Below are 51986 nucleotides of genomic sequence, written 5' to 3'. Positions count from 1 at the left end.
CGGGGTGCTTTTCACCTTTCCCTCACGGTACTGGTTCACTATCGGTCACTAGGGAGTATTTAGCCTTGCGGGATGGTCCCCGCGGATTCCGACGGAATTTCTCGTGTTCCGCCGTACTCAGGATCCTCCTAGGTGTTGTTAGCATTTCGTCTACGGGGCTTTCACCCTCTTTAGCGGAATTTTCCAAATCCTTCAACTATACTAACAGACTACCATATCGGAGTCCTACAACCCCAACAAGCAAGCTTGTTGGTTTGGGCTCTTCCCGTTTCGCTCGCCGCTACTCAGGGAATCGAATTTTCTTTCTCTTCCTGCAGGTACTAAGATGTTTCAGTTCTCTGCGTCTACCTCTAATCAGCTATGTATTCACTGAAAAGTAATATCCTATAAAAGATATTGGGTTCCCCCATTCGGAAATCTCTGGATCATAGCTTACTTACAGCTCCCCAAAGCATATCGGTGTTAGTCCCGTCCTTCATCGGCTCCTAGTGCCAAGGCATCCACCGTGCGCCCTTATTCACTTAACCTTATCAACCTTACGGTTGGGTCTTGATCACTTCTTCTAGCGATAGAAGGTTAATCAATAAATAAGCAATTGAACTTATTAAAAAACTCATTCAACGCGGTGTTCTCGGTTTGTTTTGATTCTTTTTACTTCAATATCCAGTTTTCAATGAACGAATGTTTTGAGAGTAGACCTCTCAAAACTGAACAAAGTAAAGACGAAATGTGTATTTCCGTAATATTCCTTAGAAAGGAGGTGATCCAGCCGCACCTTCCGATACGGCTACCTTGTTACGACTTCACCCCAATCATCTATCCCACCTTAGGCGGCTGGCTCCAAAAAGGTTACCTCACCGACTTCGGGTGTTACAAACTCTCGTGGTGTGACGGGCGGTGTGTACAAGGCCCGGGAACGTATTCACCGCGGCGTGCTGATCCGCGATTACTAGCGATTCCGGCTTCATGCAGGCGAGTTGCAGCCTGCAATCCGAACTGAGAGAAGCTTTAAGAGATTTGCATGACCTCGCGGTCTAGCGACTCGTTGTACTTCCCATTGTAGCACGTGTGTAGCCCAGGTCATAAGGGGCATGATGATTTGACGTCATCCCCACCTTCCTCCGGTTTGTCACCGGCAGTCTCGCTAGAGTGCCCAACTAAATGATGGCAACTAACAATAAGGGTTGCGCTCGTTGCGGGACTTAACCCAACATCTCACGACACGAGCTGACGACAACCATGCACCACCTGTCACTTTGTCCCCGAAGGGAAAGCTCTATCTCTAGAGTGGTCAAAGGATGTCAAGACCTGGTAAGGTTCTTCGCGTTGCTTCGAATTAAACCACATGCTCCACCGCTTGTGCGGGCCCCCGTCAATTCCTTTGAGTTTCAACCTTGCGGTCGTACTCCCCAGGCGGAGTGCTTAATGCGTTTGCTGCAGCACTGAAGGGCGGAAACCCTCCAACACTTAGCACTCATCGTTTACGGCGTGGACTACCAGGGTATCTAATCCTGTTTGCTCCCCACGCTTTCGAGCCTCAGCGTCAGTTACAGACCAGAGAGCCGCCTTCGCCACTGGTGTTCCTCCATATATCTACGCATTTCACCGCTACACATGGAATTCCACTCTCCTCTTCTGCACTCAAGTCTCCCAGTTTCCAATGACCCTCCCCGGTTGAGCCGGGGGCTTTCACATCAGACTTAAGAAACCGCCTGCGCTCGCTTTACGCCCAATAAATCCGGACAACGCTTGCCACCTACGTATTACCGCGGCTGCTGGCACGTAGTTAGCCGTGGCTTTCTGGTTAGATACCGTCAGGGGACGTTCAGTTACTAACGTCCTTGTTCTTCTCTAACAACAGAGTTTTACGATCCGAAAACCTTCTTCACTCACGCGGCGTTGCTCGGTCAGACTTTCGTCCATTGCCGAAGATTCCCTACTGCTGCCTCCCGTAGGAGTCTGGGCCGTGTCTCAGTCCCAGTGTGGCCGATCACCCTCTCAGGTCGGCTATGCATCGTGGCCTTGGTGAGCCGTTACCTCACCAACTAGCTAATGCACCGCGGGTCCATCCATCAGCGACACCCGAAAGCGCCTTTCACTCTTATGCCATGCGGCATAAACTGTTATGCGGTATTAGCACCTGTTTCCAAGTGTTATCCCCCTCTGATGGGTAGGTTACCCACGTGTTACTCACCCGTCCGCCACTCCTCTTTCCAATTGAGTGCAAGCACTCGGGAGGAAAGAAGCGTTCGACTTGCATGTATTAGGCACGCCGCCAGCGTTCGTCCTGAGCCAGGATCAAACTCTCATAATAAAAGTTAGAACAATCTTACGATTGTTAAGCTCAATTTGTTTGCTAGCATATTGCTTGCTTGTTAAAAATGTTTGTTGTCTTGAATTGAATCAAGACGCCCTACACATTTGGTTCGTCTATTCTTTGTTCAGTTTTCAAAGGTCTACGTTACCTCGCAGCAACTTTTATATCATAACAAACTTTCGTTTGAATGTCAAGAACTTTTTTAAAAAAGTTTTTTTAAGTTGTTTTGCTCGGTTGTTGTTGTCTGTTGTGACAACTTCTATATCTTATCATCTCGCTTGTTATTTGTCAACAACTTTTTTGTTGTTTTTTCAAACTTTTTTCGAGAGATTTGAAATCAAGAATTGTTATTTAATTATTGATTTCTGAATCGCTCAGCTGTGTGACTCGCCTTGCGACATGTAATAATATACCAAGATTTCAAGCATTGGTCAATCATTATTTTCACTTTTTTTAAACTTTTTTTCAATACCGATTATTCTTTCTTATCCGATTAGATAAAGTTCGTTTTTTTATCAGATTACCCATTCTTTTTATTACCCATCTTCGATTTTTTTAGAAAAAAAGAATTGGTTTCAATTGTTTTTCTATTCTTTTTTTATTTAATTTTTTGCGAATACAAAAAAAAGATGCCCTTAAGGCATCTTTTTTTATCTCATTGTTGGGAATAGCAAGACATCACGAATTGATTGTGCATCAGTTAATAACATAACTAGTCGATCAATCCCAATACCTAATCCTCCGGTTGGTGGTAAGCCATATTCTAAGGCTTCGATGAAATCTTCATCTACTCCGTGTGCTTCATCATTTCCTTGTTCCCGTTCTTTTTCTTGTTCTTCAAAACGTTCACGTTGGTCAATTGGATCATTTAATTCTGTAAATGCATTAGCAAACTCTTTTCCGATAATAAACAGTTCAAAGCGGTCAGTGAAACGACCATCTTCTGGATTTTTCTTCGCTAATGGTGAAACAGCTACTGGGTGACCATAAATAAATGTTGGTTGTTGCAACGTATCTTCTACAAATGTTTCGAAAAATTCATTAATGATATGACCGACTGTCATGGCATCTGTAATTTCAACATTATGTTCTTTAGCCAACGCACGGGCTTCTTCTATCGTCATCTCTTGCCAAAAATCTACGCCCGTTTGTTCTTTGACCGCATCTACCATGTGTAGACGTTTGAAAGGACTTCCTAAGTCAACCGCTTGACCATCGTACGTGATATCAGTAGTTCCTAAGACTTTTTCCGCAGCATTACGAATAATTCCCTCTGTTAAATCCATCACATCTTGATAATCAGTATAAGCGGTATAAGCTTCTAGCATTGTAAATTCTGGGTTATGAGTGGTATCGATTCCTTCATTACGGAAGACACGACCAATTTCATATACTTTTTCCATGCCACCGACAATTAAACGTTTTAAATGTAACTCTAGGGCAATGCGTAAGTATAAGTCCATATCTAATGCATTATGGTGTGTGATAAATGGACGAGCAGCAGCTCCTCCTGCTTCGTTATGCAAGACAGGCGTTTCTACTTCGACATAGCCATTGCCATCTAGATAACGACGGATTTCGCTAATAATTTGACTGCGTTTCATGAAACGATCAAAGCTTTCTTTGTTACTGATTAAATCCAAATAGCGTTGACGATAACGTTGTTCCACATTCGTTAATCCATGGTATTTATCTGGCAATGGACGCAAAGCTTTAGTTAATAACGTAATTGTTTGAGCTTTAACAGTAACTTCCCCCGTATTGGTTTTCATTATTTGACCTGTCACACCAAAGAAGTCGCCTAAGTCAGCATGTTTAAATAGTTCATAGGCTTCGTCTCCAACTTGGTCCTTCCGAACATAAATTTGAATTTGGCCTTCACGGTCTTGCAAATGGGCGAAACCAGCTTTTCCTTTACCACGTTTTGTCATCATACGTCCAGCAACGCTGACTTCTGTATTCATTTCACTAAGTTCTTCTTTTGTATGATTATCATATTGTTCATGAAGTTCTGCTGAATTATGAGTGCGATCGAAACGTTTACCGAAAGGATCAATCCCTTCTTCACGTAAAGCTTCCATTTTTTCGCGGCGCACGAGCATTTGATCATTTAAATCCTCTAAATGCGCTTGTTGTTCTTCTGCCACTGTTGTTCCTCCATTCTTGATTTTAACCTATCCTAATAATGCCACAGTAATTCGAAAAAAAGCAAGCCGAATTTTACTTTCGGCTTGAATTTTTTATTCTTCTATAGTAGTTACAGCAACTTTGGAAATCTTCTCTACAAAGGCATCAAGTAAATCGACAACTGCTTGTTGTGTTTCAACTTGGTTAATCGCAACTTTCACTTTGGCTGCTCGCGAAATTCCTTTTAGATAGTAAGAAGCATGTTGGCGAAACTCACGGACCGCAATTTTTTCACCTTTTAAATCCACTAATCGTTGTAAATGAACTTTTGCAATGTTAATTTTTTCAGCTGGTGAAGGCTCAGGCATCAATTCGCCCGTTTCCAAGTATTCTTTCGTCCGTTGAATCATCCAAGGATTGCCCAAAGCAGCTCGACCAATCATCACACCATCCGCTCCAACATATTCTAACATGCGTTTAGCATCTTCAGGCGTTTTGACATCTCCATTTCCCATAAAAGGAATGGTTAAATGCTTTTTCACTTCCTTTAAAACGTCCCAGTTGGCTGTCCCTTCGTACATTTGGACACGTGTCCGACCATGCATAGCAATTGCCGAAGCGCCTGCTTGTTCGGCAGCCAAAGCGTTGTCTACAGCATATAGATGATCTTCATCCCAGCCTGTTCGCATTTTTACAGTGACAGGCAAAGAAACTGCCGAAGAGACTGCGTGAACCATCTCATGCACTTTATTCGGATCCAGCAACCATTTCGCACCAGCTTCAGCTTTAATTATTTTATTGACAGGGCAACCCATGTTAATATCAATAATCGCCGCTTGCGTATTTTCTTCCACAAACTTAGCAGCTTCCACTAATGTTTCTTTATCTCCACCAAAAATTTGTACACTTAAAGGATATTCTCGCTCATCAATATATAGCATTTCTAAGGTTTTTTTGTTTCTTAATTTAATTCCTTTGTCACTAATCATTTCACAAACGACTAATCCTGCGCCAAATTCTTTTACAGTCACACGAAAAGCGGCGTTACTAATACCCGCCATCGGAGCTACGACAACACGGTTGGGGATTTCAACGTCTCCAATTTTCCACATAGTCTTTCCTCCTACTTTTGTTTCGTATTGCGAATCGCTTCATCGCGAAGTTCAATTAATTCTTCTTCACTATAGTGATATTTATTGTTACAGAATTGACAAACTGCTTCTGCTCCATGATCTTCATCGATCATCGCATTTAATTCATCGATCCCAACAGCAATCAAAGCGGTCGCAAATTTTTCTTTGGAACAGTCACATTTAAATTGTACAGGCATTTTTTCTAAAATTTCTACTTCGTCTTCTCCCAACAAGCGATACAAGACTTGTTCAGGTGTTTCTCCATTTTCTAGTAATTGTGAAATTGGTGGCACTTCCGCTAGACGCTGTTCAATAAAATCAATGGTACTTTCATCGGCACCTGGCATTACTTGAATCATAAAACCACCGGCTGCTTTCACAGATTCATCCGTGTCCACCAATACACCTAAACCGATAGCTGAAGGAACTTGTTCAGAGACCGCCATAAAATATGTAAAGTCTTCACCGATTTCACCAGAAACAATAGGTGTTTGTCCAGAAAAGGTTTCTTTTAATCCTAAATCTTTAATGACTGTGAAAATCCCTTCGTTACCGACAGCGCCACGTACATCAATTTTACCTGTTGCATTCAACTTTAAGCTGACATGTGGATTTTTAATGTAGCCTTTTGTTTCTCCACGGCCATTACTATCGACAATAATAGCGCCAGCTGGGCCATTTCCTTGTACTTTTACAGTTAATTTATCGTCACCTTTTAAAGTCGCTCCTAGTAAAAGGGCTCCAATCAATGTGCGCCCTAACGCTGCGGTAGAAGAACTCCATGTATCATGTCTTCTTTGCGCTTCGCTAACAGTTTCAGTGGCACTGATGGCATATGCTCGAATTGAACCTTTATAACAAAGGGCTTTTACCAAATAATCTTCCATTCTTTTTCCTCTTCTCTTGGTGCTTTTTTGTCCATTAGTCAGATAATACTAGGAATCAGGTGTTTTTTCAACCAAATAATCTTCCTTCTATAGAATATCTTAATATTATAGAAGGTGCAGTATTCGTCAACTCGACAAATACTGCACCTTCTACTAATTGGTTATTTATAACGATCTTCGTAGTTATTGCGATCATATTCAGAATTGGAATCTGAATCTTTTTTCTCTTCAGATTGGACTTCTTTTTCTGTTTGTTCGCTTTCTACTTTGACTTCTTCTGCTTCATCATGTAATTCTTTTTTCGCTTCTTCAAAGTCTTGCTTTTCTTCAACTTGTTTTTGCGCTTCTTTTTCTTCTAAAGCACGTTTTGCTTCTTCGAATGTTTGCGCTTCTTTTTCACTAGGATAGTCGCTGTCAGTACCTTCAGGCATTTTACCTGTTTCAAATAATGATTTGATTGCTTTTGCATCTAATGTTTCATATTCTAATAGTTTTTCAGCGATTAGTTTATGTTGTTCACGGTGCGCTTCGATAATTTCATGCGCTTTCGTATGAGCATCCATTAAGATACGACGAACTTCCTGATCGATTTCAAACGCCACTTGTTCTGAGTAAGCTTTTGTTTGACCATAATCACGACCGACAAAGACTTGATGGTTTCCTTCATATTGAACAGGTCCTAATTTGTCGCTCATTCCATATTCAGTTACCATGCTACGGGCAATCCCTGTTGCTTGTTCAAAGTCATTTGAAGCCCCTGTTGATTGAACGCCAAAGATAATTTCTTCTGCTGTACGTCCACCAAGTAAGCCAACGATTTGTTCAAACATATCTTCTTTAGTCATTAAGAATTGATCTTCTTTTGGTAAAGCAATCATATAACCGCCTGCGCGACCACGAGGGATAATTGTTACTTTATGGACAACACGGGCACGGCTTAAGACTAAACCAACGATTGTGTGTCCCGCTTCATGGTAAGCCACCATTTCGCGTTCTTTTTTATTAATCACGCGATCTTTTTTAGCTGGACCAGCAATTACGCGGTCTTCGGCTTCATCCACATCAGAAGCATCAATTTTTTTCTTGTTACGACGAGCGGCAACTAAGGCTGCTTCGTTTAAGACATTTTCTAAATCAGCACCAGCAAAACCTGGTGTTTGTTGTGCAACAACTTTCAAATCAACGTCATCAGCTAACGGTTTGTTTTTCGCATGAACACGTAAAATCGCTTCACGACCTTTGACATCTGGACGTCCTACCAAGATTTGGCGGTCAAAACGACCTGGACGTAACAACGCTGGGTCTAACACGTCTGAACGGTTCGTTGCAGCAATTACGATAACTCCTTCATTGCCATCAAAACCATCCATCTCAACTAATAATTGGTTAAGGGTTTGTTCACGTTCGTCGTGTCCGCCACCCATACCAGCACCACGTTGACGACCAACTGCATCGATTTCATCGATAAAGATAATCGCAGGTGCGTTTTTCTTCGCTGTTTCAAATAAATCCCGGACACGGCTAGCACCGACCCCGACAAACATTTCAACGAAATCTGAACCTGAGATTGAGTAAAATGGCACACCTGCTTCACCTGCTACAGCTTTAGCAAGTAACGTTTTACCAGTCCCTGGAGGTCCCTCTAATAGTACGCCCGCAGGAATCCGTGCGCCTAATTCAGCGAAACGACGTGGATCTTTTAAGAATTCCACTACTTCAACTAATTCTTGTTTTTCTTCTTCCGCACCAGCTACATCTGAGAAGCGGACACGGTTAGCTTTTTTATCGGCTTCTTTGGCTTTTGATTTACCGAAGTTCATCACACGGCCACCGCCGCCACCGCCACCGCCTTGTTGGCTCATCATCATGTAGAAGAAGAAGAAAATAATCACTAATGGTAAGAAACTAAACAACAATGACAACCAAGCGCCACTTGTTGATTGTTCTTTGACAACTAGCTTCACCTTGTTATTTTGTGCCGCATCTTGAATGCCAGCTAAGGTTGTATCACTAGGTAAAACGGTTGTTGTGAAGCCTTTTGACGACGCTTGCGTTGAGCCCCACAATGACAGACCACCTGTGTCTTTCACTTCTTGTTTTTCTTTATACTGACCTTCAATCCGGTAAACCCCATTGGTTGGTTGAATGGTCATGTCTTTGACTTTTCCGTCTTCCAATTGTTGTTGGAAGGTTGAGTAATCGATGTCTGGCGATTGTTGGTTGTTATTTCCAAAAATGAAATAGACAACCATGACCATGGCAAGTACTACTAAGACGTAGTATAAACCATTTTTCATGCCATTATTCTTTTTGTTCATGCCTGTCCTCCTTATGCTCATCATTACAATTCATGTTATTCTTTTATCAATCCTGACCTTTACATTGTAACACAATTAATTCCTTGATAGATATTAATTTGATTCGTAAACTTCAGGTTTTAAAACGCCAATATAAGGCAAGTTGCGGTACGTTTCTGCATAGTCTAATCCGTAACCGACCACAAACTCATTGGGCACATCAAACCCTACGTAGTCAGCTTTAATGTCTACCACACGGCCTTCTGGTTTATCTAATAAGGTAACAATTTTCACAGATGCAGCTTTACGGTATCTAAACAAATCTACTAAATACGCTAATGTACGACCACTATCGATGATATCTTCTACGATTAAAATATGTCTACCTTCGACATTTGTGTCCAAGTCTTTGACAATTTTTACTTCGCCTGAAGAAACTGTCGCGTTGCCGTAGCTAGATACATCCATAAAGTCCAATTCTAAATAAGTATTGATTTCACGAGTCAAATCAGCCATAAATGGTACTGCACCTTTTAAAATACCGACCACTAAAGGATTTTTCCCTTGATATTCTTCTGTCAGTTGCTTGCCAAGCTCTGCAGACTTCGCAAGAATTTCTTCTTTGGAGATTAGGACTTTCTCAATATCTTTTTCTATCATAGTGCGCTCCTTTCAGCATTACTCCTTTGTCTTAAAAAGGAGTCTGTAGTGTATTTTATCAGTTTCTAAAGGAATACTCAAATAGGAATTTGCAAATTTTGGTACCCAAATGATTTCCTCTTGCTCATCCGTAATGACCCAAGCACTCTCTCTCGCTTCATTTGGCACTTTTTGATCAATAAAAACTCTGCTTAATTTTTTCGTAAACCCTGGTTTTAATGTAATCCGATCACCACTTTGGCGATGACGAACGGTCAAAGGTGTGGCTGTGGTCAACGGGATTGCCAACAACTGGCCCGCCCATTGATTAATCTCTTCAGGAAGAGGAAACGGTTTGTCTGTCGCAATTAATCCTAGCCACTCGGTTTCCGATAAATAAATCCCCGCACCAGGTACTAATAAATGTGTAACTTCTTCTCGCTGTGCAGCCTGTTTTTGTTCTAAGCATAGCCAATCATAACTTTTAGCTAGTTGCCATTGCTGTTCTAACATAACCGAGCCTTGCGGTTGCCGTTCATCATTCAAAACTTTTAAAATTTGTGTCATCTGGCGTTGGTTTAACGAAACCCCTAATGGCACTAATGTTTTTTGGAAAAACGCGGTTAAAAAGAAGTGCTGGTACGCAAGCGTTTCTTTTAATAATCTCTTCAAAGGAATGCGCCATCCTTGTTTGGTCGGTTCTACGGCTTCAGATAATTGAGGCTCAATTTGTTCTTGAATAAATTCTTGGGCAAAACGTTGTTCATTACTAAAAGAAGCAATCTGATCTAAGAATTGCGGATTTTCCTGCTTTAATAGCGGCAAAACCTGATTACGGAGCCGATTTCTCAAATATTCATTGGTTTGGTTCGTTTCGTCCTCAAAATAAACGAATGCTTGGCGCTGTGCAAATTGATACAATTCTTCTTTTGGATAAATGAGTAACGGACGAATCAATTCCCCTGTCGCAAAAGGACGTCTCTCTTTAATGCCCGCGGAATGGGAAAAATTAGTTCCTCGAATCAGTTTCATTAAAATCGTTTCCGCTTGATCGTCTAGATGATGTGCCGTCATTAAGACCGCCGCACCTTCAATTTCCATGACTTCTTTAAAAAATTCATAACGAAATGTGCGCGCTTTTGCTTCTAAATTCCGTTGCTTTTCAGGGTCTTCCCAACGTGTTTCATAATACGTTAGCTCTCGCTGCTGACAATAGGTAGCGAGATATTGCGCTTCCTGTGCCGACGCTTCTCGCAATTGATGATTGACGTGTGCAACAACCAATTGTAATTGTTCTTTTTCTGCCACCTGTTCCATTAACGTCAAAAGGGCCATGGAGTCTACACCACCAGAAACGGCGACCACGATTGTTTGATGCGGTTGCCAAAATCCTTGTTCTTTTCCTCGTTTATAAAACTGCCAAAACATTGTTCGCCCTTCTTTCTTCCTTAGAATAAAAGAGGAACCGAGAAATAACCCATTCGTTATCCCCAGTCCCCCTATTTGTTTGTGCTTAGCCGCGACGTCCGCCACGTCCGCCACGTTTGCCTTCAGTATTACGTTTTAATGAAGATAAACGATCATCACTATCTTTCAAGAAAGAGCTCATCAATGAGTCAAAATCTTGTTTATTGTTATTGTTATTTGCTTGTGGTTTATTGAAAGGCTTTTTGCCCCCTGCGCGTGGATTACGGTCACGATTCTCATAATTGTTTTCACGACGTTGAAATTCACGTTTTGGTTGTTGCCCTTCTGCTGGCTCTTGTGCTTTACGGATCGATAAGCCAATTTTGCCGTCGTCACCAACTGAGGTTACTTTCACTGTTACTTCGTCACCTACTGTTAATACATCATGAATATCTTTAACGAATCCATTAGACACTTCACTGATGTGTACTAACCCAGTTTTTCCTTCTCCTAAATCAATAAATGCACCAAAGTTAGTAATCCCTGACACTTTTCCTGGCAATTTAGCTCCTACTTCGATTGACATAAAAAAATTGTTCCTCCTATTTTTTCCCTAATTATAATTGCAGTTTATTCAGCTGAAGACTTAGTTGTTTCAGTTGAAGACTGTGATTGACTATTTTTTTCTGAACTGCTCTTGCTTTCTTCCGCTCCAGAAGTCTGTGTTTTTTTCATTTGTTCTGGTGTGGGATAAATCTGTTCGCCTTCTTTTGAGAGAAGGAAACGGCTACGTGCTAATTTTGCCACATAATCATCATCTTTTAACAAAGCAACGTCTTTTTTTAGATCCTTGACCTTCTTATCAACTGCTACGGATTCAGCAATTGCATCTGCTCGTTCTTGTTTGAAAGCACCTAAGCGATGATAATCTTTCATCAATTGGATGCCAGAAAAGGCAAAAATAATGAAGGCCACGAGAAAAATCGCTGCCAAGCGTCTGCGTCTAAAAATCAATTGTTTCTGTTGTTTTTGGAATTCGACATACTGTTCTTTCGTGTAGTCATTTTCCAATGCCGCAACTTTCTTCGAGTTTTTTTCATTCTTTCCCATCGTCTCGCTCCACTCGCTTTGGATTGTCCGTTTTATTATACCAACATCTAAGAACCTTGTCTAATGTTAATTTCAGAGAAGTTAAAGAAAATCAAGCTTTTTTCTAAAATATTCTTTGCTTTTGAAATAACAGCGGTTGATTTATTAATTTTTTTCAAAAGCGGCGCGTCTGTTTCATTAAAACGCTGAAAGGATGAAGCGCTTGGAATATTCATCTTTTCAATGAACTTGCCAAGCGCTCCATCCTCACCTGTTTATTCTTCAGAGACACGTGTTTCTGATTTTATTTCATACATTTTTGTGGCATCTTCTTTTTTCGTAGAGTCATTTAGTTGCAGGACTTCTACTTCTAAAATTCTGTTCCCAAATTGAATTTTGACAAGGTCACCAATCTTCACAGTACTAGAAGATTTGGCTAAGACTCCGTTGATTTGAATCCGACCTTTATCAGCGACTTCTTTGGCAACTGTTCTTCTTTTAATAATGCGAGAAACTTTTAAAAATTTATCTAACCGCATCACATTCACCTCTTTTATTTTTTTTGTCTCATCCGTAAAATTTTTGCGCCATACGGTAAACTTAACCATTCACGTATCGTAAATAATTCTACCTTAATGATGGTGCTAATAAAAACTGTACCACCCACTGCAACACCTAAAACTGTAACGAAAAACGCTTGACTTCGGTGATGCACACCTTGGAACAAGATGGAGATAATTCCTTGATAGACCAGTAATGACAGCATCATGATTGCTAAACTAAGCAACAGTTTTTTCAAAAAGTTTCGTTCTCGAACAAAACAATTAATCGCTGCATCCGATTGTCGGACTAAAACGAATAACGTCGCTAGTAACCCAAGAATAGTAGACCAACTAGCACCTAATGTTCCCCAACGAATGGTGAAAAAGCCCGTTGTCAGTAATTTCACTAATAAGCCCACACCAGCTGCCACTAAAGGACCTTTAAAACGATTGCGACTTTGTTCAATACTTTGGTAGGCCTGAATAATGGCCATAAAAGCGATGGATAAAACATACACCCCTAAAACATCGTTGCCTTTATAATCTTTAAAAAGCGTAAAGTTCATGTACGGCAATAACATCATCAGACCAATCGAAGCCGCCGATGCCAAGGTTGTGGTAAGACGCAAAAAGATTTTTGCAACTTGTAAAAATTGTTGACGGTCTTTTTTCATAAAATATTTTGTCAAACCTGGTAAAAAGGTCGAGCTTAAAGCTAAAGCAATTACCAATCCTAATTGAACTAGTGGTTGTCCTCTATCATAGACCCCTTTGTCAACTTTCGCAGCTAAATCAGAGAGCCCGAAAAGCATGAGGGCATTTTTTACTTTAAAGGAATCAATTAATTGAAATAGAATCAGAAAAGCACTATATAAAGAGACCAAACCACCCTCAATCATTAAACGTTTAAATAGTCCTGTGGTTTGAGGCATAATCTTCCATTGATGCAAGTATTCCGTACTTCCACTAAGAATTTTTCGATTGTAGTACCATAAGACAAGTACCGCTAAGACACCGCCAGCCAACGCACCACTCATGGCCACCGTCCCCGTTTGGTAAATGGAGCCACCAAAGTAATGATAGGACAACGCAGCTACTAGAATAACCCCGACACGCACAAACTGTTCCATCACCTGTGAAATACCACTAGGCACCATCAACAAATGACCTTGAAAATTCCCACGATAGAAAGAAAGAATTGGAACGAGTAAAAAGGTAAAGGAAACAACTTCCATTAATGGTTGGAGTGCAGCATCCCCCATACTAATAGCAATTTCTTGACTACCAAAGAAAAAGAAGGCCCAACAAGCAATCGCTAACCATAACACATAGGGATATAGTTGGCGCAACACTTGTTTTTGACTCCGAATATCTGGTTGTTCAGCAACAATTTTGGAAATAAATTGCGGTAAGCCTGACAATGCTAATGTCATCGCAATCCCATAGATTGGATAAACTTGCTGATACACGTAAAATCCTTCATCCCCTACAAAGTTCTGAAAAGGAACGCGATAAAACGCACTCAACACTTTTGCAATGAAGGAAGCAATGGTTAACACAACGGCACCTTGCATCATTCGTTGCATTTCTTTTTGTGCCATCTTCTAGGCCTCCTTTTAAAGGGAATCCGTTTCTTGCGAATGTTTGTATTTTTCTTGTCGCAATGCGGTTGTAAAAGTAGCAATTTCTTGAATCCAAACAGCTTCTTTACAATCTTTCGGCAACTTCAAGGAAATAGTCATTTGTTCTTTCTCAACTGCTAGATCCGCTTTTAAGCTGGTTGCCGATAACGCTTCAAACAACTGCTCCACAGAGTATGTTTTTGTGCCAATTTTACTTAACACAAACTTGACTTTTTGGTCGCGTTTACGAATACTTTCTAACAAGGCACGGTCGCCATCCATTTTGATACGGCCAGTGGTTAATAAATGCGCCACTTCGTCAGGATACTCTCCAAAGCGGTCTAACAAGTCCGCTTCTAATTCTTCGTACATATCCATATTTTCTAATTGACGAATCCGTTTATAAATTTCAATTTTTTGTCGTTCGTCTGTAATATACGTTCCTGGAATATAAGCATCAATGCCCAAATCAATCTCAACAGACGTTTTTTGGTCTTGGATATTTTTTCCTTGTTTACGAGCAACTGCCTCAGATAACATCTGTGAGTACATATCAAACCCAACCGAATCAATGAAGCCATGTTGTTGGGCACCAAGAAGGTTTCCGGCCCCTCGAATGGAAAGGTCACGCATCGCAATTTTGAACCCAGAACCTAATTCCGTAAAGTCTTTAATTGCTTCTAAACGTTTCTCACTAACTTCGTTTAGGATTTTTTGCTGTTCGTACATAAAATAAGCATAGGCCACTCGATTGCTACGCCCCACACGACCACGTAATTGATACAACGTAGATAAGCCCATGTAGTCCGCATTTTCTACAAACAAGGTATTAGCATTAGGAATATCTACTCCTGTTTCAATAATCGTTGTAGTGACTAATATATCATATTGTCCTTCAATAAAATCAAACAAAGTATTCTCCAGTTGTACTTCTGTCATTTGACCATGTGCATACGCAATTCGTGCATCTGGAACTAGTGCTTGTAACTCTTCAACTTTTCGTTCAATCGTATCTACTCGATTGTATAAATAAAAGACTTGGCCATCTCGGGCCATTTCTCGCTCAATCGCTTCCCGAATCGCCCCAGGATTATTTTCCATGACATACGTTTGGATCGGATAACGATTCTCTGGTGGGGTTTCGATGACGGATAAATCACGGACACCTAACATTGACATATGAAGGGTCCTTGGGATTGGCGTTGCTGTTAACGTCAAGACATCCACTTGTGAACGCAATTGTTTTAGTCGTTCTTTATGTTTCACTCCAAACCGTTGTTCCTCATCAATAATCAACAAGCCTAAATCACTAAAATTAATATCTTGCGACAATAAACGATGGGTACCAATCACAATATCTACTTGGCCATGTTTAATTTTTTCAATTGTTTCATTTTGCTGTTTTTTCGTGCGGAAACGACTTAATAAACCAATTTCTACAGGAAAGCCCTCAAACCGCTCTTGAATCGTTTCGTAATGTTGTTGCGCTAAAATAGTTGTTGGCACTAAAAAGGCGACCTGTTTATTGTTGCTAACAGCTTTGAAAGCCGCTCGTAAAGCCACTTCTGTTTTACCAAACCCTACATCGCCAACTAACAAACGATCCATTGGTCGAGATTTTTCCATGTCGTGTTTAATTTCGGCAGCACTACGTAATTGATCATCTGTTTCAGAATACGGAAAAGCCTCTTCAAATTCTTTTTGATACGCATCATCTGGCGGAAAAGCATAACCTTTTTCCGATTCTCTTGTCGCATAAAGTAAGATTAAATCATCCGCGATATCTTCAATTTTCGAAGCAACTTTTCGTTTAGTTTTCGTCCATTCACTGCCGCCTAGCTTGTTAATTTTCGGCGTTTTAGACTCGGAAGCAACGAACTTTTGAATCAAGTTCAATTGTGTTACTGGAATAAATAACTTGTCATCATTTTGGTACAAGATAGTCATGTAATCTTGATGGACCCCATCAACTTCTAAGGTTTCCATACCAATATATTTACCAATCCCGTGATTCGCATGAACGACATAATCGCCCGTTTTTAAGTCGCTATAACTTTTCAAACGTTCCGCATTAGAGATTGTTTGACGACGTGCCCGTTTTTTGGTCGTTGTATGAAAAATTTCTTTTTCCGTAATCGCCACGAGCTTGTTTTTAGGTAATTCAAACCCTGTTTGTAATGCCCCTTGAACAATTTGGACATGTCCATCTAACAGCTGATCCCAATTGCTTACTACGCTAGGTATGTCAAAGTCCTGGAATAGCTCTTCGACTTTTTGAATCCGTTCTTTCGTAGGAACAAAAACAACAACCGTTTGGTTTTGCTTTTGCCAACGGTCCACTTCCGCTTTTAGCAACGGCATTTGACCGAAGAATTGTTGCATTGAACGATATTGGAAATTATGGACTTCTTGGAAACGAAGATTCCCCATTCCTTTTTGAAAAAGTGAAAAGAAGGTCGTATTTCGTGCAGTTTTTCGCAATTGATCATGAAAGTCTACGCCAAAAGTTTGTTCAGAAAACACGCGCATTTCTTCAATTTTCAGGGTTTGCCATTCCGCTTCCTCTCTAGCGATTTCTCGCTCCGTTTCCATCATACGAGAATAATCATCCACAAAAAGCAAACTATTTTCTGGTAAATAATCTAACAGAGTAGTTTTTTGTTGGTACAGAAAATCTGTATAATAGTGAGCATTTTCTGTAGGAATCCCTTGTTCCCAAGAAGACAGCAACTGACCAAAATATTCTTCTAAAAAATCGGTCTCCGTTTGATCTTTAGCTGTCGCTAAACGTTTTTCTAGAGCATCTTGTAACCTCGTCATGCCATGATTCATATCTGCCTTTGAGAATACTAAATCAGTCATTGGTGAAATCGTTACTTCTTCAAGATTTTCTAATGAGCGTTGAGTATCCGCTTCAAAATAACGGATTGAGTCAATTTCAACATCAAACAGTTCCACCCGAACAGGGTATTCGGCATTTAGCGGATAGACATCAACAATGCTTCCGCGAATACTAAATTCGCCAGGCTTTCCGACCATCGATTGGCGTTCATAGCCCATTAACACTAAGCGTTGCGCGAGGATTTCAGGTTCTACTTCTGTCCCGATTTCCCAATGAAGTTGCGCATTTTGCCACGTTTCTTTCGTTGGCAAATATTTTCGTAGTCCAGCTACTGGTACGACCACGATTCCTGCATTCGCTGTCATCAGGAAATTTAACGCACTCACTCGATCTGCGCGCGCTTCTGGTGAAGAAAAGGCCATTTCGGCGGATAACACTTCATCTACTGGAAATAGATGAACTTGTTCTGAAGGTAAAATATTTAAAAAATCATCTACTAATTGATTGGCATAGTATAGGTTTGGGACCGCAATAACAATTTTTTGATGCGTCTTTTGTAAAGCGCCTGCCATCAGTAATGTTTTAGCAGAGCCTGATAACCCAGTAATTAGTTGGCGCGTTCCTGTTGTCATTAGTTGACTGCGCCATGATTTAGCAATTTCTGTTTGGCTAATTCGTTCGATAATATTCAAACAAGGGCCCTCCTTTCTGCTATTTTCCATTAAATTGATTCATTGTTTCAACAAACGTATGTCCTTCGCATGCATATAAAGCGGCATCGGCTGCTTTTTTTACAGCAAGTAACATCTCTTCGTGTGTTTCTTTGGGAAAAGTACTTAGTACATGGTGGATAACTGTATCATTTTTTGAGGGCCGACCAATGCCAATTTTAATTCTAGGAAAGACATTAGTTCCTAAATGGGCAATCAGACTTTTTATCCCATTGTGGCCGCCAGCACTACCTTTTTGCCGTAAACGAATTTTACCGACCTCTAAGTCTAAGTCATCATAAATAACAATCAAGTCTTCCTCATCTACCCCAAAGTAGGTCAACAGCGGCCCAACAGAGCGACCTGATTCATTCATAAATGTTAATGGTTTCACTAACAATACTTTCTCAGTCCCTATAAAAAACTCTGCAATATCTGCTTCAAAATTACTATTATTAAACGAAACATTTTGCCGATACGCAATTTCATCTAGCGTAATAAAGCCAATGTTGTGTTTTGTTTCTTTGTATTTACTACCGGGATTTCCCAGTCCTACGATTACTTTCATCTTTCATTCTCCTTGGATTATAAGCTTGCCAACACAAAATGGCTGGGAAGCGTATGCGCTACCCAGTTTTATTCATTATACCATAGAAATAAAAAAACTCGCAGTCTTTGAAGATTAAGAAAGATGTAAAAAAATTTTTTAGAAATTTAAATATGCGCAAGATAGTGAAATTACGCACATGTAAGAGCTACCATTTTGAAACAGGTCTGAAAACTGTATCATTTTTACAATCAAAGTTCGTGACATTTTTTACAAACCATGTTACTATCACTTTAGCAACAGGAAATAAAAACTCGTTGCTCACGAAAAAGAATGTAGAGGAAGGAATGGTACACATGACTGCAGCCGCAGGGAATAAAGATCACCAAAAAGTAATTTTAGTCGGGGACGGTGCCGTAGGTTCTAGCTATGCCTTTGCTTTAGTAACTCAGAATATTGCTCAAGAAGTTGGGATTATTGATATTAATGTACCAAAAACTGAAGGAGACGCGTTGGACTTATCTCACGCATTAGCATTTACTTCTCCTAAAAAAATCTATGCTGCTACTTATGACGATTGCCATGATGCAGACTTAGTTGTCTTAACAGCTGGTGCGCCTCAAAAACCAGGCGAAACTCGTTTAGACTTAGTTCATAAAAACTTGAAAATTAATAAAGAAATCGTTACAACAATTGTTGATTCTGGTTTCAACGGTATCTTCTTAGTTGCCGCAAACCCAGTCGACATTTTGACTTATTCAACTTGGAAATTCTCTGGCTTCCCGAAAGAACGAGTAATCGGTTCAGGAACTTCACTAGATTCTGCTCGTTTCCGTCAAGCAATTGCCGAATTAGTTGATGTTGATGCACGAAATGTCCATGCCTACATCTTAGGGGAACACGGAGATACAGAATTCCCAGTTTGGTCACATGCGAATGTCGCTGGCTTACAAATTTACGAATGGGTGAAAAATAATCCTGACGTCGATGAAGAAGCAATGGTTAATTTATTCTTCAACGTACGCGACGCTGCTTACACAATCATCGAGAAAAAAGGAGCTACTTTCTATGGAATCGCGGTTGCACTAGCGCGTATCACTAAAGCTATCCTAAACGATGAAAACTCTGTGTTACCATTATCTGTTTATTTAGAAGGTGAATATGGTCAAAACGATATTTATATCGGTGCACCAGCGATCATCAACCGCCAAGGAGTTAAACAAGTCATTGAAATTCCATTAACAGATGCTGAACAAGAAAAAATGGAAGCTTCTGCTTCTGCATTAAAAGAAGTTATTGAAACAGCTTTTGCTAAATTTGAAGCAGAAGAAGCAAAGTAACTCCTTCTATAATAGTCGAAAATTAAAAACAACCAAGAGTGAACACTATTGTTACTCCGCTTTAAAGCCTGGTACAAAAATCCAAAGTGATTTTTGCACCAGGCTTTACTTTTAATCTGTTTTACTTTACTCATCACTCAACTTTTAAAAAAAATTATTGTTTTGTTTAGCTCGAAAAATAACAATAACCAAAAATAAGTTTGTTATCTAAAATTCACTACACTACTTAATACAGTCCATCTGCTTCTTCTTTTGTCACAATGTAAATATTTTTCATTTGCGTATAAGCATCTAGCATTGATTTATGCGTTTCTCGACCAATTCCTGATTTTTTATAACCGCCAAATGGCGCGCCCGCAGGCAATTGATTGTATGTGTTGACCCACATCCGACCTGTCCGTACACCACGAGCAACCCGTAATGCCACATTGATATCTTGAGAAAAGACCGCACCACCTAGACCATATTCAGAATCATTAGCTAAACGAATGACTTCTTCTTCCGTTTCAAATTTAATCACTGTTGCAACAGGACCAAAGATTTCTTCTTGGGCCACACACATTGTATTCGTACCATTCGCTAATAACGTAGGTGCTAAAAACGCCCCCTTGTCTAGCCCATTTTCTGTTAAACGTTGCCCACCAGTAATCAGTGTAGCTCCTTCCTTCACACCAATTTCGACATATTTTAAAATTTCTTCCAATTGATGCTCATTGATCTGAGCGCCCATTTCAACATCTTTTTCCCACGGGAAACCAACGTTCACTTGTTCAAACTTTTCCTTTAAAGCTTCTACAAATTGATCATAAATACCTGACTGAACGAACACACGAGACCCAGCACAACAAACTTGCCCTTGATTGAATAAAATCCCTAACTGCACGCCTTCTAATGCACGTTCCCAATTGGCATCTTCAAAAATAATGTTGGCTGATTTTCCGCCAAGTTCTAAAGTGGCTGGAATTAGGCGGTCGGCCGCCGCTTTAGCGACAGTGTACCCCACCTCTGTTGAGCCTGTAAAAGCTAGCTTATCAAACCCTGGATGTGCCAACATATAATTTCCTGAATCAGAACCACGACCGGTGATTAAATTCACTACTCCTTTCGGCAAGACTTGATCAAAAATTTTAAACAATTCCAACAGACTTAATGATGTGCTCGAGGACGGATGAATCACAACCGTGTTACCTGCTGCCAACGCTGGTGCTAATTTCCAAGCACCCATTAATAAGGGGAAATTCCACGGAATAATTTGACCCACAACACCGATGGGTTCTTTCACAACAATGGATAACGTATCCTTATCAAATTCTTTGACAGATCCTTCTTCTCCACGAATCACACTAGCAAAATACCGAAAATGGTCTGCACTGGCAGGGACATCAATCGATTGCGTTTCCCGAAGCGGTTTTCCATTATCTAAAGTCTCCACCATAGCCAAATGTTCTTGATTTTCTTCAATCAAATCAGCAATTTTCAATAAAAGATTGCTTCTTGTTACAACGTCAACATCTTTCCATGTCTGAAACGCTTCTTGAGCTGCTTCTACAGCTCGATCCACATCTGCATTTGTGGCATCTACAAATTCTGCTAATTTTTCACCATTACTAGGATTGTAACTAGCAATCATTTTGTTACCACTACCTGTTGTCCACTCTCCATTAATATACAATTGATAGCTACTGGCAACTACTTGATTTATTTCTTTTTTACTCATTTACCCACCTCTTTTTTTATTTTTGTATCCGCTTACAATTATAAGACATCTTCCACCTAAAAGTAAATAATTCTACCTAAAAAAAATATAGCTATCAGCGACTGTTGCTAACTCATCCCGACCTCAAGCCTCCTGGCAATAACTGAATGTATTAAACTTTATTGGAGAGAACTTTTGCCACAAAAAAAGCTAGCACTGAAGAATTAAAATTGCTTCTTCAGTGCTAGCTTTGATTTTTCCAACTCATCCGTTCTTATTGACAAAGAGCTGATTTTTTTATTTATCTTTTGGAACGATATAGTTCATTAAATGTGTTTCATCAGCTGAGATTGTACGTGTCGAAACAACGTTTAATCCCTTCACGTTCATTTCAGAAATTAAGATGCTACCATCTTTAAAGACTTTTTCCACAAATGCGACATGACCATAAGTATTGTCTGCGCCTAAAACGCCAGCTGGGAAGGAAACCGCTGCACCTGCTTTTGGTGTACGACTTACTTTGTACCCGCGTGCACGACCTGTTTCGCCCCAATCTTGACCATTCCCCATTGTTAAGTCCACACGTTTACCTAATTGCGTAATACGGTTGTAGACATATTGTGTACAGTTGCCCCAAGCATAACTATTAAAGGTGTCATAGTTTTTGCCATTATAGGCTGGGAAATTTGATTCCATTGGTTCAACGGTTGCTTTTTCTTTATCATAATAAGTTAAATCGTATGTTTTAATTAACGCATTTAATTTCTTATGGTAATCTTTGTCCGTTGCGTATTTTCCTGTTAGGAAACGTGTCGCTTCTTTGTATGATTTGGCTTCCGTTTTCCAGACACCATGATAGAAATCTTTATTGGAATCTAAACCATTTTTCAATAATTTCGCATAATCTTCCATTGATTCTTTATACGTTGGATATTGACGGAATTTTGCTTCTACTGTGTATAGGTTACCGAAACCATTGTCTTCATAGGTAATAAAAGAAACAGATTGACCTTTGTAATCGCCTTTAATACCAAACAAATTGTAGTTTGGTTTCTGGCTTAATTTACTATTGCCGCTGCCACTTTCTAAAATTGCTTGAGCAATCATCACACTAGCATATAAGTTTTTGTCCTTGGCCACTTTCCGAGCAGATTCCCCGATTTCTTGAATAAACTCTTCTGTCTTCTTCGTTTTGCTGACCGTAAACGTCTCATCGTCTTCCACTAACCCAACCGTTTCATTTGTAACTGGTGGGACTATTTCGGGCTGCGGTGTTGACGCTGCTGGTTGTTCTACTGGTTTTTCAGCTGGCGCTGTTGGTGTCACTGGTTTCGCCGGCTGTTTTGATTCAGAAGTACTCGTGCCAGGTTTTGGCTGTTCTTTAGAAGAACTTGGTGTGGTCGTCGGCGTGGTACTTGATTCAGTTGTACTTGTTGACGTAGAATCTGTGGTTGACTCTGTTGTACTCGTTGAGGTGGAGTCAGTAGTCGATTCTGTCGTACTTGTGGATGTTGAATCCGTTGTGGAATCTGTCGTTTCGGTTCCTGACGTTTCCGTGGACTCCGTGGTTGTAGATTCACTTGATTCGGTTGAACTTTCTGTTTCAGTTGTTGATTCTTCTGTCGCTTCTGTTGTTTCACTAGTTGCTGTCGTTTCAGTGTCTTCAGCAGTTGTTGCTTCTGCGGTTGTTTCTGCAACAGAACTATTTTCAGCTACCAAGTTATTACCTTCTGCAAATGCACCTACTGGCATTGATGAACCTAAAAGTAATAAGGTAGAGAACAGGGCAAATTGTTTTTTCATACTCATTCTCCTTTTTTATTTTTCTCCATTTATTTTTATGTACCAACATAATAATTGACATAGTTATTGTTTAAATGGCTCCTTTTTTAATAGTATACTGTTTCATAAAAAATTTCTAGCAAAAAGTTAAAAAAATAGAAGAAAATTCACAAATTCTTCTATCTTTTTTTGGTAATTTTCTAAGAAAAAAAAGAAAGGGCTTGAATAAACATCAATGTCCTCTCTTTTTCTCGTTATCCTTCAAACAAAATACTTTTTTTTCGAAGTGCCTCTTTGATTTCTTGGAAAGTTTCTTCGTCTGCACAGCGAATAGTATGCAGATGGACGCCTCCTGTTAAAACTGATAGTAATGTAGCATGCTCTTTTTGATACTTGTCCATAAATTTATCAATATCTTTCTCTGATTGAATGCGCAAACTGCCGATTAATTCCCCATAAAGCGGATGTGCAATACTCACATCTACCACTTCTCCACCTTTGGCAACAATGACTGACAATTCTTCTCTCGTTTGTTCAGGCGTATGTTGACAAGCAATTTTCCGCTCAATTCCTTCTAAAGGTTGTTCCAACATATACCCTCGAGCTGTTGCGACAATTTCGACCCCTGTCGCCCGTAATAGAGCGACATCTCCTACAATAATTTGTCTGCTGACATCAAAAGCTTTTGCAAAACGAGTGGCACTAATTGGCTTTTCGGTCTCTCTTAATCTTTTAACAATCTCTCTTCTTCTGATTTCTCCATCCACGACCTTCGCCTCACTCTCCTAAATGTTTTTCTTGGAAACGTTTAGAGGCGTCCATAATCCCCTGGAAAGTCTCAGATAATGTTTCTTCATACTCGGCATTTTCAACATGATTCAGAATAGTTTCTAATACTTGTTGTTCTCTTTTAGAATCAAAAACCGCATGACCTGCTTTCTTTTTCACTGCAGCAATCTCTGCGACGACGTCCATCCGCTGTTCTAATAAACGGACCAGTTCCTTATCGATTTGGTTAATCTTTGCTCGTTGTTGTTCTAAAGAAGTTGTTGGGGCGTCATCTTCAGTCAATTCTTTAATTATCCGTGCTGGATTACCTGCGATCACACAGTTTTCTGGGAACGATTTGGTCACAACAGCGCCTGCTGCTACCACTACATTATCGCCTAATGTTACGCCAGGAAGGACAATCGCTCCACCGCCAATCCAAACATTGTTGCCAATGATAATTCGTTTCCCTGATTCCATTCCGCTATTACGCTTGGCCGCTTGTAATGGATGCTCGGCTGTATAGAGTTGCACATTGGGACCAAACATACAGTTATCGCCAATTTCGATTGGACAAACATCTAAAAAAACGTTATTAAAATTGGCATAGAAATTTTTTCCCACAGAAATGTTGTAGCCATAATCAAATTGAATCATCGGTTCGATGTACGTCCCGACACCCACTTTTCCAAATGTTTCTTCTATTAATTGACGACGAATATAAGTGTCTGGTTGTTGGTTAATTAACGCCATTTGTTCACGGGCTTTTTTGCGATCAGCCACTAATTCAGGATCTGAGGCAAAATATAGTGCACCTGCGATCATTTTTTCTTTTTCTGATTTAAATTCTTCCATTCCGTTACTCCTTTATCGTTAATTCTGCAAATATCGTTTCGGCTTTCGCTTCTAAAAAATAATAAGGTTGTTGTAAAAATAGCGGCGTTTGATTAATGGCTAAAATAGCTGCCGTTGGTTGTTTATAATGAATCAAATCGCAAAATGGATGCACTTGAAAACTCGTGCCGACAATCACGATTAAGTCGGCAGAAGCAACGGCCTGAATGGCTTTTTCGATTGCCTCTTCGGATAATCCTTCTTCATACAAAGTAATAGCTGGACGGATTTGTCCATGACAGTCTGCGTGCCGATCACTAAGCAAATAGTCTTGCCAAGGAACCGTTGCACCACAAGTTTGGCAATAACATTCATATAAATTACCGTGAAAGTCCACCACTTCTTGGCTACCTGCTTTTCGATGAAGCCCATCAATATTTTGTGAAACAATTTTTCCCCGTTTCATTTGCTCTAATTGGGCCATTTTCTGGTGAATGATATTAGGTTGTGCGTCTGGATGATAGAGCGTTTTAACGAATTGATAAAACTTTTCTGGCTCTGTTTTTAAGCAAGTCCGGCTCAATAAGTATTCCGGTTGCTGGATTCCTTGATAGACACCTTTTAAGGAACGATAATCTGGCACACCTGAGGCTGTCGAGATACCCGCACCTGTTAAAAATGTGATTTTTTGTTGGGTTGCCAACCAATGAATTGCCTCAGCTTGCGTGATATCTTGCATATCGATTCAGCTCCTAATCTTCTATATTATAACGTATTTTAACATTAGCACCAAAAGTTTTTCCACTTTTTGAAAACTTCTTACCTATATATTGATTTATCTTGAAAGAGTTTGTGACAAATTTCTCAACTCGTGGTAAAATATGCATGAGTAAAAGTGAGGTGAAACAACAATGGTCGCATTTATTATTTATTGGGCTGCAATTATTGCCTGCATCGCTTGGGGCGTTTTAAGCATTTGGTTCTCTGTTTTTTATCTTTCTCGTAAAGAAAACGGAAATCTTTGGGCTTTTGCGTTCTTCAACGTTATCGCTATTATCGCCTTAGCAATTGTTTTATTAGTTTACAAAACTTGGGATTTCGGTATCTTAACTTACTCAAGTCTAATTTATACAATTTTAGCTTCTTTAGGTGTATTGACTGTTCTTCAAGCTATTTTAGGTCGTGAACCAAAAGCTGTCAAAGCTTAAGTGATTGTTTAAAAAACCTTGAATTCATATGAATTCAAGGTTTTTTTAAGACACTAATTACGCACTGATATTCTTATTTCTTCAAAAAAAATCCTGTCAATCCTTATTTACCAATCCCTTACAAATCCATTCTTGCCATTTCTTCCAATTTCTCAATCTCTTTTCGATAATTTTTTCGCAGGGTTTGTTCTGTTTCTTCTAGGATTGAAACAAACCGATTTTCTGTTCGTTTCACTTCATCTAAACTGGTGGCTATTTGATGATGAAACATTCGTTTGTCCCAAGTATCATTTCTAGTAAAATAAGCCACCTTGTCTACTAGTTGGTTCGTTTGTTGTCTAAATCGCTGGATTTCAGCGGAAACATGTTGCTGTTGTTGATTGATTTTGCGCTTTTCTTGATAATAGTTGTCTTCAATCATCTGGTAACTGCGGCGTTTTTCTTCCGGTGTCATCTCCTAACCTCCTTTTGCTGGTGTTTTTAAATTTGCGTCAGGAATCGTTTTCAAATAATGGCTCGCTGCGTCCGCCACTTGCCCTTGGAACGCACCTTTTAAGGAAGAAGGCAACGTAGTTTTTGATTGTTTGCTCATCAATTCTGAAAGTTTCTTGATTGTATGTGTGGAGGTTTGTTTGATGGTTGCGATTCTGGTTTGTTTTGCTGTAATCACAGCTTGAATGGCTTGGCGTTCTTGTATCTTTTGTACGCGTTCTAATTCCAATTGAAGTTCTCTTTCCAGTTCATCCATGTGCGACATCCTTTCATTTCTGTGCAAATAACTGATTCCCTGTTTGGCGATCGTATTCTTGAATATTTTTAGCCGCAGTTGTTAACTTTTCACTAAACGTCATCAGTTTTTGATTATATTGTTGAACTTGTTTCCGATTGTGACTGGCCTGTGCCTCGTTCCACAAACGACTTTTTTCATAGGGTGCAATCATTGCTTGGACCTCAGAATAAGACAAATATTGTCTAATTTCATTGGCACTTGTTAAAATTTCCTTGGAAATTTCTGCTAACGCTTGTTCTGTGTCTTGCTGGCTTTGTTTCAGCAATTTCTCCGCTTCTTCACCGATTGTCCTAGCCTGATTAGCTACCTGTAATGCCAAGTCTGCTCGTAACTTGATTTTTTGACCGCCAGAAGCACTGGCAATTTTTGTATGTAAAGAACGAATAGCTTTATCAGTACCAGATTTTAATTTTTCCAAATTCGCATTCGTTTGCGCAAATTCGCCATAGAGTTCTAAGTACTCCTGCACTCGTTTTTTCGCTTCGGCTTCATTATTTGTGGTGGGATCCCAGTCGCCATTTTTCTTTGCCCAGACTTTCGCTGCTAACTTGACTTGCTCCAAAGTCATATTCGGTGCGAAAATGCCATCTTTGGCTAAACGATCCAAATCCAAGTCGTCCCCGTCAAAATAGTTGGCTAAAGTATTATGTTCACCAACCCCTGAAATCGAAGAAATCGTGCCATATTTACTATCACGTCCTGACAGTGCTGCCCATGAATCATTTTGGTAGCGAATCAAAAATTCTGGATTTTCTTGTAGCCACTGTTTTTCACTCGTCGTTAAACGTTCAAATTGATTGCGGCCCCAATCATCAAAACTGGTGGTACGGAAGCCCATTTCTTGCCCGTATTTCCCTGCCATTTTCATCATGTAGCCACCTGATTGACTAAAGCCTGCAACATCGGTAATTGTGCCGTTTTGCGAGGCAATTTTTTGCTGCGTTTGTTTTAAAAATTTTTCAGCTTCCTGATATTCTTCAGAAAGCCCACCTACAAAAGCTGTTCCAGCTGTCTCAAAGCCTTTTTTACCTTCATCACCAAAGGAATTGGTACCAGCGTACACGACAGCGACGTTGTTATAGTCAGGTTTACCTTGGTCATCTAAAGGGGCGATGGCCATGGCGTTTAGTTGGCTGGATTGGGTGCTGGCGGCTTTGTGGATGATTTTGAATTTTTTTAATTCCCCTTGAATTTCTAATTCAATTATTTTCCCTTTTGTTTGAACCTTCTTCTTAGTTATATCAATCGATTTTGCTAAATCTTCTGTTGTAATTTCATTAGTCAAATTTCTTCACCTCCTAATAAATTAATTCGTGAATTTCTATGTCATAAACTACTTTTGCGTTTGGACTACCTTTATCGGACTTCTTAAATTTTTCAAAAACTTTTTTTTCTTCTTGACTCAAACCATAGACTGCATTCTCTAGCCCTACCTCAATAGTACCATCTGTATTTTCAGGATTTAATGTTTTTGATAAAACATACTTTTTCAATTCGTCCTTGTATTCTCCTTTTTCACTTAAGCGAAAATCTGACATAAAATATTTGTCTTCCGAAACATACACTTTCACGTCACTATCCACATAATTCCCCAACAGCGAAGTCCCATACCCTTTTGCATTCCGCCATTCCACGCCAACGCCTTGCCATTCGATCTTCTCAATGCCTTCGTAGTTTTCCACCAAATAGTTTGACACATATTTTTGAATTAAATCGATTCCTTGTTGGTAATCCTTTTCTATTGCTTTTTTATCCATGTATTGTTTCCCTCCAATTCCTATTATTAGTACTACAGCAGCTAAGGTACTTAGCCACCATTTTCTTGTTTTCACTGGCTTTCCTCCTTTCTTTTTTATGTACACTAATTTTTTAAAACTTCTATGTTAAGATATTCTGGCTTCCTGATATTCTTCAGAAATTCCACCTACAAAAGCTGTTCCAGCTGTTTCAAAGCCTTTTTTACCTTCATCCCCAAAGGAATTGGTACCAGCGTACACGACAGCGATGTTGTTACAGTCAGGTTTGCCTTGATCATCTAAAGGCGCGATGGCCATGGCATTTAGTTGGCTGGATTGGGTGCTGGCGGCTTTGTGGATGATTTGATAGTCTGTTTTTCGTCTTTGAATATCTAAAGTCACAGTGTCAGTTTCTTTTTGAACTGTCTTTTTAATAGCATCAATTGCCTTTGCCAATTCTTCTGTTGTAATTTCCTTTGTCAAAATCTTTTACCTCCTAATAAATTAATTCGTGAATTTCTATGTTATAAACTACTTTTGCATTTGGACTTCCTTTAGTAGCTTTTTTAAATTTGTCAAAAATTTTATTTTCATTCTGACTTAATTTATTTATCGTATTTTTTAATTCTGCTTCAATAACAATATCTATATTTTTAGAATTTAATGAATCTAGTACAACATATTTTTCCAACTCATAATCATAATCTGCTTCATCAGCCAATCGAAAGTAAGGCATAAAGTATTTATCTTCCGAAACATACACTTTCACATCACTATCCACATAATTCCCCAACAGCGAAGTCCCATATCCTTTTGCATTCCGCCACTCTACACCAACGCCTTGCCACTCAATCTTCTCAATACCTTCATAGTTTTCTACCAAATAGTTCGATACATATTTTTGAATCAAATCGATCCCTTGTTGGTAATCTTTTTCTATTGCTTTTTTATCCATGTATTGTTTCCCTCCAATTCCTATTATGATTAGTACTGCAGCAGCTAAGGTACTTAGCCACCATTTTCTTTTTTTCACTGACTCCCCTCCTTTCTTTTTATGTACACTAATTTTTTAAAACTTCTATGTTAAGCTATCTTCACTTCCTGATATTCTTCAGAAAGTCCACCTACAAAAGCTGTCTCTAAGCCTTTTTTCCTTGACTTTCTAATTTCACATTTTTACTGTTTGTTTGAACCTTCCTTTTAATCATATCAATTGCATTTGCTAAATACTCTGTTGTAATTTTTTTCTGCACCTTTTTTTCCCCCGTCTTCACATTTGCTTCAATTATTCGTTGAACGGTTTACTTATCTCTTTTATGTATATCTATAGGACATGTTTTTCTAACTCTACGTACTTTGTTATTCACTGAATATTCAAACAACTTTTGCTATCTTCAACTTAACACACTACACCAACCTTGTAAACGCTTAATTAACAGTGTAAAATCGCTCATCTCAAAACGATTCTTCTCTTTTATTATCTTTTTCTTTTACTTAATGTTACGCTAATTTCATGGTGTTTGTGTCCTCTTGATAAATTCCTTTGCTGGAACATATTGACTTTCTTCTGGATTTATCCTAAAATTAATAACTGAATTTAATAACTGAATAGTGCCTCAAAAAAGAGGTAGAGGTCGCGGTTTTTATTACGCTTGTGGAGTGAGAGGACACTGGGAAGCAAGTTTAGGATCAATCGCCGAAATGCATAACGGAGCCTCTTCTGTTGTGTGTTGGGACGTAAGTTAAGAGCTTGCGGACTGTCTTAGTAGTGATGCTAAGTTGTGCTATGTTTCGTTGAGGAATTTTTTTCGACATTACCTAGCAACCTTACATCTGTTTGGTTGTTTTTTTGTATTCAAAAATAGGTTGTGACAGAAGTATTCTCCTTTAAAAAGACAGAATCGCTTTTGCTCAGCTGATTATCAAAGCTTGTTGATTGAAAAAAGACAAAACGATCAATCAGACAAGAAATTTAAAGGAGAGAAAAAGATGAACAAAAAAGTTTTTTCATTCAGTCTACTACTTGTCACGCTATTTTCGTTACTTGGCATGACAACCAACGCTTCGGCGGAGGAAAATGGTGAATTTCGTGTCGGCATGGAAGCTGGCTACGCCCCTTTTAACTGGTCACAGAAAAATGACGCACATGGCGCAGTGCCTATTCAAGGCAACTCTTATGCAGGCGGCTATGATGTTCAAATTTCTAAAAAAATTGCCGATGGTTTAGGTCGTAAATTAGTAATCGTCCAAACCAAATGGGATGGCTTGGCGCCCGCCTTACAATCTGGAAAAATTGATGCCATTATCGCCGGAATGAGCCCAACCGCTGAACGAAAAAAAGAAATTGCTTTTACAAACCCTTATTATGAATCACAATTTGTCGTAATTGTAAAAAAAGATGGCAAATACGCTAATGCAAAAAGCTTGAAAGATTTAGCTGATGCTAAAATTACGGCTCAACTAAATACATTCCACTACGGATTAATTGATCAAATTCCAAATGTCAATAAACAGCAAGCAATGGATAACTTTTCAGCTATGCGAACAGCACTTGCTTCTGGCATGATTGATGGGTATGTTAGTGAACGCCCTGAAGGCATAACAGCAACTAGTGTCAATAAAGAATTAAAAATGTTAGAATTTCCAAAAGAAAATGGCTTTGATGCTAGCGCTGAAGACTCACAAGTAGCAGTCGGCATGCGTAAAGGCGATCCAGACATTGAAAAAGTAAACAAAATTTTAGCAGGTATTTCTCAAGATGAACGGACAAAAATTATGGACCAAGCAATCAAGGATCAACCTGCAGCAACAGATAGTGATGAACAAAAAACAGGACTTATTAACGATTTCAAAAATATTTGGAATCAATATGGCGACATGTTTTTACGTGGTGCTGGTTTAACGCTATTTATCGCGTTAATCGGGACGGTCGTCGGAACAACCCTTGGTTTACTAATTGGTGTCTTCCGTACAATTCCAGATTCTGAAAACCCAGTCGCTCGTTTCTTCCAAAAATTAGGAAATTTAATTCTTTCTATTTATATTGAAGTTTTCCGTGGTACACCAATGATGGTTCAAGCAATGGTTATTTTCTATGGTTTAGCTCTAGCTTTTGGCATCTCTTTAGACCGAACAGTGGCCGCATTATTTATCGTTTCTGTGAATACTGGTGCCTATATGTCTGAAATTGTTCGCGGAGGTATTTTCGCAGTGGATAAAGGACAATTCGAGGCAGCACAAGCGATTGGGATGACCCATGGACAAACAATGCGTAAAGTCGTTATTCCCCAAGTATTACGTAATATTTTACCTGCAACAGGGAATGAATTTGTCATTAATATCAAAGATACAGCCGTGTTAAGTGTTATCGGTGTCGCAGATTTATTCTTCCAAGGGAATGCTGCTTCTGGCGCAAACTTCCAGTTCTTCCAAACCTTTACAATTGTCGGCATCATGTACTTGGTAATGACTTTTGTGATCACACGAATCTTACGTGTTGTGGAACGTAAAATGGATGGCCCTTCTGCTTACGTTAAAGTAGAAGAATTAACTGAAGAAGGAAAAGAAAGCTAGGAGGCAAACAGATGAGTGCAATTATTGAAATTGAACATTTACGAAAAAGCTTTGGCGAAAACGAAGTATTAAAAGATATCAATATGAACGTCAACAAAGGAGAAGTTGTCACCATTATCGGTTCTTCTGGTTCTGGTAAATCAACGTTACTACGTTGTATCAATTTGTTAGAAAAACCAACAGATGGCAAAATCATCTATAATGGTAAAAATGTTTTAGAACGTGGTTATAGTTTGCCCAAATATCGGACCCATTTAGGTATGGTTTTCCAATCATTCAATTTATTTAATAACATGAATGTCTTAGAAAACTGTACTTCTGGTCAGATGACTGTCCTAAAAAGAAACAAAGAAGAAGCCAAAAAAATTGCCTTAGAAAATTTAGAAAAAGTTGGCATGGCTCGTTTTATTGATGCCAAACCTGCTCAATTATCTGGTGGACAAAAGCAACGGGTAGCCATTGCTCGAGCATTATCAATGGATCCAGATGTTTTACTTTTCGATGAACCAACTTCTGCATTGGATCCTGAAATGGTTGGCGAAGTGCTAAAAACGATGAAAAATCTTGCCCATACAGGGCTAACAATGGTGATTGTAACACATGAAATGGAATTTGCGCGGGACGTATCCGATCGTGTTATTTTCATGGATAAAGGTGTCATTGCTGAAGAAGGGACCGCTGAAGATATTTTTGTCCATCCAAAAGAAGCTCGGACAAAAGAGTTCTTACATCGGATTTTAACGAAAAACTAGTAAAAAAGAGGCAGTCATTCTGGTTAGAGTGACTGCCTCTTTTGTTATTTTTTGTATTGACGAATCATTGGCGGTTCATAGGAATCAATAAATGCACCAATTTCTTCTAAGGAATCTGAAATGAAAATTTTAGCTCGATCCGCCGCTGTTAAGAAATTAGTTTCTACCATTTTATCAAAAAAAGCAGCTAGTAAATCATAGTAACCATTCACGTTGTATAAAATACAAGGATTCATATGTTCACCGACTCGGCCCCAAGAGATCACCTCGCTAATTTCTTCGAGTGTGCCGGGACCACCGGGTAAAGCTAAATACACATCTGCCAATTCAATCATCTTTTTCTTACGCGCATGCATATCACTGACTGTATGCATCTTTGTAATGCCATTATGTGCAATCTCTCGTTCCATTAAAAAAGTGGGCATGACACCAATTACCTCTCCACCTTCTGCCAAAAGCGTATCAGCCACTGTACCCATTAGACCAACATTGCCACCGCCATAAACTAGATCATAGTGATTTTCTTTCATCCAAGCGGCTAACGCTACTGCAGCTTGCTGATAGATTGGCTCATTTCCCAGACTAGCGCCACAATATACTGCCATTTTTTTCACAAACATACCCTCCATTTAGATAGATTCTTTTTTACCATCTATCCTCTGGTAGCTATGGTAGCATATTTTGATTTTATCGAAAAGGTGCAGCCATTTTTCTTTTCGTTTTAAAAGTATTTGAATTTTCAGACAATAAATGCTATAGTCTTTTTATATTTTAAAATTTCAGAAAAAGGAGCACTATTATCTTGTCTACCTCACTCACTATTCGCTTAGTTGCCGAAGCAGATTGGCCCGCATTACATGCCTTGGACCAAATCATTTGGACAAAAGAGAATACCCCTGCCGAGATACAACCACTCTCGCTTGCGGCATATCAAGAAAAAATGAAAGATGAAACGATTTTCGTTGCCATCAGCGGACAACAACTTGCTGGATTTATTGAAGTCCATCCGCCCACTTCGTTAGCAGCTCATCAAAAGCAATGGCTACTAAGTATTGGCGTTTCGCCAGATTTCCAGGGCCAAGGGATTGGTGGTTCTTTGTTGTCGTATGTCAAAGAGATGGCCCAGATAAGCGGGATTCATAAGCTGAGTTTGCGAGTAATGGCTACCAATCAAGAAGCCATTCGATTCTATGAAAAACATGGTTTTGTGCAGGAAGCACATTTTAAAGAAGAATTTTATATAAATGGACACTATTGTGATGATTATCAGTATGCTTATTTCATAGAAAAATAAGAAAACCAATGTTTTCTATAAAAACTGGTTGCTCTCTGTTTCTTCTTCTGTTATTTTAAATAATAAGACAATATTAAGGAGTGTGAATCTATGCAAAAAAAGTTAGTTTGGCGTGATTATCTATACGTTGGTTCAATGTTATTCGGTTTGTTTTTCGGTGCTGGAAATTTAATTTTCCCTGTACATATGGGACAAGAAGCGGGGGCTTCCGTCTTTTTAGCAAACTTGGGCTTCTTAGCCACTGGAATTGGCTTACCTTTTCTTGGTGTGATTGCTATGGGTGTTTCTAAAAGTTCAGGTGTTTTTGACTTAGCTTCTCGGATTAATCGTCGTTATGCTCTTATTTTTACCTTACTATTATATTTAACGATTGGTCCTTTCTTTGCTTTACCAAGGTTAGCAACTACTTCTTTTGAGATTGGTCTTGCACCATTTGTTCCTAAAGACTTGCAATGGCTGGTTCTTGCTGGTTTTTCCGCATTATTTTTCTTAGCCGTTTGGCTCTTCTCTAGAAAGCCAAGTAAAATCTTAGATTATGTGGGTAAATTTTTAAATCCGTTATTTTTAGCATTGCTAGGAATTTTGATTGTTTTAGCCTTTGTAAAACCATTAGGTCATGTGGCCAGTGCCGCTGTTGGTGAAAATTATATTTCAAGTCCTTTTTTTAAAGGATTTACAGAAGGTTATAATACGTTGGATGCTTTAGCTTCATTAGCTTTTGGGATTGTTGTCGTTTCCACTTTACGAAATATGGGCGTCGAAAAACCAGGAGATATCGCTAAAGGAATGATTAAATCAGGTGCTTTCAGTGTTGTATTGATGGGGATTATCTATACCTTACTTGCTTATATGGGAACAATGAGTATCGGGGCTTTTCCAATCAGTGAAAACGGCGGGATTGCCTTAGCCCAAATTGCTAATTACTATTTAGGCCTACCAGGGAGTATTTTACTGGCTTTTATCGTAGTTCTTGCTTGTTTAAAAACCGGTATCGGCTTAAGCACAGCCTTTTCTGAGACTTTTGAAGAAATGTTTCCGAAAGTTTCCTATCAAAAATTCTTGGCAATTGTTGTTATTTTACCAGCTATTTTTGCAAATGTCGGCTTAACCAACATCATTCAATTTGCCGTTCCAGTCTTGATGTTCCTTTATCCATTGGCGATTACTTTAATGCTTTTGGTAATCATCAGTCCTATTTTCAAACATCGACGGGAAGTCTATCAAGCAACGACCTATATCACATTGATTGCTGCTGTTTTAGATGCATTAAATAGCGCGCCTGCCTTTATCAAAGATACGGCGTTTGTAACAACGCTTTTAGAAAAAGCCGGCCAATACTTACCATTGTTCACTATTGGCATGGGCTGGGTCGTTCCAGCAACGGTTGCTTTTCTAATTAGTTGGGTTTGGGTCATGATTTCTAAAAAAGATCCTATTCTTGATTAATTCTTACCAAAACGACACTAGAAGAAATGCGGAAGCGCATCTTTTCTAGTGTCGTTTTTATGTATATTCGTTGTACCAAACTCTTGACTATGGTAAATTGAAGTTACCAACAAGTACTGGAGGAAATTGCCCATGTTAGTTACAACAACCGAGAGAATTAGCGGTCAAGAATATGAAATTATTGGAGAAGTTTTCGGGTTAACCACACGTTCTAAAAATATGTTTAAAGATTTAGGTGCTGGACTAAAAAGCGTAGTTGGCGGTGAAATCAAAGGTTACACTGATATGCAACGAGAAGCACGCGACCAAGCAATCGAACGTTTAAAAGCAGAAGCCTCTAAATTAGGTGCAGATGCCGTTGTGATGATGCGTTTTAATTCTGGCACAATTGGCACAGACATGCAATCTGTCGTGGCTTACGGAACAGCTGTTAAATACATCTAAATTTTGCAACTAAAAAGACGCAGACCTTTTCTTGTAAGGTCTACGTCTTTTTAGTTTTCATATTTCACTTCTGCTAAATACAATCCTTCTGGATGAGCAGTCGGACCTGCTAAATTTCGATCTTTGGCTGCGATAATTGCTGGAATCGCGGTTGGTTCCAGCCGCCCATTGCCGATTTTCAATAGCGTACCAACTAAAATCCGAATCATTTTGTACAAGAAACCATCGCCCCGAAAAGTGAATGTTAATTCATCCCCCGTTTCATTGACATGAACACTGGCTTCATGAATGGTTCGGACTTTATCTTCTACCGAACTTCCTGAGGCACAGAAAGAGGTAAAATCATGGGTGCCTAATAAATCAGGCAAAGCTTGTTGGATTTTTTCGAGATCAATGGGATACGGAAAATAACTAGCATAAAAACGTCGAAATGGACTTCGCGGTTTGCCAATATCCACTTTAAATTGATAGGTTTTTTCGATCACGTGATAACGTGCATGAAAGTCTTCTGAAACACGTTCCACGCTGCGCACAGCAATGTCTTCTGGTGTTTGTGTGTCTAACGCAAAGCGCATTTTTTCCAACGGACGTTCCTGCGGATAATCAAAGTGAATCACTTGGCCCATTGCATGAACACCTGCATCTGTTCGTCCTGAACCAAAAACCGTCACGGAGTGTCCGTTATTCATGCGTGCTAACGTTTTTTCTATTTCTTCTTGAACGGTACGCTCATTAGGCTGCTTTTGAAAGCCATGAAAATGAGTGCCATCATAGGCAATGATTGCTTTATAGCGGGGCATAATTTTTCTTCACCTTTTCTAAGTTCTTAATACAAATAAGCCAATGGTTAACAAGACAAAGCCAAACATTACTATTGTATCTCGTAGGTGCCAATGAAGAATGCGGTATTTTGTCCGTCCTTCGCCACCTTGATAACCTCTTGCTTCCATGGCAGTCGCTAAGTCTTCCGCACGATTAAAACTACTTACGAAAAGCGGAATTAAAAGTGGAACAATAGCTTTCATTTTTTGAAGTAAGTTTCCTTCACCAAAATCAACACCACGGGCACGTTGGGCATTCATAATCTTTTCCGTTTCATCCATTAATGTTGGGACAAAACGTAAGGCAATTGATAACATCAATGAAACTTCATGAACTGGAAATTTCACCACACGAAGTGGACGTAGCAAATATTCAATCGCATCTGATAACTCTAATGGTGCCGTCGTTAAAGTTAATAACGTTGACATGAAAATAATTAAAACAAAACGACAGAAAATAAATAGCCCATTCGTCACACCAAACTGGGTAATGGAAATAATTCCCCACTGAAAGTACACTTCGCCCCCTTGTGTAAACAAGGTTTGAAGAGCCACAGTAAACAGAATTAGCCATAATAATGGCCGAACACCGCGGATAAAGAAGCGGGCACTGATTTTTGATAATGAAATAGCAAAAGCAGTAAAGGCTGCTATTAAAACATAACTCTGCCAATTATTTGCTAAAAAGATAATTCCAATAAAATAAAAACTAGCTAATAATTTTGCGCGCGGATCTAAACGATGGATAAAAGAATCACCTGGAATATAGCGCCCAAAAATCAATTTATTCATCATTTTGCCTCACCTGCTTCCTGCATTTTTTTCAGAAGCTGATCGGCTAATTGATCGGCCGTTAATGGTAATTGCTCAAAAGAAAAGCCTTTTGCCACTAATTTTTCAGCAAATTCGGCTGCAGTTGGCACGCCTAATTGTTTTTCTTTCAACCATTGTGTCTCTTGAAACACTTCTTGTGGTGCTCCCGCTCGGACGATTTGTCCTTTTTCTAAAACAATCACATGATCTGCGTAATTAGCCACATCATCCATCAAATGTGTCACTAAAACGATGGTCATATTATGTTCCTTATGCAGACGACTAAACATCTCCATCATTTCTTTACGACCCTTAGGATCCAAACCAGCGGTCGGTTCGTCTAATACTAAGACTTCTGGTTCCATCGCTAGCACACCAGCAATTGCGACACGGCGCATTTGACCACCTGATAACTCAAACGGAGAATGTTGTAAGTATTTTTCATCTAAGCCGACTAAATCAAGCATTTTCTTAGCTAATTTTTTCGCTTCTTCGTCTGAAACACCAAAATTTTTCGGTCCGAAAGCGATGTCTCGCTCCACTGTTTCTTCAAACAATTGTGCTTCTGGAAATTGAAAAACGATCCCAACTTTTTTACGAATTGGTTTTAAATTCTTATTATCAGTTTCTGGCGTAATCACACGCTCTCCAATTGTCACTTGGCCTTTAGTTGGTTTCACCAAAGCATTTAAATGTTGCAATAGCGTTGATTTGCCACTGCCAGTATGTCCGACAATCGCTGTATAAGAGCCGTCTTGAATCGTTAAATTAATATCGAATAATGCCCGTTGCTCAAAAGGAGTATTGGGTTGGTAAGTAAAATCTACTTGTTTAAAACGGATGTCCATAACCAATCCACCATCCCTTCTTCTGTTAAATAATTCGTGGGCACAACAACGCCACGCTCTTTCAAAGCTACTTTTAATTTTTCAGGAAACGGTAAATCCAAGCCCATTTCAACAAGCGCTTCTCCTGCAGAAAAAATCTTTTCTGGTGTTCCTTCGTTTGTCAATTGTCCTTGGCGCATCACTAAAATACGATTCGCATTAGCCGCTTCATCAATATCGTGGGTAATAGAAATAACTGTTAAATTGCTTTCCTCTTTAATCTTTTGAATGGTAGCAATTACTTCTGCACGACCTTCTGGATCTAACATACTTGTCGCTTCGTCTAAAATAATAATATCTGGTCGCAAAGCAACCACACCAGCGATAGCTACTCGTTGTTTTTGGCCACCAGATAGCCGAGCAGGTTCTCGCTTGGCAAAATCTAACATACGAACCCGTTCTAAGGCATCGTGGACACGTTCGACCATTTCATCACGCGGAATACCTTGATTTTCTAAACCAAAAGCCACATCGTCTTCGACTGTTGAACCGACAAATTGGTTATCTGGATTCTGAAAGACCATTCCTACCATACGCCGGATATCCCAGACGTTTGCTTCATTTAATTCTTTGCCGCCAACTTTGATAGTCCCAGCAGCTGGCAGTAACAGCCCATTGATCGTTTTGGCTAACGTTGATTTACCAGAACCATTATGGCCAATAATAGCGACCCATTCGCCTTGTTGAATGGAAAAAGACACATCTTTTAAAGCGGGAGAAGCATCTTCTGGTTGATAATTAAATTGGATATTATTTAGTTCAATGATTGGTTGCATCGCGTACTCCCTCAATCTATTTATTCTTTCTAACACTACCAAAAAAGTAGCGTTTTTTCAATCATCTGTTCTGATTCTTCACACTATTTTTTATTATACCAAAAGAACGGTCATTATGGGAGCTCTTATCTGTCTTGACAGGTCTATTTTTCATAAAAATAACTTCTTGTTCTCATAAAACAAGAAGTTACTGATTTTCTTTTAAAAATGCGTCTTCAAATATTCAAACGCATATTGGGCATATAACTCAGCACCCATTGCCATCGCATCTTCATCAATATTGAAACGACCATGGTGATGTGCCCATTCCGTATCTTTCTCTGGATTACCACTTCCCACTAAGGCAAAACAACCAGAAGCATGTTCAGTATAATAACTGAAGTCTTCACCACCGGTTGTCGGCTCTTCTTGTCTTAAGGCCGCTTCACCAAAATTTTCCTTAATTAGTGTTTGGGCAAACAAGGCATCTTGCTCATCATTAATCACTGGCAACGTTCCATATTGATAATCTAACGAAGCCGTCCCACCGTAAATAGCGGCTGTTTGTTCCGCATAGCGTTGCAGCGCCTGTTCTACTCGATTACGCGTTGCTACACTAAAGCAACGAACCGTTCCTTCTAAACGTGCATTCTCAGCAATCACATTAAAACGGGTCCCCACATCCATCCGTCCAATCGTGACAACTACTGGATCTAAAGGATCTGTCTCCCGAGAAACAATCGTTTGCAGATTCATCACGAAAGAAGAAGCTATGACTGCCGCATCAATACAAGCGTTTGGCATGGCACCATGGCCACCACGTCCTTTAAAATCAACAGAAAAAATATCTGCGGATGCGAAACTTGAGCCCACTCGACACGAAGCGGTTCCTACAGGCATTTGTGACCAGATATGTAAGCCAAATACATCATCAACACCGGTCATTGCGCCTTGCGCAACCATTGCTTTAGCACCTTGCGCATTTTCTTCAGATGGTTGAAAAATTAACCTTACTGTTCCCTGAAGTTCTTCTTGGATTTCTTTTAATACTTTAGCTGCTGTTACTAACATCGCGGTATGGGAATCATGCCCACATGCATGCATCTTGCCAGCTTCTAAAGATTTATAAGCTAAATCTTCATTTAATTCCTGTACAGGTAAGGCATCCATATCCGCCCGCAGCGCAACCACTCGGCCTGGTTTGCCGCCCACAATTTCAGCAATTAAACCCGTCGGTTCTGTTTTGCGATAAGTAATTCCCAATTGATCAAGAACTGCCGCAACTTTTTCTGTCGTTCGAAATTCTTCAAATTGTAATTCTGGATGTTGGTGTAAATCCCGTCGAAAAGCAATCATTTCTTGTGCATGCTGCTTGATCAGTGCTTTGATTTTTTTCATACTTACGCCCCGTTTCTACAAACTTAATAAAATACTTGAAAAAATACCCGCTAAAATAACCGAAACAATGGTGACTGTTACGAAACCTGCCACTAACATCGGTGGCATTAAATGGCTCGTTAAAGCCGCCTGTTCTTGTTCATCTTCTGTCAATGATTGAATCACTTCATTCGTAATAATATAATCGGCTGGAAAGCCATATAAAGCTGTCAACGAAACAGCGAATGCCATCTCTTTACTCACACCTAATACACGACCAACAATTGCTGAAAAGATGTACATCCCGATAACACCAATCACAATAATCCCAATCATTGGTAAAAATAAATCCATCAACATTTCAGGTGTGGCTTGTTTTAAGCCATCAAAGACAAAAAGCATTAACCCTAAAATCGCAAAACCAAAGCTATTTGCTTTCTGTAATGGTTGCTTTTCTAAAAAGCCTAAAGACGTTGCAATCACGCCAAAACATAAACACAGCACAAAAGGACTAATCGTCACAAACGGTGCCGTCCACACAGAAACATAATAAGCGAGTGTGGCAACTAAGGCTAAACGTAAAATTCGTGAATAATCTGTATGATATCGTTTGGGTACTTTTTCAAATAGTTTAGGCACATCTGGTTCTGCTCCTGTTTCTTGCCCCTCTTGTTCATGAACCGGCTGCCATGTCCCTGCTCGATATTCTTGAAGCTTCCGCTTTCCTTCTTTTTTTAGAACAATTGAAGTTAAGGGATAACCTGCAAACCCTTGAATGACATAAATTAAAATTGCCAAAACCGAAAGTGAGGCTAAACCAGCTGATTGAGCCGCTTCTGACATTACTAATGAAGAAACTAAACCTCCTACTAACGGCGGGATTGCAACTAAAACTGTTTTTAAGTCAAAAACAAAAGTCCCTACAGCTAATAACAAGGCAATAATGCCCAGAATACCTGACAAAGCAATCACAATCGTTTTCCATTGATTAACCAATTCTTTAACAGAGAGCAGAGTGCCCATATTAGTAATCAACAGATACATTAATAAAGTGGCAACCACTGTAGGAATCCCTGCCACTTCCACAATATTTTGTGGAAAAATAGTCCAATAACCAAGAATAAATAAAACACCACAAACAAAAACAGATGGAACCCAAGCTTTTGTTTTGATAGAAACTACATCACCAATGTATAAAATAACCATCAGCAACGAAAAAGCAAACATTTGCGACATATAATTCCCCCTTCTACTAACTCAGATGTTTAATTATCTGAAAATTCCAATTAATAACCAGTATAACAAACCGGAAAAGCTTCTGCAATGCTTTTAAGAAACAAAAAAGCTTTGAGAAAACAGCGTTTTCCCAAAGCAAAAAAAAATCACCTTTATATGATGAGTGCTCCCCTACTAAAGCCATCTTTAGCAGGGAAAGCAGAGCTAGACTCGGAGTCGCCTCCAACATCATAACACTCTAAAAGAAACATCTATAAAGTGATCGGTTTATTAATTATTTAACAAATTCGATAACTACCATTGGTGCTGCATCGCCGCGTCTTGGTTCTGTCTTCAAGATACGAGTGTAACCACCTTGGCGTTCCGCGAAACGAGGTCCTAAATCGTTAAATAGCTTTTGTAAAGCTGATTCAACAACGATAGACTCATCTTCTTCACGAACACTAGCAACTTCATTACGAACGAAAGTAGCTGCTTGACGACGTGCATGAAGATCTCCACGTTTACCTAAAGTAATCATTTTTTCTACAGTTGAACGTACTTCTTTCGCACGAGCTTCAGTAGTTACGATGCGTTCGTTGATGATTAAATCAGTTGTAATATCACGTAGCATAGCTTTACGTTGGCTTGATGTGCGTCCTAATTTACGGTAACTCACGTTGGGTTCCCTCCTTCGTTTCTGTTCTCACGAGCCACTGCTGTTAAGCAGGACTGGAAACTTCGTAAAAGTCTTAATCGTCCTTACGTAATCCTAATCCTAGATCATGCAATTTAAGTTTTACTTCTTCAAGAGATTTACGACCTAAATTACGTACTTTGATCATTTCTGGTTCAGATTTGTTTGTAAGTTCTTGTACAGTATTAATGCCTGCACGTTTTAAACAGTTATATGAACGAACTGATAAATCAAGTTCTTCAATCGTCATTTCTAGCATTTTCTCTTTTTGAGTTTCTTCTTTTTCCACCATGATTTCAGCGTTTTTCGCTTCGTCAGTAAGGTTTACAAAGATATCTAAATGCTCAGTCATGATTTTCGCAGCTAAACTTAGTGCTTCTTGAGGAATGATTGAACCATCTGTCCATATTTCCATTGTTAATTTGTCGAAATCATCACGACGACCAACACGTGTATTTTCTACTTGGTAGTTAACACGACGAACGGGTGTGTAGATGGAATCAACTGGAAGTACACCGATTGGCATATCTTCTTTTTTGTTTTCGTCTGCTTGAACATAGCCACGACCAGGTTTCACTGTTAAGCGAGCATGGAAAGTAGCTCCTTCAGCAACACTACAGATAACTAAATCTTTATTTAGGATCTCAACATCACTGTCCACGATAATATCGCCGGCAGTCACGGTAGCGGGTCCTGTAATATCGATCTCAAGGGTTTTCTCTTCTTCAGCATATAATTTCAATGCTAAGCCTTTAATATTCAAAATAATTTGTGTTACGTCTTCTCGTACACCTGGAATGGTTGAGAATTCGTGTAAAACACCATCGATTTGAATATTCGTAATTGCAGCTCCTGGTAAAGAAGACAATAAAATACGACGTAGAGAGTTACCTAAAGTAGTTCCGTAACCGCGTTCTAATGGTTCAACGACGAACTTACCATAATCTCTATTTTCATCAATTTTTTCGATTCTTGGTTTTTCAAATTCAATCATTCTTATCTATACCCCTTTCAAAACGAAAAGTGTCTTGTTCAATGACGTTCCTAATTCAAACTCAGAATGAGTGGCGCTCATTAAACACGACGGCGTTTTGGAGGGCGGCATCCATTATGAGGAACTGGAGTCACGTCACGAATTGCAGTCACTTCTAAACCTGTTGATTGTAATGAACGAATTGCTGCTTCACGTCCAGAACCAGGTCCTTTAACTGTTACGTCTACAGTTTTAAGTCCATGTTCCATTGCCACTTTAGTTGCGGCTTCTGCAGCCATTTGAGCGGCAAAAGGAGTTGATTTTTTGCTTCCTTTAAAGCCTAATGATCCTGCTGATGACCATGCTAATGCATTACCATGTGTATCAGTAATCATTACGATTGTATTGTTGAATGTAGAATGGATATGTGCTACACCTGATTCTATATTCTTTTTGACACGGCGTTTACGACTAACTTTTTTTGCTGCCATGAAGTTCTAACCTCCTTCACTTAGGAATTATTTTTTCTTGCCTGCTACTGTTTTAGTAGGGCCTTTACGAGTACGTGCATTATTTTTCGTGTTTTGTCCACGAGTTGGTAATCCACGACGGTGACGGATTCCACGGTATGAACCGATTTCCATCAAGCGTTTGATGTTTAAGTTCACTTCACGACGAAGATCCCCTTCAACTTTTAACTTATCAATTTCCGCACGAATCGCATCTGTTTGTTCGTTTGTTAAATCACGTACACGAACATCTTCAGATACGCCAACGTTTGCTAAAACTTTTTTAGCTGTAGTGTTACCAATACCATAAATGTAAGTAAGAGAAACTACTACACGTTTGTCACGAGGGATGTCTACTCCTGCAATACGAGCCATTATTCGTTACACCTCCTAATTATCCTTGACGTTGTTTATGTTTTGGATTTGCTGGGCAAATAACCATAACACGTCCTTTACGGCGAATTACTTTACAATGTTCACACATTGGTTTTACTGATGGTCTTACTTTCATGATAATACCTCCTGTGGTTTTACGGAGTACAATTATTTAAAGCGATAAGTAATACGGCCACGCGTTAAATCATACGGTGATAATTCAACTGTTACTTTGTCACCAGGTAAGATACGGATGTAGTGCATACGGATTTTACCTGAAACAGTAGCAAGAACTTGGTGTCCATTTTCTAGTTCGACTTTAAACATTGCATTCGGCAAAGTTTCGACGACTGTACCTTCGACTTCAATCATATCTTCTTTTGCCACGCACAGTACCTCCTTGTACTTGTTTCGCGTTTTCACACGATAAAACGGCGGAAACTCCAGCTCCCACCTAGAAATTCTCAACTAACTTCGTTATTCATTTTGATGTCACAAAACTGTAGAAGTCGGACTGATATATTCTACCATATTTAGTTATGTTTTGGCAAGAGAAACTGAATACAACAACAGGGTTAAACTGCGGGCAATTGGAAATTAGTTTTCGTCAATGATTTTTTTCACATCAGAAAAAACAGTATCGATTTCGCGATTGCCATCGATTGTATGCATCAAGCCTTGTTCTTTATAGAAAGCTAAGATTGGTGCGCTACTTTCAATGTTGACTGCCAAACGATTTTTAACCGTTTCGGGCTTATCATCTTCTCTTTGGTAGAATTCATGTCCGCCACAGCGATCACAAGTGCCTTCAACTTTTGGCGGGTTGAATAATTTATGATACGTTGCGCCACATGTGCGACAGATGAATCGTCCAGCTAAACGCTCGATTAATACATCTTCTTCTACATGGATGTCAATGACAGCATCAATTTTTTTGTTTAATTCTTTAAGCATTGTATCTAATGCTTTTGCTTGATCCAGTGTACGTGGGAAACCATCTAATAGGAATCCTTTGTCTGTATCTGGTTCAGCAAGGCGTTCTTTAACAATTCCGTTTGTTACTTCGTCAGGAACCAGTTCACCTTTATCGATATAAGATTTCGCTTCTAGGCCCAAGGCAGTTTCATTTTTCATTGCTGCACGGAACATATCTCCAGTAGAAATATGTGGAATGCCATACGTATCAATGATTTTTTCTGCTTGGGTGCCTTTACCTGCTCCAGGTAATCCCATTAAAATGAGGTTCATATATTCTCCTCCTAATTTTAAAGACCGGCTTATGAAGCTAGCCATATGTGAGAATGGTGCTGAGGTAAAACCTCAACACTCGATTCTTACTTATTGATAAAGCCGACATATTGACGTTTCATCATTAATCCTTCTAATTGTTTCGTTGTTTCTAATGCAACCCCGATAACGATTAGTAAACTTGTTCCACCTAAACCGATTGATTGAGGTAAGTTCCAAACCATTTGCGCAATGATTGGAAGTAAAGCAACAAGTCCTAGGAAAATTGAGCCGACAACACTTAATCTCATTAACACGCCAGATACATATTCTTCTGTACCTTTACCTGGTCGCACGCTTGGAATGTAGCTTCCTTGTTTTTGTAAGTTTTCCGCTAATTTCTCAGGGTTTACTTGAACAAATGCATAGAAGAACGTAAACGCAACGATTAGGACAGTATAGATGATTGCCCCTGGAACTGTGTTATAACTGAAGATTTTTGTCATAATGTCATACCAATTTTCACCAGCGAATTTTGATGAGAAAGCTTGTAAAATGGCATTTGGTGTTGCAATTAACGAGCTGGCAAAGATAACTGGAATAACCCCAGCAGCATTTACTTTTAACGGTAAATAACTACTTGTTGGTGCACCAGAAACACGTTTTGTATATTGGATTGGAATCTTACGTTCTGCTTGTTGGAAGAACGTTACGACTGTAACAATCACCAAAATAGCAATAACTAAGATTGCAATGAAAATAACAGATTGCCAAATACGAGAAGACTCGATATTGACGAAGTAATCTTCATAGATTTCTTTGACTGCTCCTGGCAAACGAGAAATAATCCCGGCAAAGATAATCATTGAAACACCATTTCCGATTCCTTTTTCTGTAATTTGTTCACCCATCCAAGTCACAAACATCGTCCCAGCAGTTAAAATAACTGCAATCATCACAAAGGTACCTAAGGTTGGATTGTTGACAATCCCAGTTTGACTTAAGCTATTAAAACCAGCAGTGATCCCCATTGACTGAGCCACACCCAAGACAATCGTTAGATATCTTGTTGCTTGATTTAATTTCTTACGCCCAACTTCCCCTTGTTTTGACCATTCTACAAATCTAGGTACAATATCCATTTGCAATAGTTGAATAATAATAGAGGCTGTAATGTATGGCGAAACCCCCATCGAGAAGATAGAGAAGTTTTGCATGGCACTACCACTCACCATATTCAACATATTCAAAAAGGGTAAGCTACTTAAATCAGACAATCCCTTTGCATTCACCCCGGGCACAGTAATGTGCGCACCTAGGCGAAATACAAACAAGATTAAAACTGTAAATAAGATTTTTGATCTAATGTCTTTGACTTTAAAGGCGTTCTTTAATAGCTTGAACAATTAGATCACCTCGATTGAACCACCAGCAGCTTCGATAGCTTCTTGTGCTGATTTCGAGAATTTAGCTGCTTTCACAGTTAATTTTTTCGTTAACTCACCATCTGCAAGAACTTTGATTCCCGCTTTTTCGTTTTTAACGATTCCTGCTTCTTTTAGGACAACAGGAGTTACTTCTGTTCCATCTTCAAAACGGTTTAAAGTATCTAAGTTCACAACAGCGTAATCTTTACGATTAATGTTTGTAAACCCACGTTTTGGTAAACGACGGAATAATGGAGTTTGACCCCCTTCAAATCCTAAACGAACACCACCGCCTGAACGGGCTTTTTGCCCTTTTTGTCCACGGCCAGCTGTTTTACCATTACCAGATGAAGTACCACGTCCAACACGGTTACGTACTTGGCGTGAGCCCTCAGCAGGTTTTAATTCATGAAGTTTCATAGGTTTGGCACCTCCTTAAGCAATCTTCTATTACAAATCTATAAATCTTAAACTTCTTCTACGTCCACTAAATGTGAAATAGTGTTAACCATACCTTTGATTGCTTCATTGGCAGGTTTTGTAACAGTACTATTCACTTTACCTAAACCTAACGCTTTAACTGTAGCACGTTGGTTTTGAGGACGTCCGATAACACTGCGTTTTAAAGTAATTTTTAATTCAGCCATTATTTTTGTCCTCCTTAACCGATAATTTCTTCTACAGATTTACCGCGAAGTGCTGCCACTTCTTCGGCACGTTTTAATTGTTTTAGACCTTCAACAGTTGCGCGAACAACGTTAATAGGTGTGTTTGAACCTAGTGATTTAGATGTAATATCTGCTACACCAGCTAATTCCAATACGGCACGAACTGGTCCACCAGCAGCTACCCCAGAACCTTCTACTGCAGGTTTCATAAGGATACGGCCGCCACCGAATACGCCAATTACTTCGTGCGGGATAGTAGAACCAACCATAGGCACTTCAACTAAGTTTTTCTTCGCGTCTTCGATTGCTTTACGGATAGCTTCAGGTACTTCTTGTGCTTTACCAGTACCGAAACCAACGTGTCCGTTTTTGTCACCGACAACAACTAAAGCTGCGAAACGTAAACGACGTCCACCTTTAACAACTTTTGTTACACGGTTGATCGCTACAACGCGGTCTTCTAATTCCAAATGTTTTGGATCAATATAAACCATGAATGGTGTTCCTCCTTCTCCTAAAATTCTAGTCCATTTTCACGAGCAGCTTCAGCTAAAGCTTGCACGCGGCCATGGTAAAGGTATCCACCACGGTCGAAGACTACTTTTTTGATGCCTTTTTCAGCGGCACGTTCAGCAACTAGTTTACCAACAGCTGCAGCTGTTTCTGTTTTTGTTCCACCTGAAATTTCTTTATCCAAGGCAGAGGCACTTGCTAGCGTCACACCCGCTACGTCATCAATGACTTGCGCGTAGATGTTTTTGTTAGAACGGAAAATGTTCAAGCGTGGGCACTCAGCAGTACCAGAGATTTTGTTACGTACACGACGATGTCTCTTTTGACGTGTTTTGTTTTTATCTGGTTTTGTAATCACAATTTTCACCTCTTTGATTTAATGTTTACTACTAATATTTCAAGCAGTCAGCAGATTACGGAAAAGAGAAGCTGGCAGACAAGACAAAAGCATTTTATTGGAAAAATCCCATAAAATGACAGTTGCTTGTTGTTGACTTCTGTTTTCTACACAGCTGTTATTATTTACCAGTTTTACCTTCTTTACGGCGTACAAATTCACCAACATAGCGAATCCCTTTGCCTTTATAAGGTTCTGGAGGACGAACGCCACGGATGTTAGCAGCTAATTCACCAACAACTTCTTTGTTGATGCCTTTAACGATAACTTGTGTGTTCGCAGGTACTTCAAATGTTACGCCTTCTGGTGCTGTCATTTCGACAGGATGAGAATAACCAACGTTTAAAGTTAATTTGTTGCCTTGTACTTGGGCACGGTATCCGACCCCGATAAGTTCAAGTGCTTTTTGGAAACCTTCAGAAACACCAACAACCATGTTGTTGAAGTTTGCACGAGTTGTTCCGTGGATTGTTTTCATTTCTTTTGAATCGTTTGGACGAGTGAATGTCACTTCGTTTCCTTCGATGTTCATTTTGATATCAGAAGAAAATTCGCGTGTTAATTCACCTTTAGGTCCTTTAACTGTAATGTTGTTTCCGTCTTGCTTGATTTCAACACCAGCAGGAAGAACAACAACTTTATTACCAATACGGCTCACTTAGAGACACCTCCTTGTGTATTTTTTAGAATTACCATACGTAGGCGATTACTTCGCCGCCGATATTTTTCGCTCTAGCTTCTTTGTCAGTAATTACACCCTCTGATGTAGAGATGATTGCAATTCCTAGACCGTTTAATACTTTTGGTACTTCGTCAGCTTTTACGTATGCACGTAAACCTGGTTTAGAAATACGTTTTAAGTTTGTGATAACACGTTCTTCGTTTTTACCATATTTTAGGAAAACACGGATTACGCCTTGTTTGTCATCTTCGATGTATTCTACGTCGCGGATAAATCCTTCACGTTTCAGGATTTCTGCGATATCACGTTTGATTTTTGAAGCAGGTACTTCTAAAGTTTCATGTTTAACCATGTTCGCATTACGAATGCGAGTTAGAAAATCTGCAATTGGATCTGTCATGACCATTGAACTATTTACCTCCTTTATGCGAGTTTACTTGTTTACCAGCTAGCTTTCTTCACGCCGGGAATTTGACCTTTATAGGCAAGTTCGCGGAAGCAAATACGGCAAAGATGAAATTTACGATAAACTGAATGTGGACGTCCACAACGTTCACAACGAGTATAAGCTTGTGTTGAATGTTTAGCAGGACGTTTGTTTTTAGCAATCATTGATTTTTTAGCCACGTAGTTCGCCTCCTTATATTATTTTTGGAATGGCATACCTAATTGTGCCAACAATTCGCGAGACTCTTCGTCAGTGTTCGCTGTTGTAACAATTACGATGTCCATACCGCGTACTTTATCTACTAAATCATAATCAACTTCTGGGAAGATTAATTGTTCTTTAATACCTAAAGTATAGTTACCACGACCATCGAAAGCTTTTTTGCTGACACCGTGGAAGTCACGTACACGAGGTAAAGAAACTGTTACTAATTTATCTAAAAATTCGTACATTCTTTCGCCGCGTAGCGTTACTTTCGCACCGATTGGCATTCCTTCACGTAAACGGAATCCAGCGATAGATTTTTTAGCTTTTGTGATAAGTGGTTTTTGACCAGTGATTAATGCTAATTCTTCAACAGCTTTGTCTAAGTTTTTAGCATTTGATACTGCATCACCCACACCCATGTTGATAACGATTTTATCAACTTTAGGTGTTTGCATAACTGAGCTGTAATTAAATTTTTCCACCAATGATGGTGTTACTTCTTTAATATATTTTTCTTTCAGGCGGTTCATTCAGTAAGCCCTCCTTCCGCAATTTTTATTTATCTAAAACTTCACCTGTTTTTTTAGAAACGCGGACTTTTTTGCCGTCGACTTCTTTAAACGCAACTTTAGTAGCTTCTCCGTTTGAAGGATCAATCACCATTACATTAGAAACATGAATTGGCGCTTCCACTTCAAGGATTCCACCTTGTGGGGCTGCTTGGTTTGGTTTTTGGTGTTTTTTAACGACGTTGACACCTTCAACGATAACTTTATCTTGTTTAGGAAACGCTGCTAAGACAACGCCTTCTTTGTTTTTATCTTTACCAGTGATAACTTTTACTTTATCGCCTTTTTTAACAAACATTACTGTTTCGCACCTCCTTTAACGTGGGCTCGAGATTATAATACTTCTGGTGCTAGAGAAACGATCTTCATGAAGTTGTTTTCACGTAATTCACGTGCAACTGGTCCGAAGATACGTGTTCCGCGTGGGCTTTTATCGTCACGGATAATTACCGCAGCATTTTCATCAAATTTGATGTAAGAACCGTCAGCACGACGAGCGCCAGATTTTGTACGAACGATAACGGCTTTAACTACTTCACCTTTTTTAACAACCCCACCTGGCGTTGCTTGTTTGACAGTAGCAACAATAACGTCACCGATGTTAGCAGTTTTACGACCAGATCCGCCTAGGACTTTGATCGTTAAAATTTCACGTGCGCCAGAATTGTCAGCGACTCTTAAACGACTTTCTTGTTGGATCACGATGTGTATCCCCCTTTCAGATTTTGTGCTTCAATCTATTAGGAAATTCTCGTTTTATTAGATAATAACTGCTTCTTCGACTACCTCTAGTAAACGGAAACGTTTTGTAGCTGATAATGGACGAGTTTCCATGATTTTTACGATGTCTCCAACTTTCGCTGTGTTGTTTTCATCATGCGCTTTATATTTTTTAGAATATTTCATACGTTTGCCATAGATAGGGTGGTTTTTCTTTGTTTCAACGACAACTGTGATTGTTTTATCCATTTTGTCTGATACCACGCGACCTTGGTAAACTTTACGTTGATTTCTTTCTTCAGTCATACGCGTTTGGCCTCCTTCCACTATTAGTTAGCTTGTTCACGCAATACTGTTTTGATGCGTGCAATCGATTGACGTACTTCTTTAATACGTGCAGTGTTTTCTAATTGACCTGTTGCTAATTGGAATCTTAAGTTGAACAATTCTTCTTTTAATTGTTTTTCTTTATCTAGCATTTCGGCAGTGGTTAATTCTCTGATTTCTTTAACCTTCATTCGATTCACCACCCATTTCCTCACGTTTTACGATCTTAGTTTTTACCGGCAATTTGTGAGATGCAAGACGAAGAGCTTCACGAGCTACTTCTTCAGGAACGCCTGCGATTTCAAACATGATTTTACCACGTTTAACTGGTGATACCCAGCCTTCTGGTGCCCCTTTACCTTTACCCATACGTACGCCGATAGCTTTACTTGTGTAAGACTTGTGAGGGAAAATTTTAATCCATACTTTCCCGCCACGTTTCATGTAACGAGTCATTGCAATACGGGCTGCTTCGATTTGACGGTTAGTAATCCAGTGAGATTCAGTTGCTTGTAAACCCCATTCACCAAATGCTACTTCTTTTCCGCCTTTAGCTT

General features: G+C 39.4%; 59 protein-coding genes, 2 rRNA genes and 1 riboswitch (2 of these 62 running past the window's edge). Of the genes, 7 read left to right on the top strand and 54 right to left on the bottom strand.

Features of this window, described 5'->3' with window-relative positions:
- From IGL90_RS01100 to pth, 14 genes are all read right to left on the bottom strand, one after another.
- Positions 1 to 527: ribosomal RNA gene (locus IGL90_RS01100) — 23S ribosomal RNA — on the bottom strand; it reaches 2386 nt to the left of the window's first position.
- A 226-nt stretch (positions 528 to 753) separates the two neighbouring features.
- Positions 754 to 2314, bottom strand: a 16S ribosomal RNA gene (locus tag IGL90_RS01095).
- The 16S and 23S rRNA genes sit together here, the layout of an rRNA operon.
- A gap of 653 nt (positions 2315 to 2967) precedes the next feature.
- Positions 2968 to 4464, bottom strand: a complete 1497-nt coding sequence (gene lysS, locus IGL90_RS01090; protein WP_002356264.1) for a lysine--tRNA ligase — start codon at positions 4462 to 4464, stop codon at positions 2968 to 2970.
- 93 nt (positions 4465 to 4557) lie between these two features.
- Positions 4558 to 5556, bottom strand: a complete 999-nt coding sequence (gene dusB, locus IGL90_RS01085; protein ID WP_002356263.1) for a tRNA dihydrouridine synthase DusB — start codon at positions 5554 to 5556, stop codon at positions 4558 to 4560.
- Between the two features lie 11 nt (positions 5557 to 5567).
- Complete coding sequence (gene hslO / locus IGL90_RS01080) at positions 5568 to 6464, bottom strand: Hsp33 family molecular chaperone HslO (protein ID WP_002359370.1); 897 nt, start codon at positions 6462 to 6464, stop codon at positions 5568 to 5570.
- 161 nt (positions 6465 to 6625) lie between these two features.
- The gene (ftsH, locus tag IGL90_RS01075; RefSeq protein WP_002364513.1) at positions 6626 to 8782 is read right to left on the bottom strand and encodes an ATP-dependent zinc metalloprotease FtsH; all 2157 of its coding nucleotides are present in this window, start codon (positions 8780 to 8782) and stop codon (positions 6626 to 6628) included.
- Between the two features lie 93 nt (positions 8783 to 8875).
- A complete protein-coding gene (hpt, locus tag IGL90_RS01070) occupies positions 8876 to 9421 on the bottom strand; it encodes a hypoxanthine phosphoribosyltransferase (protein ID WP_002356260.1) in 546 nt (181 codons plus the stop codon).
- 18 nt (positions 9422 to 9439) lie between these two features.
- Complete coding sequence (gene tilS / locus IGL90_RS01065) at positions 9440 to 10828, bottom strand: tRNA lysidine(34) synthetase TilS (RefSeq protein ID WP_002364514.1); 1389 nt, start codon at positions 10826 to 10828, stop codon at positions 9440 to 9442.
- Between the two features lie 85 nt (positions 10829 to 10913).
- Positions 10914 to 11393: a S1 domain-containing RNA-binding protein gene (locus IGL90_RS01060; RefSeq protein ID WP_002356258.1), complete on the bottom strand. Its 480-nt coding sequence runs from the start codon at positions 11391 to 11393 to the stop codon at positions 10914 to 10916.
- 44 nt (positions 11394 to 11437) lie between these two features.
- Entirely contained in the window at positions 11438 to 11917 is a 480-nt protein-coding gene (locus IGL90_RS01055; RefSeq protein WP_002356257.1) for an FtsB family cell division protein, read from the bottom strand.
- A 254-nt stretch (positions 11918 to 12171) separates the two neighbouring features.
- On the bottom strand, positions 12172 to 12435 hold the full coding sequence (locus tag IGL90_RS01050) for an RNA-binding S4 domain-containing protein (RefSeq protein ID WP_002356255.1): 264 nt from the start codon (positions 12433 to 12435) through the stop codon (positions 12172 to 12174).
- Between the two features lie 14 nt (positions 12436 to 12449).
- The gene (locus IGL90_RS01045) at positions 12450 to 14039 is read right to left on the bottom strand and encodes a putative polysaccharide biosynthesis protein (protein WP_048738147.1); all 1590 of its coding nucleotides are present in this window, start codon (positions 14037 to 14039) and stop codon (positions 12450 to 12452) included.
- A 15-nt stretch (positions 14040 to 14054) separates the two neighbouring features.
- The gene (mfd, locus tag IGL90_RS01040; RefSeq protein WP_002388750.1) at positions 14055 to 17594 is read right to left on the bottom strand and encodes a transcription-repair coupling factor; all 3540 of its coding nucleotides are present in this window, start codon (positions 17592 to 17594) and stop codon (positions 14055 to 14057) included.
- 19 nt (positions 17595 to 17613) lie between these two features.
- Entirely contained in the window at positions 17614 to 18180 is a 567-nt protein-coding gene (pth, locus tag IGL90_RS01035) for an aminoacyl-tRNA hydrolase (protein WP_002361556.1), read from the bottom strand.
- A gap of 335 nt (positions 18181 to 18515) precedes the next feature.
- Here pth and IGL90_RS01030 point away from each other — a divergent pair, with 335 nt between their 5' ends.
- Positions 18516 to 19499 (top strand): L-lactate dehydrogenase, encoded by a 984-nt coding sequence (locus tag IGL90_RS01030; protein ID WP_002356251.1) that lies wholly within the window; start codon positions 18516 to 18518, stop codon positions 19497 to 19499.
- A 226-nt stretch (positions 19500 to 19725) separates the two neighbouring features.
- On the opposite strand, the gene IGL90_RS01025 is transcribed toward IGL90_RS01030, so the two are convergent.
- The 5 genes from IGL90_RS01025 to IGL90_RS01005 form a co-directional block, all read right to left on the bottom strand.
- A complete protein-coding gene (locus IGL90_RS01025) occupies positions 19726 to 21216 on the bottom strand; it encodes an aldehyde dehydrogenase family protein (protein ID WP_002361555.1) in 1491 nt (496 codons plus the stop codon).
- A gap of 276 nt (positions 21217 to 21492) precedes the next feature.
- Positions 21493 to 23004 carry a glucosaminidase domain-containing protein gene (locus IGL90_RS01020; RefSeq protein WP_025190311.1) on the bottom strand — a complete coding sequence of 504 codons (1512 nt, stop codon included), beginning with the start codon at positions 23002 to 23004 and terminating at the stop codon, positions 21493 to 21495.
- Between the two features lie 227 nt (positions 23005 to 23231).
- Positions 23232 to 23744, bottom strand: coding sequence for a transcription repressor NadR (locus tag IGL90_RS01015; RefSeq protein WP_002356248.1), 513 nt, complete (start codon positions 23742 to 23744; stop codon positions 23232 to 23234).
- Positions 23745 to 23754: 10 nt separating this feature from the next.
- Entirely contained in the window at positions 23755 to 24600 is an 846-nt protein-coding gene (locus tag IGL90_RS01010) for a chorismate mutase (protein ID WP_048738143.1), read from the bottom strand.
- Between the two features lie 4 nt (positions 24601 to 24604).
- Positions 24605 to 25318: an NAD-dependent protein deacylase gene (locus tag IGL90_RS01005; RefSeq protein WP_002390258.1), complete on the bottom strand. Its 714-nt coding sequence runs from the start codon at positions 25316 to 25318 to the stop codon at positions 24605 to 24607.
- A 172-nt stretch (positions 25319 to 25490) separates the two neighbouring features.
- Between IGL90_RS01005 and IGL90_RS01000 the strand changes: the two genes are divergently transcribed.
- On the top strand, positions 25491 to 25787 hold the full coding sequence (locus tag IGL90_RS01000; protein WP_002356244.1) for a hypothetical protein: 297 nt from the start codon (positions 25491 to 25493) through the stop codon (positions 25785 to 25787).
- Between the two features lie 118 nt (positions 25788 to 25905).
- Here the strand turns inward: IGL90_RS01000 and IGL90_RS00995 are convergent, their stop codons facing one another.
- From IGL90_RS00995 to IGL90_RS00970, 6 genes are read right to left on the bottom strand one after another with little or no spacing between them, the layout of a single operon-like run.
- Complete coding sequence (locus IGL90_RS00995; protein WP_048738142.1) at positions 25906 to 26241, bottom strand: hypothetical protein; 336 nt, start codon at positions 26239 to 26241, stop codon at positions 25906 to 25908.
- A 3-nt stretch (positions 26242 to 26244) separates the two neighbouring features.
- Positions 26245 to 26535 carry a hypothetical protein gene (locus tag IGL90_RS00990; protein WP_002400826.1) on the bottom strand — a complete coding sequence of 97 codons (291 nt, stop codon included), beginning with the start codon at positions 26533 to 26535 and terminating at the stop codon, positions 26245 to 26247.
- Positions 26536 to 26548: 13 nt separating this feature from the next.
- On the bottom strand, positions 26549 to 27862 hold the full coding sequence (locus IGL90_RS00985) for a hypothetical protein (protein WP_048738140.1): 1314 nt from the start codon (positions 27860 to 27862) through the stop codon (positions 26549 to 26551).
- Positions 27863 to 27875: 13 nt separating this feature from the next.
- The gene (locus tag IGL90_RS00980) at positions 27876 to 28409 is read right to left on the bottom strand and encodes a hypothetical protein (RefSeq protein WP_048738138.1); all 534 of its coding nucleotides are present in this window, start codon (positions 28407 to 28409) and stop codon (positions 27876 to 27878) included.
- Between the two features lie 51 nt (positions 28410 to 28460).
- Complete coding sequence (locus tag IGL90_RS00975; protein WP_048738136.1) at positions 28461 to 28796, bottom strand: hypothetical protein; 336 nt, start codon at positions 28794 to 28796, stop codon at positions 28461 to 28463.
- A 13-nt stretch (positions 28797 to 28809) separates the two neighbouring features.
- The gene (locus IGL90_RS00970; RefSeq protein WP_048738134.1) at positions 28810 to 29346 is read right to left on the bottom strand and encodes a hypothetical protein; all 537 of its coding nucleotides are present in this window, start codon (positions 29344 to 29346) and stop codon (positions 28810 to 28812) included.
- A 587-nt stretch (positions 29347 to 29933) separates the two neighbouring features.
- Positions 29934 to 30108: riboswitch (Lysine riboswitch) on the top strand.
- A 194-nt stretch (positions 30109 to 30302) separates the two neighbouring features.
- Here IGL90_RS00970 and IGL90_RS00965 point away from each other — a divergent pair.
- Both IGL90_RS00965 and IGL90_RS00960 read left to right on the top strand, forming a co-directional pair.
- Positions 30303 to 31886 (top strand): ABC transporter substrate-binding protein/permease, encoded by a 1584-nt coding sequence (locus tag IGL90_RS00965; protein WP_002381368.1) that lies wholly within the window; start codon positions 30303 to 30305, stop codon positions 31884 to 31886.
- Between the two features lie 11 nt (positions 31887 to 31897).
- On the top strand, positions 31898 to 32638 hold the full coding sequence (locus tag IGL90_RS00960) for an amino acid ABC transporter ATP-binding protein (RefSeq protein WP_002356242.1): 741 nt from the start codon (positions 31898 to 31900) through the stop codon (positions 32636 to 32638).
- 44 nt (positions 32639 to 32682) lie between these two features.
- Here the strand turns inward: IGL90_RS00960 and IGL90_RS00955 are convergent, their stop codons facing one another.
- The gene (locus IGL90_RS00955) at positions 32683 to 33267 is read right to left on the bottom strand and encodes a TIGR00730 family Rossman fold protein (RefSeq protein ID WP_002394583.1); all 585 of its coding nucleotides are present in this window, start codon (positions 33265 to 33267) and stop codon (positions 32683 to 32685) included.
- A 173-nt stretch (positions 33268 to 33440) separates the two neighbouring features.
- Between IGL90_RS00955 and IGL90_RS00950 the strand changes: the two genes are divergently transcribed.
- From IGL90_RS00950 to IGL90_RS00940, 3 genes are all read left to right on the top strand, one after another.
- Positions 33441 to 33932, top strand: coding sequence for a GNAT family N-acetyltransferase (locus IGL90_RS00950; protein ID WP_048738132.1), 492 nt, complete (start codon positions 33441 to 33443; stop codon positions 33930 to 33932).
- A gap of 90 nt (positions 33933 to 34022) precedes the next feature.
- Positions 34023 to 35378: a branched-chain amino acid transport system II carrier protein gene (brnQ, locus tag IGL90_RS00945; RefSeq protein ID WP_002361550.1), complete on the top strand. Its 1356-nt coding sequence runs from the start codon at positions 34023 to 34025 to the stop codon at positions 35376 to 35378.
- Positions 35379 to 35510: 132 nt separating this feature from the next.
- Positions 35511 to 35822, top strand: a complete 312-nt coding sequence (locus IGL90_RS00940; RefSeq protein ID WP_048738129.1) for a heavy metal-binding domain-containing protein — start codon at positions 35511 to 35513, stop codon at positions 35820 to 35822.
- Between the two features lie 50 nt (positions 35823 to 35872).
- On the opposite strand, the gene truA is transcribed toward IGL90_RS00940, so the two are convergent.
- The 28 genes from truA to rplP form a co-directional block, all read right to left on the bottom strand.
- Positions 35873 to 36622: a tRNA pseudouridine(38-40) synthase TruA gene (truA, locus tag IGL90_RS00935; RefSeq protein WP_002356237.1), complete on the bottom strand. Its 750-nt coding sequence runs from the start codon at positions 36620 to 36622 to the stop codon at positions 35873 to 35875.
- Between the two features lie 18 nt (positions 36623 to 36640).
- Positions 36641 to 37438 carry an energy-coupling factor transporter transmembrane component T family protein gene (locus IGL90_RS00930; protein ID WP_002373841.1) on the bottom strand — a complete coding sequence of 266 codons (798 nt, stop codon included), beginning with the start codon at positions 37436 to 37438 and terminating at the stop codon, positions 36641 to 36643.
- Positions 37435 to 38304 (bottom strand): energy-coupling factor ABC transporter ATP-binding protein, encoded by an 870-nt coding sequence (locus tag IGL90_RS00925; protein WP_002381364.1) that lies wholly within the window; start codon positions 38302 to 38304, stop codon positions 37435 to 37437. Before IGL90_RS00925 ends, IGL90_RS00930 begins: the two co-directional genes overlap by 4 nt.
- On the bottom strand, positions 38280 to 39119 hold the full coding sequence (locus IGL90_RS00920; protein ID WP_002359354.1) for an energy-coupling factor ABC transporter ATP-binding protein: 840 nt from the start codon (positions 39117 to 39119) through the stop codon (positions 38280 to 38282). Before IGL90_RS00920 ends, IGL90_RS00925 begins: the two co-directional genes overlap by 25 nt.
- Positions 39120 to 39320: 201 nt before the next feature.
- Positions 39321 to 40496 (bottom strand): M20 family metallopeptidase, encoded by a 1176-nt coding sequence (locus IGL90_RS00915; RefSeq protein WP_002396130.1) that lies wholly within the window; start codon positions 40494 to 40496, stop codon positions 39321 to 39323.
- Between the two features lie 15 nt (positions 40497 to 40511).
- On the bottom strand, positions 40512 to 41711 hold the full coding sequence (locus tag IGL90_RS00910; RefSeq protein ID WP_048738127.1) for a DUF819 family protein: 1200 nt from the start codon (positions 41709 to 41711) through the stop codon (positions 40512 to 40514).
- A gap of 16 nt (positions 41712 to 41727) precedes the next feature.
- A complete protein-coding gene (locus tag IGL90_RS00905; RefSeq protein ID WP_048738125.1) occupies positions 41728 to 41940 on the bottom strand; it encodes a hypothetical protein in 213 nt (70 codons plus the stop codon).
- 45 nt (positions 41941 to 41985) lie between these two features.
- Positions 41986 to 42369, bottom strand: a complete 384-nt coding sequence (gene rplQ / locus IGL90_RS00900) for a 50S ribosomal protein L17 (protein WP_002356228.1) — start codon at positions 42367 to 42369, stop codon at positions 41986 to 41988.
- A gap of 73 nt (positions 42370 to 42442) precedes the next feature.
- Positions 42443 to 43381, bottom strand: coding sequence for a DNA-directed RNA polymerase subunit alpha (locus tag IGL90_RS00895; RefSeq protein WP_002356227.1), 939 nt, complete (start codon positions 43379 to 43381; stop codon positions 42443 to 42445).
- Between the two features lie 80 nt (positions 43382 to 43461).
- Positions 43462 to 43851: a 30S ribosomal protein S11 gene (gene rpsK, locus IGL90_RS00890; RefSeq protein WP_048738124.1), complete on the bottom strand. Its 390-nt coding sequence runs from the start codon at positions 43849 to 43851 to the stop codon at positions 43462 to 43464.
- A 27-nt stretch (positions 43852 to 43878) separates the two neighbouring features.
- Positions 43879 to 44244, bottom strand: a complete 366-nt coding sequence (gene rpsM / locus IGL90_RS00885) for a 30S ribosomal protein S13 (RefSeq protein WP_002356225.1) — start codon at positions 44242 to 44244, stop codon at positions 43879 to 43881.
- A 19-nt stretch (positions 44245 to 44263) separates the two neighbouring features.
- Positions 44264 to 44380, bottom strand: a complete 117-nt coding sequence (gene rpmJ, locus IGL90_RS00880; RefSeq protein ID WP_002288710.1) for a 50S ribosomal protein L36 — start codon at positions 44378 to 44380, stop codon at positions 44264 to 44266.
- 32 nt (positions 44381 to 44412) lie between these two features.
- A complete protein-coding gene (gene infA, locus IGL90_RS00875; protein ID WP_002356224.1) occupies positions 44413 to 44631 on the bottom strand; it encodes a translation initiation factor IF-1 in 219 nt (72 codons plus the stop codon).
- Positions 44632 to 44841: 210 nt separating this feature from the next.
- Positions 44842 to 45492 carry an adenylate kinase gene (locus tag IGL90_RS00870; protein WP_002356223.1) on the bottom strand — a complete coding sequence of 217 codons (651 nt, stop codon included), beginning with the start codon at positions 45490 to 45492 and terminating at the stop codon, positions 44842 to 44844.
- Positions 45493 to 45578: 86 nt separating this feature from the next.
- Positions 45579 to 46877, bottom strand: coding sequence for a preprotein translocase subunit SecY (secY, locus tag IGL90_RS00865; RefSeq protein WP_002359350.1), 1299 nt, complete (start codon positions 46875 to 46877; stop codon positions 45579 to 45581).
- Positions 46878 to 47318, bottom strand: coding sequence for a 50S ribosomal protein L15 (gene rplO / locus IGL90_RS00860; RefSeq protein WP_002356221.1), 441 nt, complete (start codon positions 47316 to 47318; stop codon positions 46878 to 46880).
- A 47-nt stretch (positions 47319 to 47365) separates the two neighbouring features.
- Entirely contained in the window at positions 47366 to 47545 is a 180-nt protein-coding gene (gene rpmD, locus IGL90_RS00855) for a 50S ribosomal protein L30 (RefSeq protein WP_002356220.1), read from the bottom strand.
- Positions 47546 to 47559: 14 nt separating this feature from the next.
- A complete protein-coding gene (rpsE, locus tag IGL90_RS00850) occupies positions 47560 to 48060 on the bottom strand; it encodes a 30S ribosomal protein S5 (RefSeq protein WP_002356219.1) in 501 nt (166 codons plus the stop codon).
- A gap of 20 nt (positions 48061 to 48080) precedes the next feature.
- Positions 48081 to 48437, bottom strand: a complete 357-nt coding sequence (gene rplR / locus IGL90_RS00845; protein ID WP_002356218.1) for a 50S ribosomal protein L18 — start codon at positions 48435 to 48437, stop codon at positions 48081 to 48083.
- A 160-nt stretch (positions 48438 to 48597) separates the two neighbouring features.
- Positions 48598 to 49134, bottom strand: coding sequence for a 50S ribosomal protein L6 (gene rplF / locus IGL90_RS00840; RefSeq protein WP_002356217.1), 537 nt, complete (start codon positions 49132 to 49134; stop codon positions 48598 to 48600).
- A gap of 31 nt (positions 49135 to 49165) precedes the next feature.
- On the bottom strand, positions 49166 to 49564 hold the full coding sequence (gene rpsH, locus IGL90_RS00835; RefSeq protein WP_002356215.1) for a 30S ribosomal protein S8: 399 nt from the start codon (positions 49562 to 49564) through the stop codon (positions 49166 to 49168).
- A 35-nt stretch (positions 49565 to 49599) separates the two neighbouring features.
- Complete coding sequence (locus IGL90_RS00830; RefSeq protein WP_002356214.1) at positions 49600 to 49785, bottom strand: type Z 30S ribosomal protein S14; 186 nt, start codon at positions 49783 to 49785, stop codon at positions 49600 to 49602.
- An 18-nt stretch (positions 49786 to 49803) separates the two neighbouring features.
- Positions 49804 to 50343 carry a 50S ribosomal protein L5 gene (gene rplE, locus IGL90_RS00825; RefSeq protein WP_002356213.1) on the bottom strand — a complete coding sequence of 180 codons (540 nt, stop codon included), beginning with the start codon at positions 50341 to 50343 and terminating at the stop codon, positions 49804 to 49806.
- Positions 50344 to 50368: 25 nt separating this feature from the next.
- Complete coding sequence (gene rplX / locus IGL90_RS00820) at positions 50369 to 50680, bottom strand: 50S ribosomal protein L24 (protein ID WP_002356212.1); 312 nt, start codon at positions 50678 to 50680, stop codon at positions 50369 to 50371.
- Positions 50681 to 50715: 35 nt separating this feature from the next.
- A complete protein-coding gene (gene rplN / locus IGL90_RS00815; protein WP_002356211.1) occupies positions 50716 to 51084 on the bottom strand; it encodes a 50S ribosomal protein L14 in 369 nt (122 codons plus the stop codon).
- Positions 51085 to 51141: 57 nt separating this feature from the next.
- Positions 51142 to 51408 carry a 30S ribosomal protein S17 gene (gene rpsQ, locus IGL90_RS00810; RefSeq protein ID WP_002359348.1) on the bottom strand — a complete coding sequence of 89 codons (267 nt, stop codon included), beginning with the start codon at positions 51406 to 51408 and terminating at the stop codon, positions 51142 to 51144.
- Between the two features lie 23 nt (positions 51409 to 51431).
- A complete protein-coding gene (rpmC, locus tag IGL90_RS00805; protein WP_002383858.1) occupies positions 51432 to 51620 on the bottom strand; it encodes a 50S ribosomal protein L29 in 189 nt (62 codons plus the stop codon).
- Positions 51610 to 51986, bottom strand: the 3' portion of a protein-coding gene (gene rplP, locus IGL90_RS00800) for a 50S ribosomal protein L16 (RefSeq protein ID WP_002356208.1). 58 nt of this gene lie beyond the right edge of the window; only the last 377 of its 435 coding nucleotides appear in the window; the start codon falls outside the window, past its right edge; it ends in the stop codon at positions 51610 to 51612. The genes rpmC and rplP overlap by 11 nt, the downstream gene beginning before the upstream one ends.

Source organism: Enterococcus sp. DIV1307a (genome assembly GCF_050537425.1).
In the GTDB taxonomy this organism is placed as follows: domain Bacteria; phylum Bacillota; class Bacilli; order Lactobacillales; family Enterococcaceae; genus Enterococcus; species Enterococcus faecalis.
The sequence above is the reverse complement of the archived record's forward strand: the minus strand, read 5'-3'. Positions and strand labels throughout refer to the sequence as shown.

Excerpts from the sequence above, each read along its gene's own strand:
- IGL90_RS00910 (WP_048738127.1), bottom strand. The coding sequence starts at position 41,711 with ATGTCGCAAATGTTTGCTTTTTCGTTGCTGATGGTTATTTTATACATT.
- IGL90_RS01050 (WP_002356255.1), bottom strand. The coding sequence starts at position 12,435 with ATGCGGTTAGATAAATTTTTAAAAGTTTCTCGCATTATTAAAAGAAGA.
- rplX (WP_002356212.1), bottom strand. The coding sequence starts at position 50,680 with ATGTTTGTTAAAAAAGGCGATAAAGTAAAAGTTATCACTGGTAAAGAT.
- IGL90_RS01060 (WP_002356258.1), bottom strand. The coding sequence starts at position 11,393 with ATGTCAATCGAAGTAGGAGCTAAATTGCCAGGAAAAGTGTCAGGGATT.
- rpmD (WP_002356220.1), bottom strand. The coding sequence starts at position 47,545 with ATGGCTGAATTAAAAATTACTTTAAAACGCAGTGTTATCGGACGTCCT.
- rplO (WP_002356221.1), bottom strand. The coding sequence starts at position 47,318 with ATGAAACTTCATGAATTAAAACCTGCTGAGGGCTCACGCCAAGTACGT.
- hpt (WP_002356260.1), bottom strand. The coding sequence starts at position 9,421 with ATGATAGAAAAAGATATTGAGAAAGTCCTAATCTCCAAAGAAGAAATT.
- IGL90_RS00965 (WP_002381368.1), top strand. The coding sequence starts at position 30,303 with ATGAACAAAAAAGTTTTTTCATTCAGTCTACTACTTGTCACGCTATTT.
- rpsK (WP_048738124.1), bottom strand. The coding sequence starts at position 43,851 with ATGGCAGCAAAAAAAGTTAGTCGTAAACGCCGTGTCAAAAAGAATATA.
- pth (WP_002361556.1), bottom strand. The coding sequence starts at position 18,180 with ATGAAAGTAATCGTAGGACTGGGAAATCCCGGTAGTAAATACAAAGAA.
- dusB (WP_002356263.1), bottom strand. The coding sequence starts at position 5,556 with ATGTGGAAAATTGGAGACGTTGAAATCCCCAACCGTGTTGTCGTAGCT.
- IGL90_RS01030 (WP_002356251.1), top strand. The coding sequence starts at position 18,516 with ATGACTGCAGCCGCAGGGAATAAAGATCACCAAAAAGTAATTTTAGTC.
- truA (WP_002356237.1), bottom strand. The coding sequence starts at position 36,622 with ATGCCCCGCTATAAAGCAATCATTGCCTATGATGGCACTCATTTTCAT.
- rplE (WP_002356213.1), bottom strand. The coding sequence starts at position 50,343 with ATGAACCGCCTGAAAGAAAAATATATTAAAGAAGTAACACCATCATTG.
- IGL90_RS01055 (WP_002356257.1), bottom strand. The coding sequence starts at position 11,917 with ATGGGAAAGAATGAAAAAAACTCGAAGAAAGTTGCGGCATTGGAAAAT.
- IGL90_RS00870 (WP_002356223.1), bottom strand. The coding sequence starts at position 45,492 with ATGAACCTCATTTTAATGGGATTACCTGGAGCAGGTAAAGGCACCCAA.
- rpsE (WP_002356219.1), bottom strand. The coding sequence starts at position 48,060 with ATGGTTTATATTGATCCAAAACATTTGGAATTAGAAGACCGCGTTGTA.
- IGL90_RS01020 (WP_025190311.1), bottom strand. The coding sequence starts at position 23,004 with ATGAGTATGAAAAAACAATTTGCCCTGTTCTCTACCTTATTACTTTTA.
- IGL90_RS01000 (WP_002356244.1), top strand. The coding sequence starts at position 25,491 with ATGGTCGCATTTATTATTTATTGGGCTGCAATTATTGCCTGCATCGCT.
- tilS (WP_002364514.1), bottom strand. The coding sequence starts at position 10,828 with ATGTTTTGGCAGTTTTATAAACGAGGAAAAGAACAAGGATTTTGGCAA.
- hslO (WP_002359370.1), bottom strand. The coding sequence starts at position 6,464 with ATGGAAGATTATTTGGTAAAAGCCCTTTGTTATAAAGGTTCAATTCGA.
- IGL90_RS01025 (WP_002361555.1), bottom strand. The coding sequence starts at position 21,216 with ATGAGTAAAAAAGAAATAAATCAAGTAGTTGCCAGTAGCTATCAATTG.
- IGL90_RS00930 (WP_002373841.1), bottom strand. The coding sequence starts at position 37,438 with ATGATGAATAAATTGATTTTTGGGCGCTATATTCCAGGTGATTCTTTT.
- IGL90_RS01045 (WP_048738147.1), bottom strand. The coding sequence starts at position 14,039 with ATGGCACAAAAAGAAATGCAACGAATGATGCAAGGTGCCGTTGTGTTA.
- IGL90_RS00990 (WP_002400826.1), bottom strand. The coding sequence starts at position 26,535 with ATGGATGAACTGGAAAGAGAACTTCAATTGGAATTAGAACGCGTACAA.
- IGL90_RS01005 (WP_002390258.1), bottom strand. The coding sequence starts at position 25,318 with ATGCAAGATATCACGCAAGCTGAGGCAATTCATTGGTTGGCAACCCAA.
- IGL90_RS00895 (WP_002356227.1), bottom strand. The coding sequence starts at position 43,381 with ATGATTGAATTTGAAAAACCAAGAATCGAAAAAATTGATGAAAATAGA.
- IGL90_RS00955 (WP_002394583.1), bottom strand. The coding sequence starts at position 33,267 with ATGGAGGGTATGTTTGTGAAAAAAATGGCAGTATATTGTGGCGCTAGT.
- IGL90_RS01010 (WP_048738143.1), bottom strand. The coding sequence starts at position 24,600 with ATGGAAGAATTTAAATCAGAAAAAGAAAAAATGATCGCAGGTGCACTA.
- IGL90_RS00905 (WP_048738125.1), bottom strand. The coding sequence starts at position 41,940 with ATGTTGGAGGCGACTCCGAGTCTAGCTCTGCTTTCCCTGCTAAAGATG.
- IGL90_RS00995 (WP_048738142.1), bottom strand. The coding sequence starts at position 26,241 with ATGACACCGGAAGAAAAACGCCGCAGTTACCAGATGATTGAAGACAAC.
- brnQ (WP_002361550.1), top strand. The coding sequence starts at position 34,023 with ATGCAAAAAAAGTTAGTTTGGCGTGATTATCTATACGTTGGTTCAATG.
- IGL90_RS00940 (WP_048738129.1), top strand. The coding sequence starts at position 35,511 with ATGTTAGTTACAACAACCGAGAGAATTAGCGGTCAAGAATATGAAATT.
- rpmC (WP_002383858.1), bottom strand. The coding sequence starts at position 51,620 with ATGAAGGTTAAAGAAATCAGAGAATTAACCACTGCCGAAATGCTAGAT.
- IGL90_RS00925 (WP_002381364.1), bottom strand. The coding sequence starts at position 38,304 with ATGGACATCCGTTTTAAACAAGTAGATTTTACTTACCAACCCAATACT.
- ftsH (WP_002364513.1), bottom strand. The coding sequence starts at position 8,782 with ATGAACAAAAAGAATAATGGCATGAAAAATGGTTTATACTACGTCTTA.
- IGL90_RS00915 (WP_002396130.1), bottom strand. The coding sequence starts at position 40,496 with ATGAAAAAAATCAAAGCACTGATCAAGCAGCATGCACAAGAAATGATT.
- IGL90_RS00920 (WP_002359354.1), bottom strand. The coding sequence starts at position 39,119 with ATGCAACCAATCATTGAACTAAATAATATCCAATTTAATTATCAACCA.
- rpmJ (WP_002288710.1), bottom strand. The coding sequence starts at position 44,380 with ATGAAAGTAAGACCATCAGTAAAACCAATGTGTGAACATTGTAAAGTA.
- rpsQ (WP_002359348.1), bottom strand. The coding sequence starts at position 51,408 with ATGACTGAAGAAAGAAATCAACGTAAAGTTTACCAAGGTCGCGTGGTA.
- rpsM (WP_002356225.1), bottom strand. The coding sequence starts at position 44,244 with ATGGCTCGTATTGCAGGAGTAGACATCCCTCGTGACAAACGTGTAGTA.
- IGL90_RS00960 (WP_002356242.1), top strand. The coding sequence starts at position 31,898 with ATGAGTGCAATTATTGAAATTGAACATTTACGAAAAAGCTTTGGCGAA.
- rpsH (WP_002356215.1), bottom strand. The coding sequence starts at position 49,564 with ATGGTCATGACAGATCCAATTGCAGATTTTCTAACTCGCATTCGTAAT.